The following is a 57,671-nucleotide window of genomic DNA, read 5'->3' as shown; positions in this document are numbered from 1 at the left end:
GTGACTCTGATCCCTAAACAAGATGAAGCTGTTGCTGATAACGACTTTAAAGCAGGTAAATGTGACGGCGTATTCATGACAGCAATGCGTGCACGTCAATATAACAAATTTGTTGGTTCTATCGATTCTTTAGGTGGTGCGCCAAGTAATGCGATTGCACAAAAAGCGATTACTTTTGCTCTTGATGCGCGTAACGCAGGCAAAATGGTGTCGAATCTTGGTGGTAAAAAATATGAAGTTGCAGGTATTGCACCTTTAGGTTCTGCATTTATTTTTGTTCGTGACAAGAGCATTAACTCAATTGAAAAAGCAGCGGGTAAAAAATTCGCAGTTTTAGGCTATGACCAAGCACAAAAAGTTATGGTACAACGTGTTGGTGCACAAGCGGTTATTTCTGATATCTCTAACTTTGCTGCAAAATTCAATAACGGTCAAGTTGATATGATCGGTGCGCCAGCATATGCATACAAACCTTTAGAATTAAACAAAGGCTTAGGTGCAAATGGTGCAGTATTTAACTTCCCAGTGCTACAAATTACAGCTGACTTCTTAATTCGCCCAGAAAAATTCCCTGCAGGTTTTGGTCAAAAGTCTCGTGATTATTTCGTGAAGAACTTACCAAAGAGTTTTTCAATGATTAGTCGCTTAGAAGCATCTATCCCAGCGAAATATAAAGTAAACTTGACTGCTGATGATAAATTAAAATATCAAAAGCTCATGCGTGACGGACGTTTAGAATTAACAAAAATGGGCATCTATGATGCGAGCATGATGTCTGTATTGAAAAAAGCACGCTGCTCTGTCGATAAAGCAAACTTCGAGTGCTCTTTAGCAGGCGAATAATATTGATTTAAAAAGAAAAACCCAGAATTAATTCTGGGTTTTTTTTAGCTTATAATTTGTCATTTAAGTCATTGTTGAGCGAATGCTTAACACTTAATCTTATATCAAGATGCCTGCGCAAGAATAAGACTCTTCACACAGCACCTATCAAAACAATAACTTAATCACGGAAAGGAAAATAAAATGAGTTGGTCTAAGACACTCTTAATTGCAGCAGGCTTATGTACTGCAATCTCCAGCGCCCAAGCCAAACAAGTGGTCTGCGTATTTGACTTAGTTGGAAAAAATGGTGACGTATTTAATCTCATGAAAGATTATCAGCTTGCCGCTAAAACATGGGGGGCTGACATCGAACTCAAAGTTAATCAAAACGAAGCCGTCATTGCAGAAGATTTCAAAGCAGGAAAATGTGATGGGATCAGTGTCACAGGCATGCGTGGTCGTCAATTTAATAATTTTACAGGTTCACTCGATGCAATTGGGGCTATTCCTGACTTAAATCTTGCGGTTAAAATTATGCAAGGTTTAAGTTCGCCGAACTTTGCAAAATATATGACTAACGGTCAATATGAGGTTGTCGGGGTCATTCCTGTAGGTGATGCATTCTTGATGGTCAATGATCGTAATATCAATACTGTGGCGAAAGCCGCTGGTAAAAAAATTGCAGTTCTAGACTATGACCAAGCACAAAAGATCATGGTACAACAAGTGGGTGCCCAAGCAGTGAGTGCGGATGTTACCAACTTTGGTGCAAAGTTCAATAACGGACAGGTAGATATTATTGGTGCGCCTGCTGCGGTGTTTAAACCCTTAGAATTACATAAAGGTTTAGGCACGAAAGGTGCGATTGTGAACTACCCTATTTTACAAGTGACAGGTAATTTAATTATTCGCAAAGACAAATTCCCGGAAGGTTTTGGGCAAAAATCTCGTGATTGGGTCAAAGCGCAATTACCACGTGCTTTTGGCATTATCGGTAAAATGAAAGCAGACATTCCAGCAAAATATTGGATGCAAGTTCCAGCTGCCGATAAACCAGGCTATCAAAAACTAATGCGTGAATCTCGAATCAGCTTAACAAAGCAAGGGGTTTATAATAAGCAAATGATGAAACTTTTATGGCAGTTCCGTTGTAAAAATGACCCTAAAAACTTTGAATGTGCGCTTCAAGACGAGAACTATAAATAATTTAGATTAAAAACCAACAATTTTACTCAGAATTGACTTTAAAGTTCACAGACTGACCATATATTAGGTATACTATATATGGTCTTTTTTTTGTAAGACACAATCGAACTCGTTTGAGGAATATCGCCCATGAATGCCCAAGCTCTTGAACTAACTGATAATGCAGCGAATAAAGTTCGTCAACTTCGTGATAGTGAAGGTAATCAAGAACTTATGTTACGTGTCTATGTCACTGGCGGCGGCTGTTCAGGATTTTCTTATGGCTTTAACTTTGCTGAAAGCATGAATGATGATGATGCTGAATTTAGTAATGGCGATGTTAAAATGTTGGTAGATTCACTCAGCTACCAGTATTTAGTCGGTTCAAAAGTCGATTATATTGAAGGTTTAGAAGGTTCTCGTTTTATTGTAGATAATCCAAATGCAACAACAACCTGTGGTTGCGGTTCTTCATTTTCAATCTAAGATTGAAACAGATTTTTAAAATGCCCTGAAATTTGAGGGCATTTTTATTGCAATTTATATCATCATTTAAGCCACAGTTTCTAAAATGTATCCGCTCAGTTCCTTGGCATTTTGCACAGGAATCCAGTGCGTCGCATCCATAATAATTTCTTTATACGGGGCATCGATATATTGATGATTGAGTTCCACACTTTTATAACCAATCGCAGCATCGTGTTTCCCCCAAATAAATAATGTGGGTACAGTCACAGCTTTGAGTAAGTTTTTATTGGAACTAAAGGGTATGCCTCGATACCAATTTAATGCAGGGCTTAATCTTTTTTCAGTCACAATATCTTGTTGAAAGTCTTGTAACTGTTGTTCTGTCATGCCAGTATTTCTCAATAACCCCAAACCAATTTTTGGAAATTTTTCAAAGAGTAATTCAGGAATTTTAGGTAGTTGAAATAACCCCATATAATAGGATTTCAGTAGTTGATTACTCATTAACATGGAACGTATATAAGCTGCTTTATGCGGTACTGAAATAGTAATCAGATGATTGATTTTTTCAGGATATCGCTGTGCCACATCCCAAGCCACCACTGCGCCCCAATCATGTCCCACCAAATAGACAGGTTGTGCAATCAAATCAAGTAAAGCATTGACATCTTCAACCAATGCCGAACTACGATAATCACGGCGTTTGCTGGGTTGTGCCGTTAAACTATAGCCTCTTTGGTTAACTGCAAAAGTACGATAACCTGCCTCATTTAAAATCTGGGCAGTCTCTTGCCAACTTTTATTTGTTTCAGGAAAACCGTGCAATAAAACAAAAATCTGTCCATCTAAAGGACCTGAGTCAATCACATCAAAATACAGACCTTCACGTTGATATTCAGTTAAACGTTGTGTGTGTAAAGCCATACTTATACTCAATTCAATTTTTTATTGATATTGAGAGTTTATGGCACTTTTTTTAACAGCAGAATAGGACATACATCAGGCTAAATAGGTCGAGAATTGTTTAACAATTTCGACCTCATTTTATATTTTAAATTGAATGATAAGAGCGATTAAACCGTTGTGATCGTCCCTAAAACACGATAACCCTTTGCCCCTGTCACAGCAGGTAAATTACCACTAAGCTGTTGATCAAAACGCATTGCCAACCAAGCAAATGCTGTTGCCTCGACCCAAGTTGGGGACAATCCTAATGCCGATGTCGTTTGTACTGACCAATTGTGTTTACGTAAACGCCAACGTAATTGCTCAAGCAAATGTGAATTATAAGCTCCACCCCCACAGACATAGACTTCACCTGTATCTAAAGGTGAACGATAGATGGCTTTTTTAATTGCACGGGTTGTAAGTTTTAATAAAGTTGCTTGCACATTTTCAGGCGTATCTTCAAGTTCATCATATTCTAGATCATTCTTCCAGTCTGCAATCTGCTCATCTAGCCATTCCAAATTAAAGTCTTCACGTCCTGTACTTTTGGGTGGTTCTTTAGAGAAAAACTCATGTGCTTGTAAACGGTCTAATAAACTACGAATCGGTTGTCCATATGCGGCCCAATTGCCATTTTCGTCATAAGGTTGCCCTGTATAGCGATGGCACCATGCATCCATAAGAATATTCGCTGGTCCTGTGTCAAAACCATAAACTTCATCAGGCTGACCTGCAGGTAATAAACTCACATTGGCAATGCCGCCTAAATTTAAAATTACGCGATGAATCGTGGGATGTTGAAAAAGTGACTGATGAAAAGCAGGAACGAGTGGTGCACCCTGCCCACCTGCCGCCATATCACGGCGACGAAAATCTGAAATGACAGGAATTTGAGTGATTTCAGTAATAATATTGGGATCACCAATTTGCAAGGTAAAACCATGTTCAGGACGGTGACGAATGGTTTGCCCATGTGAACCAATGGCTTTAATCTTTGATTTATCTAAGTTGTTTTCTTGAATCAGTTGATTGATTGCCTGACCAATCATGGTAGCAAGCGCAACATCTGCTTTACCCATTCGATCTATTTCATTATCACCTGGTAAAGTCAGTGCCATCAATTCATCACGTAAATCGGGATCAAATGGCACTGTCAGAGTGGCATGGATATGTAGCGGATCGAATGAAGCGGCAACAAAATCGACGCCGTCCATGCTGGTTCCAGTCATTACGCCAATATAGATTGTTGTCATGAGAGATTCTTTGCCTGCATTTTGCTGAAAAAATGTTAGTATATCGCACAAATGAGATAACTGATGTATTGGATTTTGTGATGTCAAATTTCCTTCCTGCGGAAGAACAACTCGCCCTCATTCAACGAGGAACCCATGAAATTATTTCTGAAGAGGATCTATTGAAGAAACTCAAGGAAAATCGTCCTCTAAAAATTAAAGCAGGTTTTGATCCAACAGCACCTGATTTACATTTAGGACATACAGTTTTAATTAATAAACTAAAAACTTTCCAAGATTTAGGTCATGAAGTTACTTTTTTGATTGGTGACTATACCGCAATGATCGGTGACCCAACAGGAAAAAGTGCAACACGTCCACCATTGTCACGTGAACAAGTTTTAGAAAATGCAAAAACCTATCAAGAACAAGTCTTCAAAATTCTTGATCCAAATAAAACTAAAATCCGTTTTAACTCTGAATGGTTTGCTACAAAAACTGCTGCTGATTTAATTCAATTGGCATCACAACAAACTGTGGCACGTATGTTAGAACGTGATGATTTTACCAAACGTTATAGTAATCATCAGCCGATTGCGATTCATGAGTTTTTATACCCACTTGTTCAAGGCTATGATTCCATTGCGCTTGAAGCGGATGTAGAGCTTGGTGGTACAGACCAAACCTTTAATCTACTGATGGGTCGTACATTGCAAGGTCGTTATGACCAAGAAGCACAAGTGTGTATTACTGTACCTATTCTTGAAGGTTTAGATGGCGTAAATAAAATGTCTAAATCTTTAGGTAATTATATCGGTGTATTTGATGCACCTGGTGCGATGTACCAAAAGGTATTGTCGATGCCTGACAGCCTGATTGAGCGTTATTTCGACCTTCTTAGCTTTAAATCTTTAGATGAAATTGCAATCTTACTTAAAGAAATTAAAGAAGGACGAAATCCACAAGAAGTGAAGAAAATTCTTGCACTTGAATTAGTAGAACGTTTTCACGGAAGCGACGCCGCTGAACATGCACATAAAGGTGCAGGTAACCTGATTACTGAAGGTGAATTACCTGAAGGTACACCTGAAATTACGATTTCACGTGCTGAGTTTGGTGGTGAAGTATCTATTATTTCAATTCTTCGTGCAGCAGGTTTAACCAAGAATTCAGCACAATCTAAGGATGCTGTTTCACGTGGAGCCGTTAAAGTAGATTGGCAAGCTGTAGATGCAAGTTATATGGTTAAAGAAAATGTCACTTTGATTATTCAAGCCAGTAAGAAAGCCATCGCAAAAGTGACTTTTGTCGATTAAAACAAATTCACTATTAGTAACAGTATTTTAAATAAAATCCCCAATAACAAAATATTGGGGATTTTTATTTCAAAGCATAAGATCACTACCGAGCATGTAGTGCATCATTTAACATTCAAACTTTATTCATCCATTAAAGAACATTCAAAGTTTGTCCGCTCAATCGTACAACGTGCTCTTTTTAAAACAGACATCATGGTTGGGTCATAAACACCCTGTTTGGTTAATTCTACTCGAGCATCTCGTACGATCATTTGATATTTTGTCGTCTGTTCCTTGGTTAATGTTAATTTATATTTGTTCGGAATATCGCGTTCCGTTCGTTTTACATAATTTAATGTTCTTGGTAAATTTTTAACAAAAATTTCTCGTGAATTTACACCAAAACCTAAAGGAAATTTTTCAGGTCGTATCACCATCAGCATCGTCACATTAACCACAGGAAACATTACAACTGCCCCTTGCGCACCAAGACCTTTATGCATTTCAAAAGGTTTAAATAGGTAAGCCGGTGCGGCTGTCATATCCACTTGATTATTATTAAATTTAGCAACCAAATTAGATATTTCTGATGAAACTGGAACAGCTTTTATTTTTTTTAACATGTATCTTTGTGCTTCATCATAGCCCAAAAATGAAAATTTCTGTCCTTCTAAATCTTTGATTGGATCTTGAGGATTTTTAATTTTATTATATTTTACAAATAAATAAGCTGTCCCAATTTGGTCAATCCCCGCCACTTCAAAGGTATTTCCATTCACTTTAGAAATCATGCGCTTCGCATTTCTTTTATCCAAAGCGTACTTAATGGCTTTTTCAGCAATGGTAATATTAGGTACAGCGCCTAATGCATCAATAGAACCGGCAAATTTATTGTAATAACGTGCTCTTAACGATGTCAGATACACACCATCACATTTACCTGCTTTAAAAGCTGCATCTGCTTCTTCTTCCTTAGGATAAGGAACCAATTTAATATCCGCTCTAGCACTTTGGGATGCTAAAGCCCACTCCTCCATGCCTTTAAAAATATCCCCTGAACGTCCTTGCACATCAAAAACACACACTGTTTGTTTGGCTTGCACCAATGTTGAACTAAACAGAATGCATGATAGTAATGCCCCTAAATTTAATATTTTTATTTTAAACACAGTTTATTTTCTCCTTACTGCAGTTTTTATCCTATATATTTTAATATGATTTGTATCACAAAAATTTATTTTTATCTGCTTTTATATACAAAAGCAGTAGTTTATATTTACCCAAATAGATAAATTATCATGAATCACGCTATTATTTTGGTTCAAGTTAAATTATCTATTAAAATGGCATATCTATTTTCCAATATAGCTTTTATTCATGATTCAGTTAGAACAACTTTCTTTACGCCGCGGTGGACGTATTTTATTTCAAAAGGCATCCATGCAACTTCATCCAGGTTGGAAAATTGGTTTAACTGGGGTCAATGGTGCAGGTAAATCAACCTTATTTTCAGCATTATTAGGTGGAATCGAATCTGACAGTGGCAGCCTCACACGTCCAAATGTATGGACTGTGGCACACATGGCACAAGAAATTAAAGCTTTAGAGATGAAAGCAATTGATTTTGTACTGTCGGGTGATGAAGAATATTGGGAAATTCAACACAAACTCAATGATCCTCAAAATTTAACTGATACTGAATTAGCACACTTATATAGTCGTTTTGACGAAATTCATGGTTACTCAGCACCATCAAAAGCATCACAATTGATGGCAGGTTTAGGTTTTTTTGAGCATCAATCTGAACGCTTAGTCTCAAGTTTCTCAGGTGGATGGCGGATGCGCCTCAATTTGGCACGTACGCTGATGAGTCGTTCCGATTTGCTGTTACTTGATGAGCCGACCAACCATTTGGATTTAGATGCAATTTTATGGTTAGAAGATTGGTTAAAAGCTTACGAAGGCACATTAATTTTAATTTCGCATGACCGAGACTTTTTAGACGCAATTACCGATCATATTTTACATATTGAAAATCAAGAATTAATTTTATATACAGGTAATTATTCTACTTTTGAAACAACCCGTGCAGAACGTTTAGCTCAACAACAACAAGCTTTTGAAAAACAAGAAGAAGCCAAAGCGCATTTACAAAAATTTATTGATCGCTTTAAAGCCAAAGCCACCAAAGCACGCCAAGCACAAAGCCGAATAAAACAACTTGAGCGTATGCAAGAACTTGCACCTGCACATATCGACACGCCATTCACCTTCAGTTTCCGTGAACCAAGTAAAATGAGTTCACCTCTACTGACTTTAGAACATGCAGATGTCGGTTATGGCGATAAACTGATTATTACCAATGTTAATTTACAAATTACCCCAAGTAGTCGTATTGGCTTATTAGGGATGAATGGTGCAGGTAAATCGACCTTAATTAAATCGCTCGTAGGTGACTTAGCCTTACTTCAAGGCATTCGCAAACCTTCTGAATTACTCAATATTGGTTATTTTGCACAGCATCAAATGGATGCACTCGATGGCAATGCTAGCCCAATGTTGCAACTTGCCCGTATTGCTGACCCTAAAATCAGCGAAGCAACGCTACGCTCATTTTTAGGCAGCTTTGGTTTTAGCGGCGAACGTATGGATACTCCGAGTGAAAGCTTTTCAGGGGGTGAACGTGCACGTCTAGCATTAGCCCTGATTGTTTGGTTAAAACCGAATGTACTCATTCTCGATGAGCCAACCAACCATTTAGACTTAGATATGCGTCACGCACTCACCATGGCATTACAAGATTTTGAAGGTGCTGTCGTTTTAGTATCACACGAACGCCAACTGATCGCCTCCGTCTGTGATGAACTGATTTTGGTGCACAATGGTCAAAGCAAAGAATTTGATGGTGACTTACAAGACTATGCAACTTGGCTACGTCAAGCACGTGTTGAAATGATGAAAAAAGGTCAAGAACCTGTTACCCCATTACAATCTCAAGTCGAAGTAAAACCTCAAGTTTCTAAAGTCGATAAAGAAGCACAACGTAAGCTTGCCGCACAACGCCGTGAACAAACCCGCCCTATTCGCAAAAATATCGAAAAATTAGACACACAAATCAGTAAAATTCAGCCTCGTTTAGCTGAAATTGAGGAGTCTCTTGCGGATACAGCATTATATGATGCAAGCCGTAAAGATGATTTACTCAAACTCATGAGTGAACAAACTGAATTAAAAACTAAACTTGAACAAGCAGAAGAACAGATGCTTGAACTCATGATGGAACTCGAAGCGCTTGAGAGTTCTTTTGAAGAATAATGTTTGATCAAGAGAAAGTAATTTTGATATTACTTTCTCTGCCTCTTTTATCTCTCTTCTGGTTCTGCTGTTTCTGTCCGTGCTTATATTTTTTAATGATTATATTTCAAGCATCTAGACATTCTAAAAACCATAAAACTTAAATTATAACTTTTAGTTATAGCTTAATATTTACCGCGTGGAACATATTTAAAATACTGATATGTGATTTATTCTCTGTTTCAACTCCAACATCTTAGACAAGCTTCAAAAACTCATCTCTTTTAAATTTAAATTCATTTTCCCCTACAATATAAAACAAAGCTTATTTTTTAAATTCAAAAATCCTAAATGAACGATCAACAAATGAAATTTAGAACTGAAAAATGAATATATTGATATTTTTTTCGATGATTTTACTTATTTTTGCGTATTTTAACCTGACAAATTAAAGTTATCCACAGCTTTATTTAAGATTTTTTAGGTTATTTTTCTTTATTTTTTATCAATAAAAGATCATTTGGATCTCTTAAGCATGATAAAAAGCACCTAAACATGCTATTTCAAGTGCCTTTATTCAAACATGAAACACGAAGTATAAAATTATGATTCAATATGATGTTCTGTTGTACAAAACCTGAGTTCAGTAATTTTCCAATCTTCTTGAAATGTCCATTTTTCCTGAATCACTGTACTTTCATCTTCTAAATAAATTTTTATTAAACATACTGTTTGATCACGATTAAACTCATAATCCTCACTTTGTACATTAGGTTTCTGTGGCTTCCACACGCCATTTTTGACAGCATGAGCAATCTTTTCATAGCGCGTAAAATTACTCTCCACACGCCCATCTTGCTCATACACTACTTTAAAATTTTCATCTTCGTATTGTGCTAAAACCTCATAATTACCTGTAAAAAAGGCATTCACCCAAATATCACGCGTATGTTCTAACTGATTATCCATAACTCTAGCCCCTTGTTTTATATAATATTGTCTACAAAGATAGTGGCATAGAAATAAGACATTTTGATAAAAAAATCATGAACGTACAAAGATTCTAAAAATAAATACAAAACAGCAAGAAAAATCCCCCTGAATACTCATATTCAGGGGGATCTAAACATATCGGGCTAGAAATTAATTAAGCATCAATATCTGCATTTAACGCATTTTCTTCAATAAATGCACGGCGTGGTTCAACGTCATCACCCATTAAACATGCAAACATACGATCAGCTTCAATCGCATCATCCACCGTCACTTGTAGCATATTACGGTTTTCAGGATCCATCGTGGTTTCCCAAAGTTGTTCCGCATTCATCTCACCCAAACCTTTATAACGTTGGATCATCATGCCTCGGCGTGAGTCAGAAAGGATGTGCTGCCAAACTTGATGGAAATTTGAAACATTAATTTTACGCTCACCTTTTTGTAAATATGCGCCATTTTCCAACAAAGTGAACCAACTTTTCGAGTTTTTCAACAAACGAATATATTCACTTGAGCCCAATAAACCTGCATCTAACAAATAGTGATGCGGTAAATTATGCACATAAATGGTGATACGCGGGAAATAAACAGTTGAGCGAATGCCTTCAGCATCTTCACGATCAAAACTTTCAATACTCAATTCAGGACGTAAACTTGGTTGTGCAGTTTCAATTTCCACACGAAGCTTCTCAGCCCAATCTTGTACATAGTTTTGATCTGTCGTTTGATCCAACTTAAATGCTTCTAAGCCGAGCAAACCATCTAACAATGTTGCAGGATAGCGCACTGTCAAACGATGCAAACTTTTTTGTGATGTTTGATAATCAGCAATTACATTTGCCAATGCTTCACCACGGATTGCAGGTGCATCTGCACTGATATGCAATTCTAATTCATCAATTGCATTTGAAATCAGGAAAGTCTCTAAAGCATCATTGTCTTTGATGTACTGTTCTTGCTTACCTTTTTTCAATTTATACAATGGTGGCTGTGCAATATAAATATGACCACGTTCCACCAATTCAGGCATTTGACGGAAGAAGAATGTCAATAAAAGCGTACGAATATGTGAACCATCCACGTCCGCATCGGTCATGATAATGATTTTGTGATAACGCAGCTTATCAGGATTGTATTCTTCACGTCCGATGCCACAGCCTAATGCTGTGATCAACGTACCTACTTCTTGTGAAGAAATCATTTTGTCAAAACGTGCACGTTCTACGTTCAGAATTTTACCTTTTAACGGTAAAATTGCTTGCATCTTACGGTTACGACCCTGTTTTGCAGAGCCACCCGCAGAGTCACCTTCGACTAAGTAAAGTTCAGACAATGCTGGATCTTTCTCTTGGCAATCTGCCAATTTACCCGGCAAACCTGCGATATCCAAAGCACTCTTGCGGCGTGTCATTTCACGTGCTTTACGTGCTGCATCACGCGCACGTGCTGCATCAATGATCTTACCTGCAATCGATTTAGCCGCAGCAGGATTTTCCAATAAATATTCAGAGAAGGATTTATTCATCGCCTGCTCAACCGCAGGTTTCACTTCGCTCGATACCAATTTTTCTTTGGTTTGTGATGAGAATTTTGGATCAGGCACTTTGACTGAAACAATCGCAGTTAAACCTTCACGTGCATCATCACCTGTCACCGCAACTTTTTCTTTCTTGAGAATATTTTCATTTTCAAGGTATTGATTTAAGCCACGTGTTAACGCTGCACGGAAACCTGCTAAATGCGTACCGCCGTCTTTTTGTGGAATATTATTGGTAAAACAACGCACATTTTCCTGATAGCTGTCATTCCACTGCAAAGCCACTTCCACAGTGATGCCAGATTCAGCAATTTGTGAAGTGAAATGAAAAATATCATTGAGATGTGTTTTACCTTGATTAATATATTTTACAAATTCAGATAAACCACCTTCATAATCAAAAATGTGTTCAGCATGAATACGCTCGTCACGTAAAACAATGCGAACGCCCGCATTTAAGAAAGACAGTTCACGCAAACGACGCGCTAAAATATCAACATTAAAAATGGTTTGACTAAAAGTTTCAGCACTCGGCCAAAAACGTACAGTTGTTCCCGTAATCTCTGTATCACCAATCACTTTTAAAGGATAAACAGGATCACCATGTTTATACTCTTGTTGGTGAATATGTCCTGCACGATTAATGGTGAGTTCCAATTTACTCGATAAAGCATTTACAACTGAAACACCGACACCATGTAAACCGCCAGAAACTTTATAACTGTTATCATCAAACTTACCACCTGCATGCAGAATCGTTAAAATAACTTCTGCCGCAGACACACCTTCTTCAGGGTGAATATCTGTTGGAATACCGCGTCCATTATCAGACACACTCACCGACTCATCTTCATGAATGGTGACGATAATCTCATCACAATGACCCGCTAAAGCTTCATCAATGGCGTTATCAACAACCTCAAACACCATATGATGCAAGCCTGAACCATCATCTGTATCACCAATATACATTCCAGGACGCTTACGGACTGCGTCTAGACCACGTAATACTTTGATACTAGAGGAATCATAAGCCTTTTCAGTGGTTGGATCTGTTTGAGAAGCGATTTGATCTTCTGAACTCATGGTTTCTCCCTAGTGAAAAATAGGTCTAAATGAATTAGCGTAAAATAAAAAATCATGGCGCAACACGTTGAACTTGACCGTTGTCAACATTGAATAATTGGTAGGAAATAGACAAATCATGTAAATGTTTTTTTACTGAATCTTGATCCAAAGTCGTCAAAAAAACCTGACTCCCAAGTTGGCTTAATCGTTCAATTAAACGCTGTTGTGCAGTTAAATCTAATTCTGCTGTCACATCATCTAATAATACCACAGTTTCCTTATTACAGGCATGTAACATGGCAATTTGTGACAGTTTTAATGCCATGATGAGCAACTTTTTTTGCCCTCTAGACAGCACAACATCAGCATCGCCTGTTGTGGTTTTTAAACGCAAATCAGCACGATGTGGGCCATACTCCGTATAGCGGCGCTCAACATCTTTTTGATGATATTGAATCAAGTCTTGTGCTAGTCCTTGCTCGACATGAAACCCTGCACTATAGTCCATTTCAATGCTTAAATTTGGCAACAATACAGCAAGATCTTCTGCCAAATAGGTTTTCCATTGCTCAACAATTTCCACGCGTTGTGAATGTAAAATCTCACCATATTCACTCAGCATTTTGTTCCACGGCTCAAGATCTTGTAAGCTGAGATTACGCTGCATTTTTAAGAGACTGTTGCGCTGTTTTAACGCCCGTGAATAATATTGCCATGCATGATAAAAATCAGGTTCCACGTGAAACATAAGCCAATCGAGTAACTGTCGCCTAGGTTTTGCCCCATGATCAATAATATCTGTGCTTAAAGGATCGATAAGTTGTAAAGGTAGAATCCTAGCCAACTGCCCTTGTGTTGCGACAGAGTCACCATTGACCTTAATCAGTTGCTCACCACTGAGTAATTTCTGCATTCCAATCTTTTCAGTCGCAGATTGAGCAAAGATCAACGCATCTGCAGTGTCATTTTGAATATAATGTTTTGGCATATGCGTTCGAAACGAACGCCCTGTCGCAAGCAAATGTATTGCCTCTAAAACAGAGGTCTTTCCTGAACCATTTTTGCCATAAAAGACATTAAACGGCTGCAACTCATGGAGTGCAACCGCTTTTAAATTTCGAACACGCTGTATATTAAGCCGTGTAATCTGCATGATCTTAAACGTTAGACCGAAGATTAAACACGCATCGGCATCACAACATAGGTTTGGTTGTCTTGGGTTGGATCTTGCACCAATACCGACTGATTTGCCTCAGTCATGGTCATGGATACATCATCACCATCTAACACACCCAATACCTCTAAGATATATTGTGCATTAAAAGACATTTCCATTGGAGTGTTGTTATATTGGATCGCTAAGTCTTCAACCGCCTCATCTTGCTCTGGGTTATTGGCACGCAATTGCAAAGAATCAGCATTGAAGTTTAAGAATACACCACGTAATTTTTCATTACTTAAAATTGCCACACGCTGCAAAGATTGCTTAAACACATCATGTGCAATCAATACATTTTTATCACCACCACGTGGAATCACACGGCGATAATCAGGAAATTTCCCATCAATAAGTTTGGTCGTGAAGCGTACTGTAATGTCACCTTGTTCTTTATCACGACTCGGTGCTTGAATGGTCACATTGAGTAATTCACGTCCGATCAATAAAACCAGTTGATCATCTTCAATACTCAATAAACGTTGTAATTCTGCAACCGCTTTACGTGGCACAATCGCTTGTACCAACTGTGTTGCGTTAGATTCAGCTAAGGTTTCACACATTGCCAAACGATGACCATCTGTAGTGACTGCACGCAATTGATTTTGATCAATTTCAAGCAATGTCCCTGTCAAATAGAAACGAACATCTTGCACTGCCATCGCAAATGCCGTTTTTTCAAATAAACGTTTTAATTCACGTTCAGTCACTTGAACTTGTGTCCCTTGACTATTTTCATTAGCTAATAATGGATAGTCTTCAGCAGGTAAAGTCCCCAACACAAAACGGCTATTACCTGATTTTAAAATACAACGCTGATCTTCAGTAATTTGTAAATCAATCAATGCTGCTGTCGGTAAAGACTTACAAATATCCATCAACTTACGCGCAGGAACAGTCGTTTGACCTGCTTGGATACATGCCCCTTCAGCAAGGGTGGTACTTGCGACCAATTCCACTTCCAAGTCAGAACCTGTAATGACTAATGCCTGCTCGGTCACTTGGATTTTAACGTTTGAAAGAATGTTTAAGGTATGACGGCGTTCAACAGCACCCACTACATTAGACAAAACATTGAGTAAGCTCTCTTTCGCGATTTTCAAACGCACTGTGGAATTCCTCTAAACACAAATTAAAAATGATAGGATAAATATATTTTTAGTCCTGTACTATGCGGCAGATTATATCGCATTGCAAGAACATAATTTGATCAAAAATTAGCTTTGAAGTAAGCGCATGAGATTTTTATAATCTTCATTAAAAATCGGGTCTTCATTACACAAGCTTTGCACTTTTTCGCATGCATGCATCACGGTACTGTGGTCACGACCACCAAATGCCATACCGATTTCAGGGAAGCTATCCCCTGTCAGCTCACGGGCTAACCCCATTGCCAACTGACGTGGACGCGCATAGATCCGTGTACGCTTTGGTCCAACTAACTCTTTCAAAGGAATACGGAAATATTCACTCACCACACGCTGAATATTTTCAGTGCTAATGGTACGTGCACGAATCGCAAGTACATCCTTCAAAGATTCACGTACCACATCCAAATCAATGGCTGAACCTTTAAAGCGTGAAATCGCCACAACTTTATTTAACGCTCCTTCGAGCTCACGAACATTGGCAACAACTTGCTGTGCAATAAACAACGCACAATTTCTTGGCAAATCGATACCGTTACTTTCAGCTTTTTTAAGTAAAATCTCAATACGAGTTTCAATATCAGGTGGTTCTACACCAACAGATAACCCCCAAGAAAAACGTGAAACTAAACGGGGATCGAGTTCAGTCAATTCTTTTGGATAACGGTCTGATGTCAAAATAATTTGCTTTGATTCATCTAATAAAGCATTAAACGTGTAAAAAAATTCAACCAAACTGGCTTCTTTTCCTGCCAATAAGTGAATATCATCCACTAACAGCAAATCCAAAGAACGACAATTTTTCTTAAATTCTTCAACTTTTCCTTTTTGCAAAGAACTGACAAAATCCTGTACAAAACTTTCTGCTGTCATGTACATCACACGAGCATTCGGTTTCGCTTGCAATAATGCATTACCAACAGCTTGCATTAAGTGTGTTTTACCCAAGCCTGTCGGACCATATAAAAATAATGGATTATGTTGCGACTCTCCCAATTGCGTTAACACCTTACGGCAGGTTTCTGCTGCCATTTGATTTGAACGCCCTTCTACAAATAATGCAAAAGTAAACTGAGGATTAAGTAATTTCTTTTTCGCATTTTTTGTAACAACCAATTCTGGCTCTTTGTCTTTCTTTGGTTTTGCACTTGGCACAGGTGTACTGTCCAACGCTGCCGTTGTGGTTGCCGGCTGTTCTGATACAGATAGAATCGCACCTGGACGAGAATCAACCAGAATTTCAACCTTACGAATACGACCTTCAGAAAGTTGCTCAGCCAATATGGTAATGAGTTCCAGATGATGCTCTTGGATATAACGAGTCCAATAAGGATTTGGCGCATACAATTTTAATGTATCGTCCGTTTCATCTGCAACCAAAGGACGAATCCACATGGCAAAGACATTATCAGAGAGCTCTTGTCGCAAGCGAGTTAAGCAGTCTGTCCAAAGCATGTGAAACTCCTTTATTTAAATTTAAAAATACGGCCCGACCATACGGGGGTCGCCATTCTAACCAAGTTATCCACATCTGTCATGACTAATTCAACCCAAATTGGCTAAAAAAGAGTCTTTTCGCAAATAAATTTAAATTTAAACCCATTGTGGATAAGTTTTAGAACAACCTGTGGATAAAAAAAGATGCATATTTATCCACATTTTATCAACATTTGAAGGTCAGACTTATTCACAAGGTAAGTTTATATTTATAAAAAATAAAAGTAGCTTTTCCTCAGAAAAATAGCAACCTAATAATAATAAATTTAAATTTTAAAATTTGAATTTATTTATAAGCAGACGGTTTTGTGTGGATAAACTTAAGTTATGAATTTAAATTTAAATTTAAAATCTTACGAAATTAAATTTAAAAGTGGATCTTATTGTGGATAAGTTTGTTGATATAAATGTTTATAAGTTTTTATATTTTATAAAACAAAAGCATAAGCTGTGTATATTATTTGTTTTTGGTCAAAACAATTAAAAATATTCAATTGTTGGCTGAAATTAAAAATATGAAAATATATAAAAAAAGTAAAAGAAAAGTCTATATTCATTGACAGCATAAAGAATGCACAATACAATCGCGAACCTTTAGAAAAGATCAACATTGGAGTTTCAACATGAAACGTACATTCCAACCATCTGAATTAAAGCGCAAACGCGTTCATGGTTTTCGTGCTCGTATGGCAACTAAAGCTGGTCGTCAAGTATTAGCTCGTCGTCGTGCAAAAGGTCGTCATAGCTTAACTGTTTAATTTTTTAAATAGTCAAGTTATACGATTTGGGTGTTATGTCACTTTATAGTTTCAGTCCAGCGGTGAGACTCCACTGTGCTGCAGATTACAAAAGTGTATTTGATGGTGCGCTTTTTAAAGTGCATCAACCCCATTTCTTATTTTTAGCAAAAGTAACCGAACAGCCGAATAGCCGTTTGGGTATTGTTGTTGCTAAGAAAAAAGTGCGCCGTGCACATGAAAGAAATCGAATAAAACGTTTAGCACGTGAAAGTTTTCGCCTAAATCAGCAACATATAGACTTATTAGATATTGTGGTGATGCCTAAAATGGGTATTGAAGCAATTCCGAATGCTGAATTACATCAGCAGTTACAGTTTGCATGGCAGAAATTGCAGCGTCTTGTTAAAAAGCACCATAAAATAGCAATTTCCTCTCCTCAAAATTAGAGCAAGCCAATGGTTCGTATATTGCATTGGTTGATTCGTTTCTATCAAGTTGCGATTAGTCCCCTCATTGGACCTCGTTGTCGTTATATTCCAACTTGTTCTCAATATTCGTTAGAAGCAATCCACATCCATGGCGCCTTAAAAGGTAGTTGGTTCGCCACCAAGCGTATTTGTCGCTGCCATCCTTGGGGAGGATTTGGTTATGATCCTGTGCCTAAAAAAGCAATTCGTTTTATTTCATTTCAGCAAATAGATTCTCAAACGTTTCATGTTGCTGTACCCTTGCGTGAACGTTTTTCGAACCAACATCACTCTAACCACTTGGGGTAATAGATATGCAACAATGGGCCAGGTTTGCAATCCTCGGGGCCATGTTTGTCGTCGCATATTTGCTTATTTTGGCTTGGCAAAAAGATTATGGTCATGCGAACACTACTAAAACACAGCCAGCAGCTGTGGTAGCGCATGATGTTTCTGCCGATTTGCCAAATGGTCAAACGACTGCGGCAACTAGCGATGTTCCGCAAGCAAATATTGCTGCTGCACAACAACCGACAACTGTACCAGCAACCGCAAATCAACAACTGATTTCAGTACAAACTGACCTTTACCATCTTTGGATCAGTCCGAAAGGTGGTGATATTGTGCGTATTGAATTACTCAATCATGACCAAAGTAAAAACAGCGATCAGCCGTTTGTCATGCTTGAAAGTGATCCTAAACGAACTTATGTCGCACAATCAGGCTTAATTGGCTTAAATGGTCCAGACAGCAGCCGCGCAGGTCGTCCAAATTATGAGTTTGAAAAAACTGCGTATACTTTAGCAGACTTAAAAGATGCTAAAGACAAAGACGGCAAAGCAATCAAGGTACTTGCTGTGCCAATGATTTTCAAAACTGCTGATGGCGTGGAAATCATTAAAACCTTTAACTTTAAGCAAGGTAATTATCCAATTGAAGTGAGCTATCAGGTGGTCAACCGTAGTGCACAAAATTGGCAGGGTCAAATGTTTGGTCAACTCAAACGTGACAACTCTGAAGACCCAGGTAAGTCTGACCAAGGTATTTTCACTTTGGGTACATTCTTAGGTGGTGCTTGGGGAACACCTGATGAACATTATAACAAACTCAAATTTGCTAATTTCTCGGAAGAGAAACTTGATACACAAGCAAAAGGCGGTTGGGTTGCTGTTGTTCAACACTATTTTGTAAGCGCTTGGATTCCTGGTCATTTTGGTGGTCAAGAATACACAGCGAAATTGGAGTCGCGTAAATCTGCAGATGGTATGAATATCATTGGATTTACATCTCCAACCATTAATGTTCCTGCTGGTAAAGCGATGAGCATTGATGCAACATTCTACGCGGGTCCTAAAATTCAATCTGAATTGAAAGATTTAGCTGTGGGCTTAAACCAAACTGTAGACTATGGTTGGTTATGGCCGATTGCAAAACTCTTGTTTATGGGCTTGCAAATGTTCCATAACGTAGTGGGCAACTGGGGTTGGTCAATTATTCTATTGACGATCTTAGTGAAACTGATTCTTTGGCCATTATCGTCTAAGAGCTATCGCTCAATGGCGAAAATGCGTGTGATTGCACCTGAAATGCAACGCATGAAAGAAGAGTTTGGTGAAGACCGTATGCGTTTCTCACAAGAAATGATGGCACTTTACAAACGCGAACAAGTGAATCCGCTTTCTGGTTGTTTACCATTGTTGCTACAAATGCCGATTTTCTTAGCATTGTATTGGGTACTGATGGAGTCTGTAGAACTTCGTCATGCACCTTGGATGCTTTGGATTCAAGATTTGTCAGCGATGGATCCTTGGTTCATCTTGCCGTTGTTGATGGGTGTAACCATGTTTGTTCAACAAAGTTTGAACCCACAACCTGCTGATCCAATGCAAGCTAAAGTATTTAAAATCATGCCAATCATGTTTACAGTATTTATGCTGTTCTTCCCTGCTGGCTTGGTTTTATACTGGATTGTGAACAACTCGATCACAATTTTACAGCAATGGTTTATTAATAAATCTGTTGAAAAAGATCGTTTAAAACGAGAAGCAGCTTAAGCTTAAAAAATTAAGCAATAGCTGATTAAATCCGCTTAAGATGGTAATCTTAGGCGGATTTTTTATTGATTAGATAATAGAGACTTTACATGACGAATGTAGTATCCCAAAGCACCATTGCAGCAATCGCAACGCCCCCAGGACGTGGTGGTGTGGGGGTGATTCGTCTGTCTGGTCCAAAGGCTTATGCCATTGCTGAAGCTTTGACAGCTAAAGCTTTACCCAAGGCACGTTTTGCTGGGTTTCGCCAGTTTATGGACGAAAAAAATGAAGTGATGGATGAAGGTTTAGTGATTTGTTTTCCAAATCCCAATTCATTTACGGGGGAAGATGTTGTTGAGTTACAAGGGCATGGTGGCCCTGTGATTCAAAATGCTTTGCTTGCTCGTTTGTTGGAACTGGGGGCGACTGCGGCTAAAGCTGGTGAGTTTTCCATGCGTGCGTTTGAAAATGGCAAAATGGATTTGGTACAGGCTGAAGCGATTGCTGATTTAATTGATGCCACTTCACAGGCGGCTGCACGTTCTGCGGTACGTTCTTTGCAAGGTGCATTTTCAGATAAAGTGAATTCTGTTCTGCAAAAATTGATTCATTTGCGATTACATGTGGAAGCAGCGATCGATTTCCCTGAAGAAGAAATCGACTTTTTGGCTGATGGTAAAATTTTAAATTTACTCGAAGATGTTCAATCTTCTGTCACCGCTGTACAACAGTCAGCACGACAAGGGCAATTGCTTCGCGAAGGTTTGCAAGTTGTGATTGCAGGTAAACCGAATGCAGGTAAGTCTTCATTACTCAATGCTTTGGCTGGCAATGATCGTGCCATTGTGACCGATATCGCTGGTACTACACGTGACGTGTTACATGAAAAAATCACTTTAAATGGTTTACCAATCACTTTAACGGATACCGCAGGCTTACGTGAAACTGGCGATATTGTCGAAAAAGAAGGGATTCGTCGTGCAATTCAAGAAATTGAACAAGCCGATCTTTTACTGTTGGTATATGACTTAAGCCAAGGTGAAAATCCTTTGGAATTGGCAAAGAATTATTTTGCGGATCATATAGAACCAAAACGCTTGATGCTGATTGGAAATAAATGTGATTTAACTACACAACAACCTGCATTAAGTGATTTGGATGGTTTTAGGCATATCACTGTATCGGCAAAACAAGATATGGGTGTTCAGTCGCTCATAGATGCGATTACAGCGCATGCAGGTTTTCAGCCTGAAGAAGATACCTTTATTGCTAGAACGCGTCATTTAGACGCAATGAAGCGCACTCAGCACTATCTGGCAGAAGCACATGAGCAGTTGGTGGTATATCACGCGGGGGAATTGGTCGCAGAGTCGCTTCGGTTGGCGCAAAATGCACTCGGTGAAATTACAGGTGACTTTAGTGCAGATGATTTGTTAGGGGTAATTTTCGGATCGTTCTGTATTGGAAAGTAATTTCGTTTTTTGATATTGTTCAATAAGTTTCAGTAAGTTCTAATATGTAAATAAAAAGCATTAAGTAATATATACTTAGTGCTTTTTTAATATCTAGTTATTATTCAATAGTGTTCAATATATTCAACTAGTGCTATGATTTTTTTAGTCACTTATTAGATACGTGACTTAAAAATACTGGTTTTAAGTGTGAGTGCCTAAGATGCCCAAGATAAATGGTTTATTTTTTTCTACAGATAGAGAAATTCAAAACCTCAAACCACAGGAAAAACGCTATTCAGTGAAAGATAAATTGAATAATGGTTTATTCATTGAGGTTAAAGAATCGGGTGTGAAGTCTTGGCACTATCGTTACTCATTAAACGGTAAACAAGAAAGATTGGTGATAGGTCGTTATCCTGATCTATCATTAAAAGAAGCTCGACAGGTTCGGGATGAATCAGCCTCATTGGTGGCGAAAGGTATTTCACCAAAACAAAATAAAAGTAAAGTCACCAGTGTCCTATTCCGTGACTATGGAGAAATGTATTTCAAGGATGTTATTCAAAAAGAGCGTAAGAGCTCATACAACATGGCTTTATGTTTGAAAAATGATATTTATCCCATGATTGGCAATATGGCTATAGAACAGATAGGCGTTGATGATGTCCGCCGTGTAATATGGCGTAAGAAAGATCAAGGTTATGATGCAGCAGCCAATCAAGTCAGAGGTTTATTAAAACGTATGTTTGATTATGCTATGACATTGGGTTTAGTTCCGTTTAATCCAGTGCTTGCTATCCCAACACGCCATATCTATAAGGCAGTGCCGAGAGATCGTTATTTAAAAACAAACGAAATAAAAGAGTTCTACACTGCCCTACTCAACTCACGTATATATCGTCCTAGAAAATTAGGCATTCTATTGTCACTATTAACCTTGATTAGAAAATCAGAGTTATTGAGGGCGAAATGGGAGCATATCAATTTTGAAACACGTATATGGTTAATTCCTGAAACAAAGGCAGATAGTGCAACTGGGCATAGTCGTGAAATGGTTGTTTATATGTCTGACCAAGTCATAGAAATATTAAAAGAATTAAAACAGATTGCAGGCGATGAACCTTATGTTTTTGTTGGTAGAAAGACAGGTACACATATAAGCCATAATGCCTTTAATGAATCTCAAAAGAACGCACTTAAATTAACAAATTTAGCTGACTTCACTATTCACGATCTACGGCGCACAGCAAGTACACATTTAAATGAACAAGGCTTTAACAGTGATGCGATTGAGGCGTGTTTGAACCACACTGCGAAAGGAGTGCGAGCAGTTTATAACAAGGCTAAGTATGAAAAGGAACGTACTACTATGCTGCAAAAGTGGAGCGATTATATCTTTAGTGTGATTTATGAACCTAATTTGATCTTTTTTAATACAAATAAATCTGCTTAACTAATGTTACGCAGTAACCCTAATTTTGGATGTAAGTAACACAAGATGTTGTGGTTTAGCTTTCATGTAAATCACAATATAGAGTGTGGGTGCGTAACATCAGTGCTTAATTATCGTTTTTAATACAAATGCTTTCTTTTTAAATATTGTTTTTTAAAGTTTTGAATTTAAATGAAATAATTAATTGAGTCGGTTTTCTAATTAAAAATTTATGAGGTTTTAACTAATTTTTTCACTGGTTTTATTAGGTTTTACCTAATTTTCCACTGGTTTTATTAGGTTTTATTAGGTTTTACCTAATTTTAACTAATTGAATTATATGTGATTTTGTTTGAATAATTTTTTAAATATTGTAGTATCTCAATATGTTCATTGAGTTGTAATAAATGCAAAAGAAATCAATGAGCAATAAAAAAGAGCTGATGTACTGGAAATACACCAACTCTTTGGATGACATGGAGTAACTGGAAATTACTACATTGTCGATATTTTTAAACCGCCGTCACAGGCACAAACCTAAAGGAACTTTAGAAATGTAAACAGCTTAAAAATTAAGGTTTATATGGCTAATTATAATTAGCCTATATTTGGAACTATAGTAAACCTTTGGTTTAAAGTAAACATCTTGTTTCCTCAAGGATGTAGACCATTGTTATTTATTGAATGTATTGAACACCAATACAATGCTATGGCTATCTGATAAAACTTAGTTTAAAAACTCAAACATTTCTACTTTTCTATTTTTGTGTCTAGGCATTTTCATTACTGGAGAATGTTTAGATGAATACATCTAAAAATCAAAATAACCGCTTAATCCGTCGTAAAGAAGTACAGAAAAAAACTGGGCTTGGTGCTTCGTCTATCTATGCCATGATGAAAAGCGGTGAATTTCCCCAATGCTTGAATCTATCAGAACGTCGTGTCGCTTGGGTTGAATCAGATGTTGACTCATGGGTGGAAGATCGTATTGCCAAACATAAAGCCGCCAATGCAGTGACAGAGGCTTAATCCATGACTAAAACCCAATCTAAAGTTATTAAAAAAGCGGTATCACTATGAATGACACCGCCCTAAAACCCGATTCGATTCTAGCAAATTGTACGGTACTTAATCCATCGGATGACACATATTTAAACCATCCCATTATTGAACGCTTTGGCAGCCCATCACAGCCGATCTATGTCGATCAATGCGAGGTAGACATTAACGGCGTGACGTATGAACAGCCTTTGATTCTACCTATCGTCAATGGACAGCTTGAACCTGTGCAATGCGCTGTATTGCAGAATGAACAAAGTATTCAAGTCATACCTGATGGATTGGCAAAAGGCTTTGCTTGCTATGGTGACTTGCACCAGGATAAACCTGTCATCATTACCCATAACTTAGAGGTATTTTTTAAACTTGCCTCCAGTGTTGCCATTGGTTTTGAACCACCATCACAGCCGTTTTCCGTTGTGTTGGTTGTATTGTCTAATCTCACCAGTAAGAAATTAACTGAACTCAAGACGTTTGATTTTGAGCAAATACAATATGTTATTCAGCAGCTATCTAAGGCAGGCTATCAACAGTTATACATGCCTGTCAGACCTGAACAGATGCAACTTGAGCCATTTAAACAGCTTGAGCAGAACACGGCTGTACGTTTACTAAATCAATATTTGAAATATGGCGAAAATGAGTTTTTCACTGAACTGATTAAAGAAAATGACGATGCAGAGGTGCAGGCATTTATTCATGAAGCAATCAATCAATTGCCTGAACTTGACCCATTACCTAAAGGACATTTAGCTAAGCCATTCAAAATAGATGATTCATCTTTTTTGTATATTTTGGATAGTGGTCTTTACCTAATTAAGGAAAAAAAGGATGAAGATGGAGAACTTCAACAAATACGGACTTTTATTTGTCATTCAGCAATTATTTTAGGTGAAGCAAGAAGCCTAAATAACGACAACTGGAAGCGTGTTATTCAGTTTAAAGACAAAGACCATACTGAACACACCTTACTCATTCCTTATGAGCATTTCATGGGTGATGCTCAAGAAGCCTTAAAGATTATTGCCAATCATGGATTAATGCCACCACGACAAGCCTATAAAAAGAATGTATTTATTAATTACATTCAAGACTACCCAATTGAACAACGCTTTAGATGTGTAAATCAAACAGGTTGGCACGGTCAATCCTTTGTTACCCCATCAAAAACCTATGGGCATTCAGGTGATGAAAAACTACTGTATCACCATGAGGGTAAAAATCCATATAGCACATTAGGCAGCTATGAAGAATGGAAGTCATTAAGCCGATTAATAGAGCCACACGCCTTAGCGGTTTTAACCTTTTCTTGTGCATTTTCAGGGCAATTGGTTGAACCTTTGGGCGTGGAAAGTGGTGGTTTTCATATTTATGGTTCATCTACTGATGGAAAGAGTACCATCACAAAAGCAGCATGTAGCGTATGGGGCAAGCCTAAAGATATTTCTAAATCATGGCGTACAACAGATAATGCTTTAGAGAATGAAGCCGAGTTGAGAAATGATAGCTTCCTTAATCTTGATGAACTGCGTCAATCTGCACCGAGAGCAGTATCAGACAGTATCTATATGATAACAGGCGGACAAGGTAAAGCACGAAGTAGCAAAGCAGGCAAAAATCGAGATTTAAAGCAATTCAATTTGATGTACACATCTACTGGAGAAGTCACACTCGAAGAACATTTACGACGTGGCAACATTGAACTCGATGCTGGGCTATTGTTACGTTTTGCCCATATTCCTAGTGATGCAGGTAAAGGATTTGGTGTATTTGAAAAAATCAACTACGGTGTAAAAGCAGAGGATATTGGCAATCGTATCAATGAACTTTCAGTATTGCATTATGGTCATGCAGGCATCAAATGGCTTGAATACCTCACCATCAGCAAAGACACTGCAATTGATCAAGCTAAGGTGCTATTTAATGACTTTATAGCGCAACAGCCTACAAATTTGAATGGGCAAGCAAGCCGTGTATTAAGGCGTTTTGCTTTGGTGGCGGTTGCAGGCGAACTCGCTACACAAGCAGGCATTACAGGATGGGGAAAAGGTAGATCGTTTGAAGCAATGGGGCAATGCTTTAATACTTGGTTAGGCAGTCTAGGTAATGGTGAAAACATGGAAGAAGCAAAGATACTTGAACACATCAAGGCATTCTTTGAAGCCAACGGCACAAGTCGCTTTGAGGACTTAACAATCATTCGGCAAGCCGATGGCGAAATCATCCGCCCACGAATTAATAATCGTGTGGGCTACTATGAGCCTGAAAGCAAAGTTTACCTCGTGTCATCGGTCATGTTTAAAAATGAAATGTGCATAGGGTTGAACGAAGCCAATGCTAAAAAAGTTCTAAAGGCGAATGGGTGGATTGATTGTGATGATGGTCGTTATACCAAGCGTGTTGGTAGGTCTGTTTTGCCTGATGGTGAACGCCCTACCATGATGCACTTTAAGGCTGATGCCATACAGAACTTTGATGAAGAAAGCTAAAACAAAGATATTTAATTGTGACCACTGTGACCGCTTTGTTTTTATATTTAATAAGGTATTGTTATATATATATATTAAGTGGTCACACTCTTTTAAATATACTTATTTTATAACTGTGACCGTGTTGTGACCGCTGTGACCGTTTCAAGAGTGGTCACACTTTTGGGCACAGTGGTCACAGTTGAGCATAGATATTATTTTTATTGATTGTGACCACTTTTATAAAATAATTATATATAAAATAGTCTCTTACATTTGCGGTCACAGCGGTCACAGTGGTCACAGTGGTCACACTAAAAAAACATATTTAGATACGACAATCATTCTGAGAGAATTTAATAGATTTAGAACCATGCCAAATGTGAAAAAAGTTATTTTAATGGGCATTTTAGGTCGTGACCCTGAAACAAGGAATTTAACGAATGGTGGCAGTATTACCAATTTCAGTATCGAAACTTCCGAAAAATGGAAAGACAAAGCACCCGGGTTGGTATTCTTTTATATCAATAATGGATTCATTTAATGCCAGCATACTTTTTGGAAGACCTCTGAAAATTAAATTAGACTCACAAGATTTTGTGTAAAATGTATTTTAACAATTTAAATAAATTAGGATCATGATGAATAAATTTTATCTTATAATTCTTAGCAATTTTCTAGCATTCTCAGCAACGGCTAAAGAAATAGAAATAAGTAGACTTCCTTTATCAGTAGAAACCAATCACCCACAACACAAAAAAGATTCTATTTCGACCATTCAAATTCAGGAAAATGATACTTCATTGAGGGAGGGGGCGATTGGCGAGGAGAATAAAACTATTAACTTAGAAAGTTTAAAAAAGAAATATTCGGAAAAATTTGATAGTTATGGTCAATACATTAGTAGTTCAATTCCTTCTAGCCCTAAAATAGGAATGTCAACAAATCAGGTTTTAAATTCTTCTTGGGGAAATCCTACCTCCAAAAGAAGCACAGAATATAAAGGTGGTATTTCTGAATCATGGTATTACAAAAATTTAGGTAGTATTACTTTTTCAAATGGAAAAGTTGAATATATACATCGAAACAATTAATTATATAAAACGGCAGGAGAGTGGCACGAACAATCGTCCATTTCCCTTAAACTATGGTGGTGTTTCAAAAAGTATGCTGAAAGAAAAACAAATAAGCATCTGATACTATAGGAAAATGAAAATAACTATATAAATCAAATGTCTGTCCTGCTTGAGGGACAGTATAAAGAAACATTACTAATGGTTAATTTACACTTATCATTGAGAAATGGGTGAAATTGTTGCTTATGTCTGGGATAAACGAGATTTAGCCACAGCAAAATGGCTTAAATTAAAATTAAAGCAGTTAGGTGTAAACTATACAAGTATATCAAGTGATAATTGGGATAGCTTTGTTACTACCTTTAAAAAATGTAAGCAGTTAATTGGTAAATTTTTTACAGTAGGTATTGAAGGTAATAGTTGTCGATTACGACATCGGATCAGGCGAGGCTTTAGGAGAAGCTGTAACTTCTCCAAAAGCTTGATAATCATTTCAAAGCCTTTGATTTAGGATTCTTTTATATCAACAATGGATTCGTTTAATACCAGTATACTTTTTGAAACACCTCCCACGCGCGTATGTCCCTTGAAATGAAAGTTTGCTCAACTTCATCATCAAGGTTTTCAATGCTTTCAGATTTTTTCTCTTGTGCGTTTGGATTTTAGTTGTGCGTTTGGATTTATCCCCCTAGTGTTGACATAAATAGGCACTGTTTAGGCACTGAAAAGCATTAATGATTTTAAGCTATTGAAATTAAACAATTATATATAATTTATTATATTCTGTATTGGTAAATAACAATCCGATTCGCTTCATAAAGCTGACTAAATGTCAGCTTTTTAGCAATTTTTAGTATTGCGTAACTTTGATTTATAGGGCACAACATCCTCTTTAAGTTAAAGAGCGACCTCCAACAAAGGCACTTTTGTATGAAAAAATCTCCTTTATTGCTTTTGTTACTTTACTCGGTTTAACAGCCAATTTTTGGGCAGGTAAAGGGGATCATCACATCATTCAAGAAGTGGCAAAGAATCAGTTGACTGTGGGACAGGCACTTAAAGCCAAGGATGAAACAGTATTGACGCTGACAGGAAAAATTGTACGTAAAACCAAAGCCGAGCATTATGAGTTAAAAGATCATACAGGTACGATCAATATTGAAGTGGATGCGCATCGTTATAAACTGACAGACATTGACGTTGTAAAGGTTGAAATTTACCTTAAGTTTTTGGTATAAAAATATGTAGGGATGCCGAAATGTGTGATCCCTACATTCTCATTTTATCTATGAATTATTTGGAATTATTTTAATTTTTAAATGCTGAATCAATAAATACAGAGATAGCAACCCCATACCCACACAGAAACCCAATACGCCAGTCATTAAGCCAAAATGATCTGACAAATAACCAGCGCCAATAATCGGAACAATCGTACCAAAGTAGGCAATAAACAAATATGTGGAAACCACTGCTGCGCGATTATCAATATTGGTCATGTGATGAATCAAGGCAAAAGCACCGAGTAGACCTAAGCCATGTCCCATGCCCACACAAACAACACTCAAAAAGAATAAAAAACTCAGGTGCATGGTCATGCAAATCATAAGAATTAGATAACTGAGCAATAACAAGATTAAACCTGCATTCAAGGCTTTATGCATGTTCAGTGATTTCGCCATAAATTGGGCACAGGCTGAAACCAATAAAATACTGGCAATCGTTGCACCGCTCACCAAAGGACCGTGCCAAGGAATCACGTCTTTGATAAATGAGGGTGCAAGTGAAGCGAATAAACTAAATGAACCAAAAGCACAAAAAGCGGTAAAACTAGCAAGATAAAACAGCGTTTTAAAGTGTATTTCGGGCAGTTCTAAATGTGGTGCAACTGAAAAAACTTGTTTTTCAAACTGAATGATTTTAATGCTAAATAAACTGAAAAAACTGATCGCTGCTGCAATAATGACGGGAATATAGGGGGTAACTAAGGGGGCATCCGAAAATTGTGCAATTGCACCACCAATCAGAGGACCAAAGCCGAAGCCCAATACCGTGATGATTGAACTGAGCTGTGCAGCACTGTTTTTATGTGTGTCTGGAATCGTATAAATCAGTCCAAGCATAGCAGAAGTACTGATGAGACCTGAAGCAATCCCAATAATAAAGCGTCCAAATCCTAAAAAATAAGCATTGCTCGCAAAGACAGAAAGTCCCAAGCCAACGATGGCAAAGAGTAAACCTGCTTGTAGCGTACGGATAAATCCAAAACTATTACTGCTGCGTCCTAAAAATAATAAAGTTGTCATACAACCAAACATATATGCCACAAAAATATAAGTAATGTGACTTGGAAGTAAATGCCAAAATTGTTGATAAATTGGATATAAGGGACTTGCTAATGCGGTTCCAATCGTTCCGATACACAGGGCTAGGCTCACGAGTAAAAATGGACGCCATGATTGTTGATTCATGTATTGAGCACTTAATTTCTAAATCATTTGCAGATAAAAAAAGCCAAGCTCAAAGAAATTGAGTTTGGCGGGAGGAGTCTGATTGGATGTCAGATTAAAACTTAATCAGCAACAGGTCAATGTGTTTTTAATTCGTTGGTCAAATTATCCGTAACGTTTTAACAATTGCATAAAAATTTCAAGCTCTGCTTCATCTATAGCCTGATGATCTGAAATAACATGTTCTTTCAAGTGGGCTTCAATCAGTTCATTCATCAAGCCATTTACTGCACCTTTAATGGCTGCCACCTGCTGTAAAATCTCAATACAGGATTTATCCTGTTGGATTAAAGACTCTTCCACTGCATTGATCTGCCCTTTGAGACGCTTGACCCGATTTAAAACTTTTTGATCTTGATGTAAATGTCCCATCCATTGGCTCCAAAAAAATATACTCTCTTATAGTATATTTTAAAATCCGAGAATATACTCTGGGGGAGTATATTGGATTCAATTCACATGCAATTTAAAACCATTCAACGGCAGCATTCTCATCAATTTGACGAAGGCAATCCTTTAGCACAGAAGAAAATCTTATTTGCCACGATTTTGACAGGGCTGATGATGATTTTTGAGATTGCAGGCGGTTGGGTTTTTAATTCAATGGCTTTACTTGCTGATGGTTGGCACATGAGTTCCCATATGTTAGCGCTGGGCTTGGCATATATGGCATATCGAGCAGCACGGCATTATGCACAAGATGCCCGTTTTAGTTTTGGGACTTGGAAAATCGAGATTCTTGCTGGTTATAGCAGTGCAATTTTGTTGATGGTTGTGGCTTTATTTATGGCTTTTCAGTCGGTTGAGCGCCTATTTCACCCTGTACAGATTCATTATAATGAAGCAATTGTTATTGCGATTTTAGGTTTAGGGATTAACCTGATGTGTGCGTGGTTATTGCATGATGACCATCACCATCACCATCACCCTCATGAACATGAACATGGCGAGCATCATGAGCATGATTTAAACCAAAAAGCAGCATTTTTACATGTAGTTGCAGATGCTGTAACGTCTGTTTTAGCGATCATTGCTTTATTCGCAGGAAAATATTTTGGTTGGGACTTTTTAGATGCTTTATTGGGAATCGTCGGTGCAATTTTAGTGGGTAGATGGTCGTTTGGATTGATCAAGGAAACAGGAAAAACTTTATTAGATGCTGAAATGGATCATCCTGTCGTAGATGAGGTCCGCGAAGTGATTTCAGATTTAAAATTGGATATTCAGATTACAGATTTGCATGTTTGGAAAGTGGGTAAAGGCAAGTTTTCAGTGATTTTAGCGTTGCAAACACCACTGCAGGACTTAACCGCAGATCGTATTCGTCAGGCATTAGCCATACATGAAGAATTGGTACATATTTCTGTGGAAATCAATCGTCCTGCAATGTTTAACTTTGTTCCACGTGAAACGCATTGAAACAACAGTTCTTCAACATCAGGGGTGTTAGATTGTGCTTTAATATTTTGATTATTTAAATTTCTAAGATATTTATTCAATATGTTAAAGCAATTGATCGCATTGAGTTTAAGTCTCGCTGTTTGTGGCAGTAGTTTTGCCAATGTTGACAGTGTTAAAGCCAAACTGTCGCAGCAATATCCAAATGTCAAAATCGACAATGTGCAAGCCACTGAAATGCAAGGCTTGTACAGTGGTACATTAGATGGTCAGGTGGTTTACGTTAATGAAGATGTGCAGCATCTGTTTATTGGTTCAATGATTCGGCTGAAAGACCAAAAAAACCTCACCAAAGATTTAGCACTTCAAAATAGCCCCAAAGCTGATTTTAAAAAGCTCCCCTTTAATGATGCAATTAAAACAGTCAGGGGGAATGGTCAGCGTCAGCTCGCCATCTTTTCTGACCCAAATTGCCCATATTGCAAAAGTCTTGAAGGGAATTTAGCCAAGCTGAATAATGTCACGATTTATACTTTTATTTATCCTATTAAAAATCAGTCGATTCTGCCCTCTAAACAAGTCTGGTGTTCTGACAATAAAGCCTATGCATGGCACAATTTAATTCAAAACAATATTCAACCCACAGCTGCAGCCAATTGTGCCACACCCATTGAACGTAATTTGATTTTGGGTAAACAATTGGGTCTACATGGGACACCTGCGATTATTTTCTCGAATGGTCATACTGTGATGGGTGCCTACCCTGCCGAAGAAATTGAAAAAATTTGGCAAAAGTTTGGTTTGTAAAAAATAAAAAAGCATCTCAATGGAGATGCTTTTAAGTTTTCACGTTTGCATTAGCTTTTCTTGGTGACCATGTTGTAAATAAACAAAACGATAATTGCACCAATCACAGAGGCAATAAAGCCTGCTGATGAGCCGTCAGAATAGAGTCCAATGATTCGACCGCCATAGGTTGCAACCAATGAACCGATAATCCCCAAAGCAACTGTGACAATGAAGCCTGCTTTATCATTCCCTGGATGAATTGCACGTGCAATGAGACCTGCAAAAAAACCGATGATGATTGCGCCAATCAGTGCCATCATAATCCTTCTCCTTTTCTTTGTCTGATCTTGAATTTAGAACGTTAACCTGATTGTTATTTTTGAATATTTATATGATGATTGAAAGAATTGATATGCTACAAGTTGTTGCATTTTTGTTCTAAAGTAGTGGAAATGAAACATAAAAAAAGCGACCGAAGCCGCTTAAGTATTATGGGGGGAAATTATATCAAAGCTGAATTACAGACCAATTTCACCAATAAATGGAAGATGACGATATTTTTGGTCATAGTCCAGACCATAACCCACAATAAATTTATCTTCGACTTCAAAACCTAAAAATTTCACATCGAGTTCAATTTCACGGCGTGAAGGTTTGCTCACTAAAGTACAAAGTTCAATCGAGTTAGGTTGGCGCGTGCTTAAAATTTCGAGCACTTTGCTTAGGGTATTGCCCGAGTCGATGATGTCTTCGATGATGAGTACATCTTTACCACGAATTTCACCATCAAGATCTTTTAAAATTTTGACATCACGTGTTGAAGTTGTCCCACCACCGTAACTTGATACGGTCATGAAGTCGAGTTCATGTTCTTTGGTGATTGTACGGCAAAGATCTGCCATGAAAATCACTGAACCACGCAATAATCCGATTAATACCAACTCTTTGTCACTATTGGCATAATGCGCATTAATGTGCTGACCAAGTTCCTGAACTTTTGCTTGAATTTCTTCAGCAGAAATCATTACTTTCATTTCAACAGTCATGGGAAATACCTAAAACTAAAAATATCAAATTCGCAAAGTAAAAAAGGTGTTGACGAGCAACACCTATAAGATGCATCAATTTTAAAACATATCGACTGAAGATGCATCTTTTTTGCCAGTTGAAATGTAAACACGCTAAAGTTTAGTGAGCATCTTTTTTCAGCAGGAGCGCACAGACCACAAAAACTGTTCCAATTAAAATCAATTTTTTCTTGGATTGTTTCGGCTTTTGCTGTGGTTGTTTAGCTTTGTTCATAGGCTTTATTTCCATAGATATACGTGGCTTGAATATTACGATCATCCCCCATGGTCAATAAGGCAAATAACGCATCTTCAATATTTTTGGCACGTTGCTGACGTAACTGTTGTAGCGCGGTGGCTTTTAAGTTCAAAACCACAAAATCTGCTTCTTTGCCAACATTAAAGTTGCCCAATTTATCTTGTAAGTCTAAGGCTTTGGCACCGCCAAGCGTGGCATGATAAAGCGACTCAAAGGCAGACAGTTTGTCACCCTGTAGTTGCTGCACTTTATAGGCTTCATTTAATGTTTGTAACTGACAGAATGATGTCCCTGCACCAATATCAGTTCCGAGTCCAACTTTGACTTGCTTGTCCCATGTTTTTTTCAATGGAAATAAACCACTGCCGAGGAACAGGTTTGAGGTTGGACAGAACGCGATGGCTGAGTCTGTATCATGCATACAATCCCATTCATGTTCTTCCAAATGCACACAATGGGCAAAAACCGAACGCTCGCCTGTTAAGCCATAATGATGGTAAACATCCAAATACCCTTTTTGTTCAGGGAATAATTCTTTAACCCATGCGATTTCATTTTTATTTTCACTCAAATGCGTATGTACATAGACATCAGGATATTCAGCTTTGAGCTGCCCTGCCCGCTGCAATTGTTCAGGCGTTGAAGTCGGAGCAAAACGTGGGGTAATCGCATACAGGTTACGCCCTTTGCCATGCCATTTTTCAATGAGGGCTTTGGAGTCATCATACGCACTTTCTGCTGTGTCTGTGAGTGCTTCAGGTGCATGACGATCCATCATCACTTTACCTGCGATCAAACGCATTTGATGGCTTTCAGCCGCCTCAAACAAGGCATCAACTGATTGTGGATGTACTGTACAGAATACTAAAGCTGTGGTTGTACCATTTTTTAGAAGTTCATTGACAAAGAAATGGGCAATTTGGTCAGCATAATCTTTATCTTGAAATTGAATTTCAGTTGGGAAGGTATAGGTGTTGAGCCATTCTAAAAGTTGTTCACCGTAGGCACCGACCATTTCTGTTTGAGGAAAATGAATATGTGTGTCGATAAAACCTGGAACAATCAATTGATTTGCATAATGTTCAACTTTGAGATCAGCAGGCAAATAGGTTTGCCCTTCCGTCCAAGCACCAAACCAAACAATTTTTCCGTCATTGATGAGTAATAAACCATCTTCTACATATCGCACTTGGTCGTGAATATCACGCGCTTGGGCAACCGTATTCTGAATATCGAGGAAGCGACCGCGAATTGCCGTCGTTGCAATGATAGAAGACATTTTGAACCTACGTTGTGAATTTTTTCGATTGATTGTAGCCCATTTAGTAGCATGCTTCAGTAATTTATGTCTGAATGCACAGTGACAGCTGCCATGAAAGTGTTGGTTTTAGTGCTTTATCTTTGTGAAAAGAATGCGTAAAGTGTGCACAAATCAACGAATAAGAGATAACAATATTTATGTATTTTTGGAATACCAAAGCCTTAGCGCATGAACTTTCAGAAGACACTTTAGAGAAACGCCATTATAAAAATTATTATTTGATCGCCGCATTGGTCGTCAGTGCTGTGTATTACTATGGTATGTATTCACCTTATTACGATATACGTGTGATTGGGGTGGAAGCAATTTTAACTTTAATCATTATGTTTATTGGTATTCAGCGCAGCTATGTTGCCAATGGCGGTGATCATGGTGTGCATTTTATGAATCGGATCACGGCATTATCATTTCCAATTTTGTTGCAAACCACAGTCGCAGGTATTGTATTTGGCTTGGTATTACTGGGGATTTATCAGTTTTTCCAACTAGAAAATACTGCTTTTGATCTGTGGTATGAATGGTGTGTCTCTGCTTTTACCATTTTTTTACAGATTTTATTTTTTACCCGTTTGAATAAATACATGAAACGAGTAGCCGAGCATACGATTTAATCTCATCGAGTGTCTATGTTGTTGAAAAGCCGATATTGATAAGATCGGCTTTTTTATTTTCGGGTCAATAAATTTGTTGAATTTTATCTGATCTGATTTTGAGTGATTAATTTTGAAATCATCTTTTCTCTGCGTAGATCAATGTACATTTTAAGTACATCGTGTTTATTCCACAAAATAATGTGCTGCAAAATGTGCATCATTGCCAATAATGTCAAACTCGTCCTCACGGATCGACATGCCTGCACAGGTGTGTCCCACGATCCATAAACCTAAGGTGGGCAGTTTGCCATCAAATAACGGCGTATCTACCCATTTTTGGGCGATGTAGCCATATTTATCATAATCATCGAAATAGAAACTACCCGATGCAGCACCTTGGTCGAGATTGTCCTGTACTACACGAATATTGGCACCTTCACGTGCCAAAATAGGTTTTTTGACCCATTTGCCATGCAGCTGCATATCAGATTTAAATGCATGTGATTCGAGTAATAACGGATGATGCGGAAACTTCTTCCAAAGCTCGACCAACAGTGCTTTATTGGACAACAGCATTTTCCAACACGGCTCAACCCAATGCGTTTCAGGTTTTAAGTACTGAGAAAAATTTTCTTCCCAAATCCATTCCCAAGGATACAGCTTAAACAAATTTTGAATTTCTTGATCATTCAAATCGACAAAGTTGTTGCCATCCCAACCGATATTTTCCATCGATAGCTCAGACACTTTATGCCCTGCTTGAAAGGCTGTATCCATTAAATATTCCAGATTGCCCCAGTCTTCACGTCCTGCTTCTTGGCATGCTGCGAAATGGATATGTGCGCCACGTGGAAAAATTGTTTTCCAGCGTTTAATCAGGTCTTCATGAATACTATTAAATTGATCACGGTTTGCAATATTTTCAACTTGTTCAATCCAATGCCACTGTGCAACTGATGCTTCAAGTAAACCTGTAGGGGTATCGGCATTGTATTCAAGCATCTTGATTTGTTGACCATCATAGGCAAAGTCAAAACGTCCATAAAGCATGGGTGCATGGTGATGCCATGAATGTTCAATGAGCGGAATAGCTGTGTGTGGTATTTGAAAATAATCAGGATAATTACCCTGCTGAATCATCTCCCCTGCCACGTGTAAGCACATTTGATGCAGTTCATTCGAGGCATCTTCAAGCTGTTCGATTTGCTTTAAGCTAAACTCATATGCTACCCCTTCAGACCAATAAATCGAGCCATCCGCAGAAGGTAAATTATAATAATCAAAGCCAATATTTTCGTGTTCTTGCTGCCAGTTTGGACGGGCTTGGAACAGTTTTCTTTTCATAATGTCATCAATAACTTTTAAATGAATTGTTACAGCAAACTCAGGATGTGGGTTTTAACCACCAAATGATCCGCCACTACGTCCAAAACCACCACGCACAGGCGAGGATTTACTATTTGATTTAGCGACTTGGGAAATATAAGGTTGCCCAACACTGAGATTGGTTGTGGGTTGGATTTTACGCCCTGCAAAATTCACTTTACGATTGCCCTGATAATATTGCGGGCCTATATAACGTATCCCGCCATAATAGCCACTATGGGATGAACTCGTGGTTTGTTCTTCTTCACAGAGTTCTGTATCCCAATCGTATGCACAATCATATTGGCTGTTATAAACATCTTGAACAAGTGGTTTATCATGACTACTACACGCAGTCATCAAAAGTGGCACAATGACTAAACTGATTTTTTTTGAACGCATGGTCTGCCTTGCATTTTCAGTATTTTTATCTATTTGCTTTCTAACAGAATAAAAATTAAAACAAATTTTATGCGCTGTATAATATGGGCATGTGCTGAAATTGTACAGTGACTATTTTTCCAAAAAAGCATGTTGAAAACGCATGAAAAACCTACAACTATTTGATTTTACAAAACATAATTTTGATCAAGCCCTGACAGAAATAATTTTTCGTGAACAAGCGTTGTGGCAAAGATTGGTTTATTTAAGACACATTGCACCCAATGCATATTTGAGTGCGGGTGTGATTCGCAACCTTGTATGGTCAGTTTTACATGGTCAAACCTATGATGTGATACACAGCGAAATTGACGTCATTTTCTTTGATGAGCATGAAGATCATCAAAGAATAACCCATGAAATTACGAGACAATTAATCCAAAATTTCCCTGAAAATGAGTGGGATGTTGTGAATCAAGCCACTGTGCATACATGGTATAGCACGGAAAATGGTCAGTCGATTTTGCCTTATGCTTCGTTACATGAGGCTTTGTCCGTTTGGCCTGAAACAGCCACTGCAATGGCAATACGTTTATTAGAAAATGATGATTTAGAGATCATTGCACCCTTCGGATTGTGTGATTTATTTACATTAAAGTTACGTTGGAATGATCGGTTGGTCAGCCATGATGTGTTTATGCAACGTGTGATGTCTAAACGGTTTTTGCAGCGATGGGAAAAGTTAGAGATTGTGTCCCGACATTGATTTTAAAAAAGCCTTTCATTGAGAAAGGCTTTTTTAAACGGAACTTAAGAGTTTAGTGTTTGTTTCTTATTATATAGAATCGATAACCATGCAGTGATCGCTAACACAATCACAATAAAGCCTAACGAAATCCAAATTGGCATATGGAACACATCGAGCATTAACATTTTAAAGCCGATGAAAACGAGAATAATCCCAAGACCATATGGCAAATAATGCATTTTTGCTGCTGCACCTGAAAGCAGGAAAAACATTGCACGTAGACCTAAAATCGCCATGAGGTTTGCGGTTAATACAATAAAGGGGTCGGTTGTGACAGCAAAGATTGCAGGAATAGAGTCGACCGCAAAGATAACATCAGATGCTTCCACTAAAATCAAGACCAAGAATAATGGCGTTGCCCATAACACGCCATTTTGACGGACAAAGAATTTTCCACCTTCCAAATTCGGCGTAATTCGCATGTGTTTACGCAACCATTTCAGAATCGCCATATCTTCAATATTGCTGTCTTCTTCATCTTGACCTTTCAATAATTTAAAGCCTGTATAGACCAAAAATGCGCCGAAAATATATAAAATCCACGAAAATTCTTGAACGAACCATGCACCAATAAAGATAAAAATGGTTCTTAATACGATTGCACCGAGTACGCCGTAAAGTAATAATTTACGTTGTAAAGCGGGCGGAATAGCAAAAGCTGCGAAGATCATCATCCAGACGAAAACGTTGTCAATTGCGAGGGATTTTTCGAGTAAATAACCTGCAAAATATTCCATGGTTTTGGTATTGGCGATGGTCGCACCTGCGGTTTGTTGTAGATACAACCACAAACCACCACCAAATAAAGTTGCAACCGTGGCCCAAGCAATACTCCAATACGCTGCGGTTTTAACTTTTACTTCTTGCCCTTCTTTTTGTTTAAAGCCTAGAAAGTCGATGAGAAGCATGACTGCAACAATTGCAAAAAATGCAAAATACAGCCAAAGATTACCGATTGATTCCATAAAAACTCCATTTCTGGCAATCAATCAGGCATAAAAAAAGACCATGACCAGTTGCCAGACGATTAAACATCTGTATCAACATGATCAAAGTCTTGCCTACATTATCTGTGACAGATAATGCTCAGATACCGGCTTTTTTATTTGTGTAAATAAAAAATGCGTAATGACGATATTCTGACATCTGGTCTCTATATAAAATTTATAATCCTATAGAGATCATTTGGAGAGGCTACTCCCCTTGTTCAATGAATTTGGAATAAGTATCAAACGTGGATACTTAATGTGATTAATATTGCATAATTTTTAAACTGACGCAATTTCTTTTTACACATTTCCTCAGAATAATTGCAGTTAAAAATCTTTACGAGTCACTAAAATGCAGGCCAATATTGTGCCGAGCAGTGCTAAGACGCCTCCGACTAAGCCAATGTGATTTAAACCATAATGTGCTGTAACGAACCCACCCAGTAAAGCACCACCGCCGATGCCGACATTATAAAGTCCTGAATAGATTGCCATTGCGACATCTGTAGCATCCGAAGCTAAATTTAGGGCTTTGGCTTGTTGTGCAAGGCTAAAACAAATAATCGCCATTCCCCAGAATAAATTCACCACACTAAAATAAATAAAGTCAGTTGCAAGTGGAATCAGCAATAGCATTGAAATTGCGAGTACAGCACTACTCAATGGGATCGGGAGTTTTGGATATTTTTTAGCAAATTTTCCAAATAAATAAGAGCCTAAAAAGCCAGCAGCCCCATAGATCAGCAATAAGGTTGTCGTTTGTGATGAACTGAAATGTGCAATATTTAGGGCAAAAGGCTCAATATAACTATATGCGGTAAATTGAGCGGTAATCACAATAATGGTGAGTGCAAATACCATCATTAAGGCTGGACGTTGATAGAATACTTTTAAACTGCTTAATGAGCCTGAATTGACACTCGGAAGCTTGGGTAAAGTTTTGGCTAAAATTAAACAAACAATCGCAGCCCCAATGGCGATCAATGCAAAAGTATTACGCCATCCGTATGTTTCACCAATGATGCGCCCAAATGGAATACCTAAGACCATGGCCAAAGCTGTGCCTGTAGCAAGTAAGCCCAAGGCTTGAAACGCTTTGCCCTGAGGGGCAACACGCACAGCAAGAGAAGCTGTAATTGACCAAAATAAAGCATGGGCAAAAGCAATCCCGATGCGACTGAGCAATAAAACTTCAAAATTCCATGCAAAATAAGACAAGGTATGACTGAGAATAAAAACGCAGAATAATGCGATCAGTAGAAATCTACGTTCAAAATTTTTAGTCAATAACATGATGGGGAGGGAAATCGGTGCAACCACCCATGCATAAATGGTAATCATGATGCCCACATCGGTGGCAGGCATAGCAAAGCTTTGACCAATATCACTGAGCAAAGCAACAGGAATAAATTCTGTGGTATTAAAAATAAATGCAGCAAAAGCAAGGCTAATGACACTGATCCATTGCTGTGTTTGATTTGGTGTGGATGCTGATCTTGGGTTTTGGGGAGTAGTAGAGGCTGACATCGTCAATCGTTTAAATAATGCGAGCTAAATTTTAGGCTGATTTGGCGGGCTTGTTAAGTGAAATAAAGTTTAGAAATATGTAGAAAGAAGATCATTAGTTGGTCGTGATCATTTTTTCATAGTGCCCTTCTTTGATCTGTGAGTAGAATGCGATAAACCTGAGTCTAACAGCATTTTACGCTATATTTTAAGTTGAAGATTTTGTGATTATTGACTTTAAGTGCTGTGCTGATGATTTTAAATTTATAAAAAAACTTAACAGAAAATATTGAATATTTATGGCATGTTGAAAAATACTGATTTTATCAAGAGGTAGAAAAATGTTAGAAATCAAGCATAAAAATGATGCTAAAAAAGGCGAATTTTATATTGGCGAGGAAGGTCATCGCTTGGCTGAAATGACCTATACATGGGCAGGTGAGGATAAATTGATTATTGACCATACCACAGTTGAAGATGAATTGCGTGGTGAAGGTGTAGGACGTAAATTGTTAAATAATTTAGTTGAATTTGCACGTGAACAAAACATAGCAGTGATACCGCTTTGTCCTTTTGCAAAGTCAGTCTTTGATAAAGATGAATCTATTCGTGATGTGTTATTTTCATCGTAAGGATCTTGTTTAATCAAATTTTCTTTTTGCATGAACTTTGTTAAATTTATATTGATAAATTATTGATGAGATAAAAATATGCAATTCCAACATATTGATGATGCAAATCAAGGTGAATTTTTTTTAGAAAATGAGCAAGGTCAACGCATCGCTGAGATCAGTTATGTGTGGAGTGGTGAAGATAAGATCATCGCTAATCATACTTGGGTAGATGACTCTCTACGTGGGCAAGGTATGGCACGTCAGTTATTGGATACTTTGGTTGATTTTGCACGTAAAAAGCAGTTAAAAATTGTGCCGACTTGCTCCTATGTGGATGTTATGTTTAGACGTGATAAAAGCTTTGCTGATGTGATGCTATAAAAGAAATGTATTGCAGGAATATAAGCCTCAATGGGGATGAAGCTTATATTTACTTTGGACAGAATGATTGAGATTAAATTGAAAAATCGTGAGTGCTAAACCATAACAACTCATAAATACAGCCCACATCAGATAACCATGTAAAGCAATAAAGAGTATGGATAGGCAAAAAACTAGTATTAATTTAAATATCCAAGTGTTAAGTAGATAATGGCTACATATACCTAAAATAAATGACATGATGGCAATATTGATAAACTCGTTCAACCCAAGTTTATGTAAGAATAGTACAAGACCAATGTAAAAAATTTGTAGGATCGTGAGCAATAATAAATTTTTAATCATTTTATTCTCGAATAAAAAAACTTAACAATTAGGTTCACTCAGGGAAAAATCGGTTTACTTCTCCTATTTCTTATTATCGCTTAGTGGTCAGAGAAAATTGAGTGATCAGAACAGATGAATTTTGTGAGAAAAAAATTACAAATGATTAAAAAATGAGCAATAATAAAATTAACCATGATAAAGAAGAAAAGTTATGATTCGCTTATGCTATGCCAGTGTTCGAGTAGAAAGTGACAATGATTTGCTGCTTGATTTAAGTGATATTTTATCCAGAGCGCGAGGATTTAATGCCCAACAAGGTATTGTCGGGGTACTGTATTATGCTGAGGGTTCATTTTTTCAATGTCTCGAAGGTGAAAGAGAGCAAGTTCTAGCATTATTTGAGTCGATCCAACGCGATAGTCGACATACTGATATTCATCTATTTCACATTTGCTCTATTACTGAATTGAGTTTTAAACAATGGTCGATGAAATATGTAAATCCTAATACTAAAATTTCAAATTACTTTAAAAATATTGGCTTAAGCCATTTTAAGCCTAATTTATTAACAGTCGAACAGATGGATGGCTTTCTCAAAATTTTATTACAGACTGCAAATGTAGAAAAACCTACAAAACATCATATTGGTTATCAAAATCGAGGTTATCAAAATTATTTTTAAGCGCCATGTTTTCAGCACATAAAGAAACCCGCTTTTGCGGGTTTTTCTAAATTAAATTAATGGTTTTATAACAGCTTATTTAGCTTTTAATGCCGTAATCAATTTTTGATGTAAACCACCAAAACCACCGTTAGACATAATCACCACGGCATCGCCCTCACCTGCTTCAGCAACTATAGTGTTGATGATGTCATCCAAAGTACGAGCAACCACAGCTTTATTGGGTGCAGCATCAATCACAGGTTGTAAATCCCAGTCTAGACCTTCAGGTTGATACCAAATGACTTCATCAGCTAAACGTGCAGAATGCGCCAAACCATCTTTGTGCGAACCCATACGCATGGTATTTGAACGTGGTTCAATGATTGCCCAAAGTTTACGTTCACCTAAGCGCTTACGTGCACCTTCAAGTGTGGTATCAATCGCCGTTGGGTGGTGTGCAAAGTCATCATAAACTTCGATACCATTCACTGTATCAAGCAGTTCCATACGGCGTTTTACACCGCCAAAGTTAGATAAGGCTTCACATGCAGTTTCAATTGAAACACCAACATGTTCAGCAGCTGCAATCGTCGCTAAAGCATTGGCGACACTATGTTGCCCTGTCATGTTCCATTTCACTTCACCTTTGACAACGCCGTGTTGTAAGACTTTGAAATGTGAACCATCCGCAGACAATTGTTCTGCATAGACTTCAGCAGAGTCATTTGCATCTAAAGAAGTACGAACCACAGGTGTCCAACAGCCCATTTCCAAGACTTCATCAATATTACTTTCAGTGATCGGCGCAATGATACGACCTTCACTTGGAATAGTACGAACTAAGTGATGGAATTGTTTTTGAATTGCGGCTAAGTCATCAAAAATATCCGCATGGTCAAATTCAAGGTTATTTAAAATGGCTGTTTTGGGATGGTAATGCACGAACTTAGAACGTTTATCGAAGAATGCAGAATCGTATTCATCGGCTTCTACACAGAAGTATTTTCCACCGCCTAAACGTGCGCTTTCACTAAAACCTAAAGGAACACCACCAATTAAAAAGCCTGGATTTAAACCTGCCTGATCAAGTACCCAAGCCAACATGGTTGTGGTTGTGGTTTTACCATGTGTGCCTGCAACACCCAGTACGTGCTTGCCTTGTAATACGTGATCTGCAAGGAATTGTGGACCTGAAATATACGGTAGACCTTCGTTGAGCATATATTCCACCGCATCAATACCGCGCTTCATGGCATTGCCCACAATCACAAGGTCAGGATGGGGTTGTAAATGACTGCGGTCATAGCCTTGCATCAAGGTGATGCCTGCATTTTCAAGTTGGGTTGACATGGGTGGATAGACGTTTGCGTCTGAACCTGTCACCTTATGTCCCAAGTCACGTGCTAACAGTGCCAATGAACCCATAAAAGTGCCACAAATACCCAAAATATGCAGATGCATTCGTTCTTACTCCACTGCTTTTATAGACACATCACTTTGTTGTTGTGGTGTTGTCATTATAAATTTAACTTAAAAGGTTGATTCGATTTGAAAGCAACGATAGCAAGGGTTTAAGGGAAAAGATAGTTTTTCTTGTTGTGTTTTAATGATCTATTCTCCCTCATCCCAACCCAGAAAGTACCCGATTGAATTTGGTCGCCAAAAAACAATATTTGCACTGAGTGCTGTCAAGTGTTCTTTATATCCTACAATGCCTGTCAGTTCTAATTCATCAGTGGTATTTAATGGGTGGATAAAGTTTAGAATCAATTCGGCAGTATGAAAAAGGCGAAAAAAATCTCCTTGAATAAGAATAGTTTTGCGATCTTTTTCCCAATTTATTTTATGAGATTCAATTTCCTCTAAACCTGTCGTTTGAATAAATTCTAATTTTTGTTTAGTTTGATATAAGGCATCTAGATATGAATAAATTTCGCTAAATGAATATTCTATTTTTTCTATATTTATATCAAATTGATAAAATGCTATAGGTTTAATAACGATTTGATCAATAAAAGAATTTTTATGATTTAAATGAAGCGTAATGGTTTGTTGTTTAAACAACGCAAGATATAAGTAAAATGCAAATAACATGTAGTTGTATGGCGATGCTGCTACATCTAGTGCATCTATTTTTCTCCAGTCAACATACATTTGCTCTTTAGAGCGGATGGCAAATTCATCCAGTTCGAATGAATTGGAGGTATTTTGAAAGTGATCATGATGAAAGTAAATTGATTGTGCATATTCAGTATTTCCTTCAATTAAACTTTTCTTGAATAAGGCTTGAATTTCTGAATATTGAGGAGTTTCGTGTGAAAAATCTAATTGAGAATTTATAAGATCAAGATCTATACCCATACGTCTATTTCCAATAAAAATTTATAAATAATAGCTTTCTTTTTTGTTGATATTTTTGTGTAATTTAGCATCATTATACTGTGTTTAAAATAACATGCTGCTTCCCTTTTTACTCCTCATCCTTGCCAACTGTTTTATGACGCTTGCATGGTACGGGCATTTAAAATTTTTACCGCACGATGCACCGCTTTGGCAGGCGATTTTATTCAGTTGGGTGATTGCCCTGTTTGAATATAGTCTAATGATTCCTGCGACTAAACTTTTAGCACAACAAGGTTGGCCTATTGGGCAAATGAAAATAACACAGGAAGTTGTGACTCTACTAGTTTTTGTTCCTTTTATGATTTTCCTATTTAAACAACCCTTTAAACTTGATTATGTATGGGCAGGTTTATGCTTATTGGGCTGTGTATATTTTGTGTTTAGAAGTCAATAAACCAAAGTATTTAAATAATTTTCATATTCTCCAAAAAAATAATGAAAATATCGCCCTACTACGTCCGTTAAATTTTCTTGAGATGAAAAATCAGTCTATAATATGGGGCTCTTATTAAAGCTTGGCTCTCTCGTCGAGATTTATCTCTACTTTTTTAATCTCTGGAAAATTTGCAATGAATGCGGCCGCAGCACAAGACGCTCAACCTCTAGTTGGAATTATCATGGGTTCTCAGTCAGATTGGGCAACCTTAGAAAACACTGCCAATATGCTTAAACAGCTTGGTGTTCCTTTTGAAGCGGAAGTTGTTTCTGCACACCGTACACCAGATCGTTTGTTTGAATATGCTGAAACTGCACGTGAACGGGGTATTCAAGTGATTATTGCAGGTGCAGGTGGCGCAGCACATTTACCGGGCATGTGTGCGGCAAAAACTGATCTTCCTGTATTGGGCGTACCCGTAAAATCTTCGATCTTAAATGGTGTGGATTCATTACTTTCAATTGTACAAATGCCTGCGGGAATTGCGGTAGGTACATTGGCAATTGGTCCTGCAGGTGCAACCAATGCAGCCATTATGGCAGCACAAATTTTAGGTTTAACACGTCCTGAAATCGCAAAAAATGTTGCAGAATTCCGTGCTGCGCAAACTGAAAAAGTGGCGAGCAAAAATATTCCAGGTCAAATCTAAAGCCAAGCTGAACATAGGACATAGATTATGAATAAAACCATTGGGATTTTTGGTGGCGGTCAATTGGGTCGTATGATGGCGCAAGCTGCCTTACCGCTCAATATTCAATGTACTTTCTTTGAAGCCAATACAGACTGTCCTTCTGCAGCATTAGGTCCAGTATTTTCAACCAAGGCTGCAAATGGTCTACAAGACTTCATTGCCAGTGCAGATGTATTTAGTCTTGAGTTTGAAAATACGCCGTTGATTGATGTTGATGTATTGACCAAGCAAAAAGATTTACACCCACCGCGTCAAGCTTTAGCGATTGCACAACATCGCTTATCTGAAAAAGCTTTATTTGATGAGCTTGCGATTCCTGTTGCACCCTATAAAGCAGTAACTTCATTGGAAAGCTTGCAATCGGCAGTGGCAGAACTTGGCTTACCCATCGTGCTGAAAACCTCTCGTGGTGGTTATGATGGTAAAGGTCAGTTCGTCTTGCGCTCAGCAGATCAAATTGATCAAGCATGGGCAGAATTAGGTCCAGCAGGTGAACTCATTGCAGAAAGTTTTGTGACTTTCTCTCGTGAAGTTTCAATTATTGCCGTACGTGGTATAGATGGTGATGTGAAAACTTGGCCTTTGGCTGAAAATCATCATCACAATGGTATTTTGTCACATTCGATTGTACCTGCACCGAATAGCACAGATTTACAACCTGTGGCACAAGACTACATCACTCGCCTGCTTAATCATTTGAACTATGTTGGTGTACTCACACTTGAGTTGTTTGTGACTGAAAAAGGCTTATATGCCAATGAGATGGCACCACGTGTGCATAACTCAGGACATTGGTCGATTGAAGGCGCTGTATGCTCTCAGTTTGAAAATCACATTCGTGCAGTGGCAGGTTTACCGCTTGGTTCAACTGAAGTGGTTCGTCCAACGGTGATGATCAATATCATTGGACAATATCCAAAATCTGAAGAAGTTTTAGCGTTAAATGGTGCTCATTTACACCTTTACAATAAAACAGAGCGTGAAGGTCGTAAGATTGGTCATATTACATTAATGCCAAATGACAGCGCTGAATTGACGAATTTATGCCGTCAATTGGCGAAAATTTTACCAAATCCTTTGGCACTTAGCGAAGATATGAGCATTTAAATCTAAATTTGCATGTAAAAAAAGCGATCAAACCTTTGGTCGCTTTTTTATTTTTTTTATTTCAGTATGATGTCGACCTTTCATTTTCATCATCTCGGCATCGAGCATGTATGAACATTAATCTCCTCTAATTATGCTAATTCATGATTTAAATTCAAACTTTTATTTTTGAATTTAAATTGAGCCTATTGCAATATTTGAATTCAAATTTTGAGAAATGAATTCAAAACTTTTGAATTTAAAAAGGTAAAGTTTAAATTCAATCTAAATTGCTTTTTAAATTTAAAAATCCCCTTTTGAATTTAAATAAAAAATGAATAAAATTAAATGCTTTAGATCTTATTTTTGCAAGATTTAAAATCGAAAGGTTTGTGGATAACTTTTGATAATAGTTTGAATTTAAAACTTTGAGATAGTTTTAAATTCAAACATTAAAGAATGTTTAGCCTGTGGATAGTTTTTTAAATTCAAAAAATGAATTATGAATTTAAAAAGTAGAAAATGAATTTAAAATTTACGTTTTGTTTCTGTCATTTTATCCACAGAATGGTATGTTAATTACATAATTTTAATGAACAAAGATTTTGTGGATTATATGCGTAGCTTATCTTTTTTATGTGGTACTGCTCTTTTCGCCATGACACAGGCAAATGCTGAATTGGTGATTAATGGTCAAACATCATCCGTTAGTGCAACTTCTGTGATTGCCAATACAACTTCAGATTATTCCCCCCAACGTGATTTTCAAGGTTGTTTAGCCAATTTACGTTCACGTGCGATTGCTTCAGGCGTGAGTGGTTCAACCTATGACCGTTATACGCAGAATTTAACACCTGATTATTCAGTGATTGCGAAGTTGAATTATCAACCTGAATTTTCTACCCCGATTTGGGATTATCTTTCGGGTTTGGTGGATGAGGAACGTGTAGAAAAAGGTCGTCAAATGTTAGCGCAACACCGCGATATTCTAAATCGTGTGGCTGCGGCATATGGTGTGCCTGCTGAAACGGTTGTTGCTGTATGGGGTGTAGAAAGTAATTTTGGTGATATTTCGGGTAAATATCCGTTATTACAAGCTTTGGGCACTTTGAGTTGTGAGGGGCGTCGTCAAGATTATTTCCGAGGTGAATTTTTTGCCACTATGCGTATTTTACAGCGCGGTGATCTACGTGAAGAACAATTAAAAGGCTCGTGGGCAGGGGCATTTGGTCATACTCAATTTATGCCATCTACTTATGAAGAATTAGCTGTTGATTTTGATGGAGATGGTCGTCGTGACTTGGTTTCAAGTACTGCTGATGCCTTAGCATCTACTGCAAATTTCTTGAAAAAACGTGGTTGGCAAACAGGTATGCCATGGGGCTTTGAAGTCAGAATTCCCGATGGTGCTTCGGTTGGTGGTGAAAGTCGACGTAATAAAAAGTCGTTAAGTTCTTGGCAAAGTCGTGGTTTTACCCGTGTAGATGGTACACCGATTATTCAAGGTAATTTATCAGGTGCGTCATCAGCAGGTTTGATGATGCCTGCAGGTGCGAATGGTCCGGCATTTTTAGTATTTAAAAACTTTGATGCGATTTATGGTTATAACGCAGCAGAAAGTTATGCTTTGGCGATTGCTCATTTATCTGATCGTTTACAAGGTAAGGGAGCTTTCCAAACAGCTTGGCCAACAGATGATGCGGGAACATCTCGTGCGGAACGTCGTGAAATTCAAAATTATTTGTTGAAAAAAGGCTATGATATTGGTGATGCAGATGGTTTGATTGGCGATAAAACCCGTCAAGCCATTCAACAAGAACAAAATAAATTGGGTTTAAAGCCAACAGGTCGTGCAGGGCAGCAGATTTTAAAAGCATTTCGTAATGAGGCGGCAAAAAGTATGATGCAGTAAAATGTATTGATCATTTAAATTTTAAAAAAGGTCTGCAATGGCAGACCTTTTTATATGATGTAGTGAGGTATAAAGATTTATTCAATATCTATTTGATCAATTTTCACAGCTTCTAATAAATCTAAAATCACAGCCGTAACATCTTGCGTATGATCACGATCATTGAAAATTTCATAAGCGGTGATGGTTACATCTGTATCGCTTGGTAATTGTTTTTGTTCTTCTTCAATTAAATGTTGGATCGGGAGCAAAGTTTGTTTAATTTCAATATGTAAAATATCAGCGAATTCGATATTTTCATCTTCGAGTTCGATTTGTTGTTCATTGAAATAAGGCAATAAAATAGCATGGAGATAAGGCTGAAGTTCAGTAATATCAAAAATTTCAATATCACGTGTTTGTTCAATCGTGCTGATATGATCATTTACTTCAAGAATAATATGATAATAACTCACAGGAATCTCCTTTAAATATCTATGATCACCATAGCATGATTTTCAGAAAATAAAATTAATACTTATTTATAATATGGGTTTTAAATAAGCATAAAGTCATGTTTAGCGTGAGTTTAGCATGGCTAAATCTGCAGCGGTTAATCTAAAGTTTTGCAAATCTTGTTCTTTCATTATGGGATACATCAGTGCTTTTGGGTCGGTATTATGTAAAAGTCCGAGTGCATGACCAAGTTCATGTGCAATCGTTACACGCAGATCTGCATCAGATTGAAATTCATAAATATTAATACTTTCACCATTAAACACACCTTTATCAAATTGGCGCGGTTGAAAACGAGCATTAAATTGATCGACTGAATGATTGAATTGTTGGGTATTTGAGTTTAAGGCATCCACGAGTTGGTTGAGTTGATTTACTTTTTGATTATGTAGTGCCAGTTTTTGACTGAGATTGATACGTTCAGTATCTAGTTGATTTTTTAATTGTTCTAATTGTGCTTGCGTTGATGGATGCAAGGATTGATTTGATTGATTAATACTTTGCACAAACTGATTATATTGGGAAACTTTGCTTTCATAATTCACTTTATAGATGTTTATTTCACGATTAGACTGATCTAATTCGGCACGTAATTTTTCAATATTTGATCTTTCATTATTTTGATATTGTTGCGTATTTTCTAAAATATTTAATTCTTGTTGGCGGGCTGTGGACTCTGCTTGGCGTTCGTCATAAATTAAATTAATGGCTAATTTGGCGTGAGGGTCATAAACAAATAGGCCTTTCATAGTACCTTGATGCCAAATATCTGCACCTTGTTGTGCTAAAAGTGCTAAATGTTCACGACTCATATGAAAACGTGGGTCAATTTCACCAATGCGATAACGTAAGCGAGTATCTAGCGGGTGAGAAATGCGGTCAATCGTAGAATTGTGGTTTAGGTGCGGGTGTAAATAACGCTGTATAGAAAAATAAGCAGTAAAAATAATCGTGAAAACAATCAACCAAAAGCGCATTTTTTATATTTGAAAGTTGCAATATTGCTAATTTAACTTAAATTCAAAAATGCGCAAGTGAACTTTAAGTGTGCGCTATGCTGAAATCTTAAGAAATTAATTTTTTTCTTCAAATAAAGGCTGATACAATGCTGGAATTGCTAAGATTGTCAGCAAAATGCCTGTAGCTACAAAAGCCAAGTCATTGAAAATAGCGGCAAAACTGCTCATATAAATCCAATGCATATAAGGCAAAAAGTAGATGAGAAAGGCTGGGAAAAATGTATATAAATAAGCTTTTCGAGCCCAATTTTTTCGTAAAAATAAGCCAATGCTAATGATGGAAATTAGAATCGTTGCGCCTGTGATGATAAAGAGTTCAAGGCTTTGTGGTTCGATATATAAGGTTTTGTCGAGTAATGCAAGTTCAGGTTGTGGACTGAGTATATCGACCAATGCTGCAATGATTGGCAGAATGAATTGGGCTGCAATCAAGCTATAAAATATAGGTAAAGAAATAGCAGGGGATTTTTGCATTCTTGTCATTCTCATTTTATAAACGTGATCAATATAGAGTAAATTGAAGTATAAAAAAAACCGCTCAATTTCTTGAGCGGTTTTTTATTTAAAGCGACAAATTATTTTTTGTCATCTTTCACTTCAGTGAACTCAGCATCAACTACGCCATCGTCCGCTTTTTGCTGTTGTTGACCAGCATCACCGCCAAATTGGTTCGGGTCGAAACCTTGAGCTCCACCTTGACCTTGAGCCGCTTCATACGCACGTTGCGTAATTGGCATAATGATGTTTTGTAAAGCTTCAGTTTTTGCTTTGATCGCATCAACATCATTTTCTTTTGCAACAACTTCAAGCTCAGACACAGCAGCATCGATTGCAGATTTTTCATCAGCAGTCACTTGCTCGCCCAAATCTTTTACTGCTTTTTGAGCAGAAGATACAAGTGCATCAGCTTCGTTACGTGCTTTTGCTAACTCTTCAAATTTACGGTCTTCTTCAGCATTTGCTTCAGCATCTTTGATCATCGCTTCAATTTCAGCATCGCTCAAACCTGAGTTTGCTTTAATTTGAATTGATTGCTCTTTACCTGTGCTCTTATCTTTCGCAGATACTTTTAAGATACCATCAGCGTTGATGTCGAACGATACTTCAATTTGTGGCACACCACGTGGAGCAGGGGGAATGTCACCTAATTGGAAGTTACCCAACAACTTGTTTTGTTGAGCCATTTTACGTTCACCTTGGTAAACTGAAATATCTACAGCTGGTTGGTTGTCCGCAGCAGTTGAGAACACTTGAGATTTCTTCGCAGGAATCGTTGTGTTTTTCTCAATGATTGGTGTTAATACACCACCCATTGTTTCAATACCAAGTGTCAACGGTGTTACGTCAAGTAAAAGTACGTCAGTTTTGTCACCTGAAAGTACGGCACCTTGGATCGCAGCACCAATCGCCACTGCTTCATCTGGGTTCACGTCTTTACGTGGCTCTTTACCGAAGAACTCTTGTACTTTTTGTTGTACAAGTGGCATACGTGACTGACCACCCACCAAGATTACGTCAGAGATGTCAGAAGTCGAAAGACCTGCATCTTTAAGCGCAACTTTACATGGCTCAATGGTACGAGCAACCAAGTCAGCAACCAAACCTTCAAGTTTTGCACGTGTAACATTGATCACTAAGTGTTTAGGACCAGTTGCATCAGCTGTGATGTATGGAAGGTTAATTTCAGTTGAGTTCGATGAAGAAAGCTCAATTTTTGCTTTTTCAGCTGCTTCTTTTAAACGTTGAAGTGCAAGCGGATCTTGTTTTAAGTTGAAGTTTTGTTCTTTTTTGAACTCTTCAACTAAATAGTCGATCAATGCATTATCAAAGTCTTCACCACCAAGGAATGTATCACCATTTGTAGACAATACTTCGATTTGTTGGTCGCCATCTAAGTCAGCAATTTCAATGATAGATACGTCGAATGTACCACCACCTAGGTCATATACAGCAACTTTACGGTCACCTTCTTTTTTGTCCATACCGAACGCAAGTGCCGCAGCAGTTGGTTCGTTGATGATACGTTTAACATCTAAACCTGCAATTTTACCTGCATCTTTTGTTGCTTGACGTTGCGCATCATTGAAGTATGCAGGAACAGTAATCACTGCTTCTGTTACTGTTTCACCTAAATAGTCTTCAGCAGTTTTTTTCATTTTTTTCAAAATTTCTGCTGAAACTTGTTGTGGTGCAAGTTTTTTGTCGTTTACTTCAACCCAAGCATCGCCATTGTCCGCTTTCACGATTTTAAATGGTGCAATGCCGATGTCTTTTTGTACTGCTTGGTCTTGATATTTACGACCGATCAAACGTTTGATTGCATACAATGTATTTTTAGGGTTAGTCACTGCTTGACGTTTAGCAGATTGACCCACTAAAGTTTCGCCATCTTTATAAGCAACGATAGAAGGAGTTGTACGTGCGCCTTCAGCGTTTTCGATAACTTTAACTTTGTCACCCTCAAGTACTGCAACACATGAGTTTGTTGTACCTAAGTCAATACCAATAATTTTAGCCATTCATTTATTCCTCTAAATTCTTTTGAATCCTTTCGTTTTCCCTTTTATTTATTAGGGAATACAAAAGGCATTTTCTTGTAATCCGATATGAGAGCCATTCAAAATTTTTCAAGTTATTTTTTAGAAAATATTTTAAAAAACTCTCAAATATTTTGACCTTATTGACCGACCATAACCATTGCAGGGCGGAGCAAGCGACCATTTAGGGTGTAGCCCTTTTGTAAAACGTTGCCAATTTCATTGGCTTTAGCATTTGGATCAATACCTACTGCTTGATGTAAGTCTGCGTTAAAGCCATTTGCTGTATCTGCTTCTACAACACCAAATTTCTCCAATGTAGTAAGTAATGATTTCAGGGTAAGTTTCACGCCTTCAAGTACTGCATTGTCTTCACCTGCGGCTTGGATCGCGCGCTCAAGGTTATCAACAGAATCCAATAACTCTTTAGCAAATTTTTCGAGTACCGTGTCTTTATGTTTTTCAGACTCTCGTTGAATACGCTCTACACTTTTTTGTGCTTCATACACAGCATTGGCAGTACGTGCTTTTTCAAGTTTTAAATCACCTTCAAGCTGTGCAATTTTTTCTTGTAAATCTTCAACTGAAACTTCAGCTTGCTCGGTTTCAGCTTGAGTTTGCTGTTCTGCTTGCTCTTGTTGAAGATCTTGAGCGTCTTGGTTTTGCTCAGTCGCCATAGATTTACTCCGTTTAAATGGGTTCTTAAACATGTACAGTCCTTTTTGGCATCAGGGTTCACTGTGTTTAAGCTGAACTGCCATGAGTGTTTAATTTGTTAATAATCAAAATGTGTGGGCATCGCCAAAAAATTCAAGTTATTGCGGTGATTATTTACTGTTATTTCGTATATTTCTAAGATTTACTTACAATTTGATATTTTTTGTAGGGAATTTACAGAGAAATTCGCAAAAATTTACCCCTCATCAGCATTTTGTTGGTACAAATCATTTTGTTTGCTGCTTAATATTTATACATAAAACCAATAATGTGATTAAAATAAAATCTTTCTTATTTTGGATTGAAAGCGCTATTCTTTTCGCTGTAGTTAATCCTGTGTAATTTAGAAATACTTTTTCAATGCGTATCCAACCCTCTTGGATACGCTTTTTTTTGGCTAAAACATCGATTTTACAATGTAAGGTAAATAGAGCTTTATATTGCGATATTTAACTGATGTTGTGCGGATATCTGTTAAATTTAAAGCAAAATTTTATCTATTTTTACTCTAAAAACAGTAGATTATTTAGACTAATTTTAATGAAAATAGACCGATTTAAACATTAATAAAATATCTACAACATTTTACCTGATGTGCTTAAAAGTCTAACTAAGAACACACGCAATGCAAATAAATATCAGGAATCATAGGCAACACAAAGAATTTGAATCTTTGTGTTGTTTATAGAGTCTAGAAAGGAAGTATTTTTAAATGAAAAAGTTAGGTTTAATTTCACTTGTATTGGCAGGCGTATCTTTGGCTGCCGTTGGATGTACTTCAACAGAATCGAGCAGTGCACCAGAAACCGCAGCAACACAACAAGCACCAGTAGATAGCTCTGCACAAGCTGCAAGCGTGGAGACATCATCACAAACAGGTGTTGCGGTGCAATCTGACCCAACATTACAACAAGCTGCACCTGTGCAAGTGAATCCAGAAGCCGATGTGGTTGAGCAGCCTGCTGCACAATAACCGTTAAATTTAGGTGAAATAGATAGACAGTAGTTAGGATGCCTTACTGTCTATTTTTTAATGACTTATTTTTTTAAAGTATTGAGGTTTAAAGATATTCAAGCTTGAATCAAAAAAACCTGCGTGAATACAGGTTTTGATTGATTTATGATGTATAGAAGTGATTAGTCACGATCATGCTCTCTGCGCTGATCACGTTTTTTATCATCTCGACGTTGGTTTTGTTGTTCCCATTTTCGTTTATTGTTTTCAAAGTTTGGTTTCTGCTGCTGACGCTGCTCCCAAGTCTGTCTTTGGATTTGTTGTAAGCGTTGCTGTTCACGTTCTCTACGTTGACGATCTAAATGTTGTTGTTTTTCGCGTCGTTGCCAGTCACGTTGATGTTGTCGATCACGGTCAACTTGTTGTTGGCGACGTTGTTGTTCTAAGCGAGCTTGCTGTAAACGATAAGCGCGTTCTCTTTCCCAACGGTCACGATCATGATCGCGGTCATAGCGGCGGTCGCGATCATAACCGCCATAATTTCCACCGTAATAACCACCTTGACGATAAGAGCCATCATCAGGAAAAGCCACACAACCGACAGTCAATACAGCAGTTGTTATTGATACAATAATTGTTTTCATCATCTTGACTGCCTCCAAAATAAATTAACCGAATAGCATAAAAAAACTGATTTAAAGCAAAAATGCTAATGACAAGCACTATGTAGTCAGATTAGCGTATCTGAGTTTTATATTTGTATATGGATTGCGAGACTTATATACAAATATAGTCAGCTAAAGGCTGATCGTGTAGAAAATATGAAGAATCAAGTAAACAGAAGGACGAGCTATGGTCGCTTTGAACAATAACATCCAAGAATTAATAGAAAAGGCACAAGGTCCTGCGGCGCGTTCTTTGGATCGTTTACCTAAGTTTGTGCAAGAATCATTAACAAAATTATTGGGCTATCCCTATCAGTACCCACAATTAGACAGTTTCACTAAATGTATGATGGCTGCCCAATTAAAACAGGGCAAGGCTGGATTTATTGGTGCAAATGTTGAATCTTCACGTAAACAATTTGAAATGCAAATGCAATCGATTGTGAACAGACCTACATCTGTGCAATTTGTTGAAGACATTCGTCTACCTTTGCAAAGTGGCAGTATCTATGCACGCCATTACCATCCTGCACCAAGCAAAAAACTACCTATCGTGGTGTTTTATCATGGTGGTGGTTTCGTGGTGGGAAGTGTGGACACGCATGATGAAGTCTGTCGACTCATTGCCACACATGCCAAAGTACAAGTACTGAGTATTGAATATCCACTTGCACCAGAGGTTGGACCTTATGATTTAATTCAATCCTGTGAAGATGCGTTGGCTTGGGTCTATCAGAACCGTCGTCAATTCAAAATATTTAAAAATCGTATAGCGATTGCAGGCGATAGTGCAGGTGGAAATATTTGTGCAGTCCTGTCACAACGAACAGTAAATAAAGCTTATGCACCTGAAGCACAGTTTTTGATTTATCCAGCGGTCGATTTTAAGAGCCGTCATCCATCATTCTTTGCCTATAAGGATGGTTTGGTTTTAACTAGCTCAGATATTGACTATGTGACTGAATACTATGCGACAAAATACAATGTACCACTTGATGCAACCATAATTTCACCAACCTATGGCACATTTAAGAAATTACCACCCGCTTTCATTGTTACAGCAGGGCATGATGTATTGCATGACGAAGGTAAAATTTACGCTTATAAGCTACGTCAAAACAATGTCAAAGTTCATTACCATGATTACGAAGATCAAACGCATGGTTTTATCAACTTGACTCCAATTTCACGAAAAGCAAAAAGAAACGTGATTGAAATGAGTAGAGAGTTCAGAAAATTTTGGGACAAAAATAAATAATCATGAGATCTAGAGAAATACTTTTGTTTTATGTGAAATGAAAGTATTTCTAAAACCCGAGTTCAGCTTTACATTCAGCTTCTTTAAATCCAATGGTAAATAAAAGCATCATTGATAAAGACTGCATGCTAGTTCATCGTAGTCTATAAGAACTGAAATTTAAGCCAAGGAATAAAGCATGAAAAAACTGAGTCTATCGTTGTTACTTTTAGTGGCTTCGAGTTCAATATTTGCCAACACACATATGCAAATTAAAACCAATCAGGGTGATATAGAAATTGAACTATATGACCAGCAAGCACCCATCTCAGTAAAAAACTTCAAAAACTATGTAAATAGTCAATTTTATAATGGCACTATTTTTCATCGCGTGATTCCGGGGTTTATGATCCAAGGCGGTGGTTTCGATAGCAATATGCAAGAAAAACCAACGCAAGCAGCAATTAAAAATGAAGCAAGCAATGGTTTGAAAAATTCACGTGGTAGTTTGGCAATGGCAAGAACCAATGATCCAAATTCAGCCACCAGTCAATTTTTTATTAATGTCGCAAATAATGACTTTTTGAATAAAGCTTCAGGAAATCCTGGTTATGCTGTATTTGGTAAAGTGATTCAAGGCATGAATATTGTTGACAAGATTGTCAATGTGCCTACACAAAATTTAGGACCATACCAAAACGTACCTGTACAAGCTGTGAAAATTATCAGTATTCAAACGAAAATAAATACTGCGAAAAAATAATAAAAAATAAAGCAGAAATATTATATTCATATTTCTGCTTTATAATTAAAAACTTATACTTGAAATTGAGTAAATATGCATCATATTGGTGCGTAAAAAAAAGACACTCAATAAAACAAATGCTTAAAAGTACTTGCAAGCATTTTAAAATTCCCTATACTGTGCTCATCCCGACGCGATACAGCAAACAAACTTAGCTTACAGGGTTAAGTTGTTGAGTTTTTATTGCGTCTTATTTATCACTGACGAGGTGGTAAATAATTCATTAAGAGAATATGAAGAACAACTTGTGTGGATTTTTACTGGTTGATTGATCGAAATTATTTTCATTGATTGATG

At 37.6% G+C, this 57,671-nt stretch carries 55 protein-coding genes and 1 pseudogene (1 of these 56 running past the window's edge); 31 read left to right on the top strand and 25 right to left on the bottom strand.

What is annotated here, in order from left to right:
* From HX129_RS15160 to erpA, 3 genes are all read left to right on the top strand, one after another.
* Positions 1-843, top strand: the 3' portion of a protein-coding gene (locus HX129_RS15160) for a putative solute-binding protein (RefSeq protein WP_130075110.1). It extends 162 nt beyond the left edge of the window; the window shows 843 of its 1,005 coding nt (coding positions 163-1,005); its start codon lies off the left edge, out of view; it ends in the stop codon at positions 841-843.
* A gap of 183 nt (positions 844-1,026) precedes the next feature.
* Positions 1,027-2,031 (top strand): putative solute-binding protein, encoded by a 1,005-nt coding sequence (locus HX129_RS15155; protein WP_174494073.1) that lies wholly within the window; start codon positions 1,027-1,029, stop codon positions 2,029-2,031.
* Positions 2,032-2,160: 129 nt separating this feature from the next.
* A complete protein-coding gene (erpA, locus tag HX129_RS15150; protein ID WP_130075112.1) occupies positions 2,161-2,496 on the top strand; it encodes an iron-sulfur cluster insertion protein ErpA in 336 nt (111 codons plus the stop codon).
* A gap of 66 nt (positions 2,497-2,562) precedes the next feature.
* On the opposite strand, the gene HX129_RS15145 is transcribed toward erpA, so the two are convergent.
* Together HX129_RS15145 and HX129_RS15140 are read right to left on the bottom strand one after the other, a co-directional pair.
* Positions 2,563-3,402 (bottom strand): alpha/beta fold hydrolase, encoded by an 840-nt coding sequence (locus HX129_RS15145; RefSeq protein WP_286435078.1) that lies wholly within the window; start codon positions 3,400-3,402, stop codon positions 2,563-2,565.
* Positions 3,403-3,551: 149 nt separating this feature from the next.
* Positions 3,552-4,679 carry an anhydro-N-acetylmuramic acid kinase gene (locus HX129_RS15140; protein WP_130075113.1) on the bottom strand — a complete coding sequence of 376 codons (1,128 nt, stop codon included), beginning with the start codon at positions 4,677-4,679 and terminating at the stop codon, positions 3,552-3,554.
* Positions 4,680-4,759: 80 nt separating this feature from the next.
* Here HX129_RS15140 and tyrS point away from each other — a divergent pair, with 80 nt between their 5' ends.
* On the top strand, positions 4,760-5,974 hold the full coding sequence (gene tyrS / locus HX129_RS15135; protein ID WP_174494071.1) for a tyrosine--tRNA ligase: 1,215 nt from the start codon (positions 4,760-4,762) through the stop codon (positions 5,972-5,974).
* A 122-nt stretch (positions 5,975-6,096) separates the two neighbouring features.
* Here the strand turns inward: tyrS and HX129_RS15130 are convergent, their stop codons facing one another.
* Positions 6,097-7,125: a putative solute-binding protein gene (locus HX129_RS15130; protein WP_286435077.1), complete on the bottom strand. Its 1,029-nt coding sequence runs from the start codon at positions 7,123-7,125 to the stop codon at positions 6,097-6,099.
* A 208-nt stretch (positions 7,126-7,333) separates the two neighbouring features.
* On the opposite strand from HX129_RS15130, the gene HX129_RS15125 reads away from it, so the two are divergent.
* Positions 7,334-9,271 (top strand): ATP-binding cassette domain-containing protein, encoded by a 1,938-nt coding sequence (locus HX129_RS15125; RefSeq protein ID WP_174494070.1) that lies wholly within the window; start codon positions 7,334-7,336, stop codon positions 9,269-9,271.
* Positions 9,272-9,853: 582 nt separating this feature from the next.
* Here HX129_RS15125 and HX129_RS15120 read toward each other — a convergent pair.
* The 5 genes from HX129_RS15120 to dnaA all read right to left on the bottom strand — a co-directional run bounded on the left by HX129_RS15120 (position 9,854) and on the right by dnaA (position 16,670).
* Entirely contained in the window at positions 9,854-10,219 is a 366-nt protein-coding gene (locus HX129_RS15120; RefSeq protein WP_286435076.1) for a hypothetical protein, read from the bottom strand.
* Between the two features lie 178 nt (positions 10,220-10,397).
* Complete coding sequence (gene gyrB / locus HX129_RS15115) at positions 10,398-12,869, bottom strand: DNA topoisomerase (ATP-hydrolyzing) subunit B (RefSeq protein WP_286435075.1); 2,472 nt, start codon at positions 12,867-12,869, stop codon at positions 10,398-10,400.
* Between the two features lie 52 nt (positions 12,870-12,921).
* Positions 12,922-14,004, bottom strand: a complete 1,083-nt coding sequence (recF, locus tag HX129_RS15110; RefSeq protein WP_130075118.1) for a DNA replication/repair protein RecF — start codon at positions 14,002-14,004, stop codon at positions 12,922-12,924.
* 23 nt (positions 14,005-14,027) lie between these two features.
* Complete coding sequence (dnaN, locus tag HX129_RS15105; RefSeq protein WP_286435074.1) at positions 14,028-15,176, bottom strand: DNA polymerase III subunit beta; 1,149 nt, start codon at positions 15,174-15,176, stop codon at positions 14,028-14,030.
* Between the two features lie 108 nt (positions 15,177-15,284).
* Positions 15,285-16,670: a chromosomal replication initiator protein DnaA gene (gene dnaA, locus HX129_RS15100; RefSeq protein WP_286435073.1), complete on the bottom strand. Its 1,386-nt coding sequence runs from the start codon at positions 16,668-16,670 to the stop codon at positions 15,285-15,287.
* A gap of 665 nt (positions 16,671-17,335) precedes the next feature.
* Here dnaA and rpmH point away from each other — a divergent pair.
* From rpmH to HX129_RS15040, 12 genes and pseudogenes are all read left to right on the top strand, one after another.
* On the top strand, positions 17,336-17,470 hold the full coding sequence (gene rpmH, locus HX129_RS15095; protein ID WP_000831329.1) for a 50S ribosomal protein L34: 135 nt from the start codon (positions 17,336-17,338) through the stop codon (positions 17,468-17,470).
* Positions 17,471-17,505: 35 nt separating this feature from the next.
* Entirely contained in the window at positions 17,506-17,898 is a 393-nt protein-coding gene (gene rnpA / locus HX129_RS15090; RefSeq protein ID WP_130075121.1) for a ribonuclease P protein component, read from the top strand.
* Positions 17,899-17,907: 9 nt separating this feature from the next.
* On the top strand, positions 17,908-18,228 hold the full coding sequence (yidD, locus tag HX129_RS15085; protein ID WP_286435072.1) for a membrane protein insertion efficiency factor YidD: 321 nt from the start codon (positions 17,908-17,910) through the stop codon (positions 18,226-18,228).
* A 5-nt stretch (positions 18,229-18,233) separates the two neighbouring features.
* The gene (yidC, locus tag HX129_RS15080) at positions 18,234-19,973 is read left to right on the top strand and encodes a membrane protein insertase YidC (protein ID WP_174494065.1); all 1,740 of its coding nucleotides are present in this window, start codon (positions 18,234-18,236) and stop codon (positions 19,971-19,973) included.
* 89 nt (positions 19,974-20,062) lie between these two features.
* A complete protein-coding gene (gene mnmE, locus HX129_RS15075) occupies positions 20,063-21,427 on the top strand; it encodes a tRNA uridine-5-carboxymethylaminomethyl(34) synthesis GTPase MnmE (protein WP_130075124.1) in 1,365 nt (454 codons plus the stop codon).
* Positions 21,428-21,629: 202 nt separating this feature from the next.
* Entirely contained in the window at positions 21,630-22,862 is a 1,233-nt protein-coding gene (locus tag HX129_RS15070; protein ID WP_286436326.1) for a tyrosine-type recombinase/integrase, read from the top strand.
* A 780-nt stretch (positions 22,863-23,642) separates the two neighbouring features.
* Positions 23,643-23,870, top strand: a complete 228-nt coding sequence (locus tag HX129_RS15065; RefSeq protein WP_286436325.1) for a helix-turn-helix transcriptional regulator — start codon at positions 23,643-23,645, stop codon at positions 23,868-23,870.
* A 47-nt stretch (positions 23,871-23,917) separates the two neighbouring features.
* Positions 23,918-26,389 (top strand): DUF927 domain-containing protein, encoded by a 2,472-nt coding sequence (locus HX129_RS15060; RefSeq protein ID WP_286436324.1) that lies wholly within the window; start codon positions 23,918-23,920, stop codon positions 26,387-26,389.
* A 352-nt stretch (positions 26,390-26,741) separates the two neighbouring features.
* Positions 26,742-26,912, top strand: coding sequence for a single-stranded DNA-binding protein (locus HX129_RS15055; protein ID WP_286436323.1), 171 nt, complete (start codon positions 26,742-26,744; stop codon positions 26,910-26,912).
* Between the two features lie 97 nt (positions 26,913-27,009).
* Positions 27,010-27,462, top strand: a complete 453-nt coding sequence (locus tag HX129_RS15050) for a hypothetical protein (protein WP_286436322.1) — start codon at positions 27,010-27,012, stop codon at positions 27,460-27,462.
* Between the two features lie 181 nt (positions 27,463-27,643).
* Positions 27,644-27,987 (top strand): annotated as a pseudogene (locus HX129_RS15045) (IS1 family transposase); the annotation flags it as partial.
* 383 nt (positions 27,988-28,370) lie between these two features.
* A complete protein-coding gene (locus HX129_RS15040; RefSeq protein ID WP_286435063.1) occupies positions 28,371-28,682 on the top strand; it encodes a NirD/YgiW/YdeI family stress tolerance protein in 312 nt (103 codons plus the stop codon).
* A gap of 48 nt (positions 28,683-28,730) precedes the next feature.
* On the opposite strand, the gene HX129_RS15035 is transcribed toward HX129_RS15040, so the two are convergent.
* Both HX129_RS15035 and HX129_RS15030 read right to left on the bottom strand, forming a co-directional pair.
* A complete protein-coding gene (locus HX129_RS15035; RefSeq protein WP_286435062.1) occupies positions 28,731-29,915 on the bottom strand; it encodes an MFS transporter in 1,185 nt (394 codons plus the stop codon).
* A gap of 144 nt (positions 29,916-30,059) precedes the next feature.
* Positions 30,060-30,326, bottom strand: coding sequence for a metal/formaldehyde-sensitive transcriptional repressor (locus HX129_RS15030; RefSeq protein ID WP_130075130.1), 267 nt, complete (start codon positions 30,324-30,326; stop codon positions 30,060-30,062).
* 87 nt (positions 30,327-30,413) lie between these two features.
* Between HX129_RS15030 and dmeF the strand changes: the two genes are divergently transcribed.
* Together dmeF and HX129_RS15020 are read left to right on the top strand one after the other, a co-directional pair.
* Positions 30,414-31,373, top strand: coding sequence for a CDF family Co(II)/Ni(II) efflux transporter DmeF (gene dmeF, locus HX129_RS15025; protein ID WP_286435061.1), 960 nt, complete (start codon positions 30,414-30,416; stop codon positions 31,371-31,373).
* Between the two features lie 81 nt (positions 31,374-31,454).
* Positions 31,455-32,159 (top strand): DsbC family protein, encoded by a 705-nt coding sequence (locus tag HX129_RS15020; protein WP_286435060.1) that lies wholly within the window; start codon positions 31,455-31,457, stop codon positions 32,157-32,159.
* Positions 32,160-32,209: 50 nt separating this feature from the next.
* Here HX129_RS15020 and HX129_RS15015 read toward each other — a convergent pair whose 3' ends face one another.
* The 3 genes from HX129_RS15015 to guaD form a co-directional block, all read right to left on the bottom strand.
* A complete protein-coding gene (locus HX129_RS15015; RefSeq protein WP_130075133.1) occupies positions 32,210-32,461 on the bottom strand; it encodes a GlsB/YeaQ/YmgE family stress response membrane protein in 252 nt (83 codons plus the stop codon).
* A 198-nt stretch (positions 32,462-32,659) separates the two neighbouring features.
* Positions 32,660-33,187 (bottom strand): hypoxanthine phosphoribosyltransferase, encoded by a 528-nt coding sequence (hpt, locus tag HX129_RS15010; RefSeq protein WP_130075134.1) that lies wholly within the window; start codon positions 33,185-33,187, stop codon positions 32,660-32,662.
* A 242-nt stretch (positions 33,188-33,429) separates the two neighbouring features.
* Entirely contained in the window at positions 33,430-34,746 is a 1,317-nt protein-coding gene (gene guaD / locus HX129_RS15005; protein ID WP_286435059.1) for a guanine deaminase, read from the bottom strand.
* Positions 34,747-34,925: 179 nt separating this feature from the next.
* On the opposite strand from guaD, the gene HX129_RS15000 reads away from it, so the two are divergent.
* Positions 34,926-35,399, top strand: a complete 474-nt coding sequence (locus tag HX129_RS15000; protein ID WP_180047011.1) for a hypothetical protein — start codon at positions 34,926-34,928, stop codon at positions 35,397-35,399.
* Between the two features lie 165 nt (positions 35,400-35,564).
* Here HX129_RS15000 and HX129_RS14995 read toward each other — a convergent pair whose 3' ends face one another.
* Positions 35,565-36,725: a glutathionylspermidine synthase family protein gene (locus HX129_RS14995; RefSeq protein ID WP_286435058.1), complete on the bottom strand. Its 1,161-nt coding sequence runs from the start codon at positions 36,723-36,725 to the stop codon at positions 35,565-35,567.
* Positions 36,726-36,779: 54 nt separating this feature from the next.
* Positions 36,780-37,148 carry a hypothetical protein gene (locus tag HX129_RS14990; RefSeq protein ID WP_286435057.1) on the bottom strand — a complete coding sequence of 123 codons (369 nt, stop codon included), beginning with the start codon at positions 37,146-37,148 and terminating at the stop codon, positions 36,780-36,782.
* 142 nt (positions 37,149-37,290) lie between these two features.
* Between HX129_RS14990 and HX129_RS14985 the strand changes: the two genes are divergently transcribed.
* Positions 37,291-37,893: a nucleotidyltransferase family protein gene (locus HX129_RS14985; protein WP_286435056.1), complete on the top strand. Its 603-nt coding sequence runs from the start codon at positions 37,291-37,293 to the stop codon at positions 37,891-37,893.
* Positions 37,894-37,937: 44 nt separating this feature from the next.
* On the opposite strand, the gene HX129_RS14980 is transcribed toward HX129_RS14985, so the two are convergent.
* Together HX129_RS14980 and HX129_RS14975 are read right to left on the bottom strand one after the other, a co-directional pair.
* Positions 37,938-38,900, bottom strand: coding sequence for a TerC family protein (locus HX129_RS14980; protein ID WP_286435055.1), 963 nt, complete (start codon positions 38,898-38,900; stop codon positions 37,938-37,940).
* A gap of 351 nt (positions 38,901-39,251) precedes the next feature.
* The gene (locus HX129_RS14975) at positions 39,252-40,451 is read right to left on the bottom strand and encodes a sugar transporter (protein WP_286435054.1); all 1,200 of its coding nucleotides are present in this window, start codon (positions 40,449-40,451) and stop codon (positions 39,252-39,254) included.
* 320 nt (positions 40,452-40,771) lie between these two features.
* On the opposite strand from HX129_RS14975, the gene HX129_RS14970 reads away from it, so the two are divergent.
* The 3 genes from HX129_RS14970 (at position 40,772) to HX129_RS14960 (ending at position 42,434) form a co-directional block, all read left to right on the top strand.
* Positions 40,772-41,062 (top strand): GNAT family N-acetyltransferase, encoded by a 291-nt coding sequence (locus HX129_RS14970; RefSeq protein ID WP_286435053.1) that lies wholly within the window; start codon positions 40,772-40,774, stop codon positions 41,060-41,062.
* Positions 41,063-41,140: 78 nt separating this feature from the next.
* Positions 41,141-41,425, top strand: coding sequence for a GNAT family N-acetyltransferase (locus HX129_RS14965; RefSeq protein ID WP_174494052.1), 285 nt, complete (start codon positions 41,141-41,143; stop codon positions 41,423-41,425).
* Positions 41,426-41,963: 538 nt separating this feature from the next.
* Positions 41,964-42,434 carry a BLUF domain-containing protein gene (locus tag HX129_RS14960; RefSeq protein WP_286435052.1) on the top strand — a complete coding sequence of 157 codons (471 nt, stop codon included), beginning with the start codon at positions 41,964-41,966 and terminating at the stop codon, positions 42,432-42,434.
* 75 nt (positions 42,435-42,509) lie between these two features.
* On the opposite strand, the gene mpl is transcribed toward HX129_RS14960, so the two are convergent.
* Complete coding sequence (gene mpl, locus HX129_RS14955; RefSeq protein ID WP_130075145.1) at positions 42,510-43,877, bottom strand: UDP-N-acetylmuramate:L-alanyl-gamma-D-glutamyl-meso-diaminopimelate ligase; 1,368 nt, start codon at positions 43,875-43,877, stop codon at positions 42,510-42,512.
* A 150-nt stretch (positions 43,878-44,027) separates the two neighbouring features.
* Entirely contained in the window at positions 44,028-44,777 is a 750-nt protein-coding gene (locus HX129_RS14950; protein ID WP_286435051.1) for a hypothetical protein, read from the bottom strand.
* Between the two features lie 94 nt (positions 44,778-44,871).
* Between HX129_RS14950 and HX129_RS14945 the strand changes: the two genes are divergently transcribed.
* The 4 genes from HX129_RS14945 (at position 44,872) to HX129_RS14930 (ending at position 48,944) form a co-directional block, all read left to right on the top strand.
* Positions 44,872-45,213: a DMT family protein gene (locus HX129_RS14945; RefSeq protein WP_180047021.1), complete on the top strand. Its 342-nt coding sequence runs from the start codon at positions 44,872-44,874 to the stop codon at positions 45,211-45,213.
* A gap of 175 nt (positions 45,214-45,388) precedes the next feature.
* Positions 45,389-45,904, top strand: coding sequence for a 5-(carboxyamino)imidazole ribonucleotide mutase (gene purE / locus HX129_RS14940; protein WP_130075148.1), 516 nt, complete (start codon positions 45,389-45,391; stop codon positions 45,902-45,904).
* Between the two features lie 27 nt (positions 45,905-45,931).
* Positions 45,932-47,053, top strand: coding sequence for a 5-(carboxyamino)imidazole ribonucleotide synthase (locus tag HX129_RS14935; RefSeq protein ID WP_130075149.1), 1,122 nt, complete (start codon positions 45,932-45,934; stop codon positions 47,051-47,053).
* A gap of 595 nt (positions 47,054-47,648) precedes the next feature.
* A complete protein-coding gene (locus HX129_RS14930; RefSeq protein WP_286435050.1) occupies positions 47,649-48,944 on the top strand; it encodes a lytic murein transglycosylase in 1,296 nt (431 codons plus the stop codon).
* Between the two features lie 77 nt (positions 48,945-49,021).
* Here the strand turns inward: HX129_RS14930 and HX129_RS14925 are convergent, their stop codons facing one another.
* The 5 genes from HX129_RS14925 to grpE form a co-directional block, all read right to left on the bottom strand.
* Entirely contained in the window at positions 49,022-49,399 is a 378-nt protein-coding gene (locus tag HX129_RS14925) for a hypothetical protein (protein WP_130075151.1), read from the bottom strand.
* Between the two features lie 102 nt (positions 49,400-49,501).
* Positions 49,502-50,416 (bottom strand): matrixin family metalloprotease, encoded by a 915-nt coding sequence (locus tag HX129_RS14920; RefSeq protein ID WP_286435049.1) that lies wholly within the window; start codon positions 50,414-50,416, stop codon positions 49,502-49,504.
* Between the two features lie 96 nt (positions 50,417-50,512).
* A complete protein-coding gene (locus tag HX129_RS14915; RefSeq protein WP_286435048.1) occupies positions 50,513-50,932 on the bottom strand; it encodes a hypothetical protein in 420 nt (139 codons plus the stop codon).
* 101 nt (positions 50,933-51,033) lie between these two features.
* Positions 51,034-52,977, bottom strand: coding sequence for a molecular chaperone DnaK (gene dnaK / locus HX129_RS14910; RefSeq protein WP_130075154.1), 1,944 nt, complete (start codon positions 52,975-52,977; stop codon positions 51,034-51,036).
* A gap of 158 nt (positions 52,978-53,135) precedes the next feature.
* Entirely contained in the window at positions 53,136-53,672 is a 537-nt protein-coding gene (gene grpE, locus HX129_RS14905) for a nucleotide exchange factor GrpE (protein ID WP_130075161.1), read from the bottom strand.
* Positions 53,673-54,424: 752 nt separating this feature from the next.
* Between grpE and HX129_RS14900 the strand changes: the two genes are divergently transcribed.
* Positions 54,425-54,685: a hypothetical protein gene (locus HX129_RS14900; protein WP_180047031.1), complete on the top strand. Its 261-nt coding sequence runs from the start codon at positions 54,425-54,427 to the stop codon at positions 54,683-54,685.
* 164 nt (positions 54,686-54,849) lie between these two features.
* Here the strand turns inward: HX129_RS14900 and HX129_RS14895 are convergent, their stop codons facing one another.
* Positions 54,850-55,314 carry a hypothetical protein gene (locus tag HX129_RS14895; RefSeq protein WP_286435046.1) on the bottom strand — a complete coding sequence of 155 codons (465 nt, stop codon included), beginning with the start codon at positions 55,312-55,314 and terminating at the stop codon, positions 54,850-54,852.
* Positions 55,315-55,519: 205 nt separating this feature from the next.
* Between HX129_RS14895 and HX129_RS14890 the strand changes: the two genes are divergently transcribed.
* Together HX129_RS14890 and HX129_RS14885 are read left to right on the top strand one after the other, a co-directional pair.
* The gene (locus HX129_RS14890; RefSeq protein ID WP_130075157.1) at positions 55,520-56,590 is read left to right on the top strand and encodes an alpha/beta hydrolase; all 1,071 of its coding nucleotides are present in this window, start codon (positions 55,520-55,522) and stop codon (positions 56,588-56,590) included.
* 178 nt (positions 56,591-56,768) lie between these two features.
* Positions 56,769-57,332, top strand: a complete 564-nt coding sequence (locus HX129_RS14885; protein WP_174494041.1) for a peptidylprolyl isomerase — start codon at positions 56,769-56,771, stop codon at positions 57,330-57,332.
* Positions 57,333-57,671 lie beyond the last annotated feature (339 nt).

This window comes from Acinetobacter sp. 251-1 (assembly GCF_030329305.1).
GTDB classification, from domain to species: Bacteria; Pseudomonadota; Gammaproteobacteria; order Pseudomonadales; family Moraxellaceae; genus Acinetobacter; species Acinetobacter piscicola_A.
Note: the sequence above shows the minus strand (reverse complement) of the source record. Positions and strands in the feature narration are given on the sequence as shown.

What these genes read in the sequence shown, in the direction of transcription:
- yidC (WP_174494065.1), top strand. Translation starts at nt 18,234, where the DNA reads ATGCAACAATGGGCCAGGTTTGCAATCCTCGGGGCCATGTTTGTCGTC.
- yidD (WP_286435072.1), top strand. Translation starts at nt 17,908, where the DNA reads ATGGTTCGTATATTGCATTGGTTGATTCGTTTCTATCAAGTTGCGATT.
- erpA (WP_130075112.1), top strand. Translation starts at nt 2,161, where the DNA reads ATGAATGCCCAAGCTCTTGAACTAACTGATAATGCAGCGAATAAAGTT.
- HX129_RS15055 (WP_286436323.1), top strand. Translation starts at nt 26,742, where the DNA reads ATGCCAAATGTGAAAAAAGTTATTTTAATGGGCATTTTAGGTCGTGAC.
- HX129_RS15030 (WP_130075130.1), bottom strand. Translation starts at nt 30,326, where the DNA reads ATGGGACATTTACATCAAGATCAAAAAGTTTTAAATCGGGTCAAGCGT.
- HX129_RS15140 (WP_130075113.1), bottom strand. Translation starts at nt 4,679, where the DNA reads ATGACAACAATCTATATTGGCGTAATGACTGGAACCAGCATGGACGGC.
- HX129_RS15145 (WP_286435078.1), bottom strand. Translation starts at nt 3,402, where the DNA reads ATGGCTTTACACACACAACGTTTAACTGAATATCAACGTGAAGGTCTG.
- HX129_RS14990 (WP_286435057.1), bottom strand. Translation starts at nt 37,148, where the DNA reads ATGCGTTCAAAAAAAATCAGTTTAGTCATTGTGCCACTTTTGATGACT.
- HX129_RS14935 (WP_130075149.1), top strand. Translation starts at nt 45,932, where the DNA reads ATGAATAAAACCATTGGGATTTTTGGTGGCGGTCAATTGGGTCGTATG.
- dnaK (WP_130075154.1), bottom strand. Translation starts at nt 52,977, where the DNA reads ATGGCTAAAATTATTGGTATTGACTTAGGTACAACAAACTCATGTGTT.
- dnaA (WP_286435073.1), bottom strand. Translation starts at nt 16,670, where the DNA reads ATGCTTTGGACAGACTGCTTAACTCGCTTGCGACAAGAGCTCTCTGAT.
- HX129_RS14895 (WP_286435046.1), bottom strand. Translation starts at nt 55,314, where the DNA reads ATGATGAAAACAATTATTGTATCAATAACAACTGCTGTATTGACTGTC.
- HX129_RS14915 (WP_286435048.1), bottom strand. Translation starts at nt 50,932, where the DNA reads ATGCAAAAATCCCCTGCTATTTCTTTACCTATATTTTATAGCTTGATT.
- HX129_RS15125 (WP_174494070.1), top strand. Translation starts at nt 7,334, where the DNA reads ATGATTCAGTTAGAACAACTTTCTTTACGCCGCGGTGGACGTATTTTA.
- HX129_RS14975 (WP_286435054.1), bottom strand. Translation starts at nt 40,451, where the DNA reads ATGTCAGCCTCTACTACTCCCCAAAACCCAAGATCAGCATCCACACCA.
- rpmH (WP_000831329.1), top strand. Translation starts at nt 17,336, where the DNA reads ATGAAACGTACATTCCAACCATCTGAATTAAAGCGCAAACGCGTTCAT.
- hpt (WP_130075134.1), bottom strand. Translation starts at nt 33,187, where the DNA reads ATGACTGTTGAAATGAAAGTAATGATTTCTGCTGAAGAAATTCAAGCA.
- dmeF (WP_286435061.1), top strand. Translation starts at nt 30,414, where the DNA reads ATGCAATTTAAAACCATTCAACGGCAGCATTCTCATCAATTTGACGAA.
- HX129_RS15070 (WP_286436326.1), top strand. Translation starts at nt 21,630, where the DNA reads ATGCCCAAGATAAATGGTTTATTTTTTTCTACAGATAGAGAAATTCAA.
- HX129_RS14945 (WP_180047021.1), top strand. Translation starts at nt 44,872, where the DNA reads ATGCTGCTTCCCTTTTTACTCCTCATCCTTGCCAACTGTTTTATGACG.
- tyrS (WP_174494071.1), top strand. Translation starts at nt 4,760, where the DNA reads ATGTCAAATTTCCTTCCTGCGGAAGAACAACTCGCCCTCATTCAACGA.
- mnmE (WP_130075124.1), top strand. Translation starts at nt 20,063, where the DNA reads ATGACGAATGTAGTATCCCAAAGCACCATTGCAGCAATCGCAACGCCC.
- HX129_RS15035 (WP_286435062.1), bottom strand. Translation starts at nt 29,915, where the DNA reads ATGAATCAACAATCATGGCGTCCATTTTTACTCGTGAGCCTAGCCCTG.
- guaD (WP_286435059.1), bottom strand. Translation starts at nt 34,746, where the DNA reads ATGTCTTCTATCATTGCAACGACGGCAATTCGCGGTCGCTTCCTCGAT.
- HX129_RS15050 (WP_286436322.1), top strand. Translation starts at nt 27,010, where the DNA reads ATGAATAAATTTTATCTTATAATTCTTAGCAATTTTCTAGCATTCTCA.
- HX129_RS14920 (WP_286435049.1), bottom strand. Translation starts at nt 50,416, where the DNA reads ATGCGCTTTTGGTTGATTGTTTTCACGATTATTTTTACTGCTTATTTT.
- HX129_RS15000 (WP_180047011.1), top strand. Translation starts at nt 34,926, where the DNA reads ATGTATTTTTGGAATACCAAAGCCTTAGCGCATGAACTTTCAGAAGAC.
- purE (WP_130075148.1), top strand. Translation starts at nt 45,389, where the DNA reads ATGAATGCGGCCGCAGCACAAGACGCTCAACCTCTAGTTGGAATTATC.
- HX129_RS14890 (WP_130075157.1), top strand. Translation starts at nt 55,520, where the DNA reads ATGGTCGCTTTGAACAATAACATCCAAGAATTAATAGAAAAGGCACAA.
- HX129_RS15015 (WP_130075133.1), bottom strand. Translation starts at nt 32,461, where the DNA reads ATGATGGCACTGATTGGCGCAATCATCATCGGTTTTTTTGCAGGTCTC.
- HX129_RS14995 (WP_286435058.1), bottom strand. Translation starts at nt 36,725, where the DNA reads ATGAAAAGAAAACTGTTCCAAGCCCGTCCAAACTGGCAGCAAGAACAC.
- HX129_RS14930 (WP_286435050.1), top strand. Translation starts at nt 47,649, where the DNA reads ATGCGTAGCTTATCTTTTTTATGTGGTACTGCTCTTTTCGCCATGACA.
- rnpA (WP_130075121.1), top strand. Translation starts at nt 17,506, where the DNA reads ATGTCACTTTATAGTTTCAGTCCAGCGGTGAGACTCCACTGTGCTGCA.
- HX129_RS14950 (WP_286435051.1), bottom strand. Translation starts at nt 44,777, where the DNA reads ATGGGTATAGATCTTGATCTTATAAATTCTCAATTAGATTTTTCACAC.
- HX129_RS14900 (WP_180047031.1), top strand. Translation starts at nt 54,425, where the DNA reads ATGAAAAAGTTAGGTTTAATTTCACTTGTATTGGCAGGCGTATCTTTG.
- HX129_RS15120 (WP_286435076.1), bottom strand. Translation starts at nt 10,219, where the DNA reads ATGGATAATCAGTTAGAACATACGCGTGATATTTGGGTGAATGCCTTT.
- HX129_RS14965 (WP_174494052.1), top strand. Translation starts at nt 41,141, where the DNA reads ATGCAATTCCAACATATTGATGATGCAAATCAAGGTGAATTTTTTTTA.
- HX129_RS14985 (WP_286435056.1), top strand. Translation starts at nt 37,291, where the DNA reads ATGAAAAACCTACAACTATTTGATTTTACAAAACATAATTTTGATCAA.
- HX129_RS15065 (WP_286436325.1), top strand. Translation starts at nt 23,643, where the DNA reads ATGAATACATCTAAAAATCAAAATAACCGCTTAATCCGTCGTAAAGAA.
- grpE (WP_130075161.1), bottom strand. Translation starts at nt 53,672, where the DNA reads ATGGCGACTGAGCAAAACCAAGACGCTCAAGATCTTCAACAAGAGCAA.
- mpl (WP_130075145.1), bottom strand. Translation starts at nt 43,877, where the DNA reads ATGCATCTGCATATTTTGGGTATTTGTGGCACTTTTATGGGTTCATTG.
- HX129_RS14960 (WP_286435052.1), top strand. Translation starts at nt 41,964, where the DNA reads ATGATTCGCTTATGCTATGCCAGTGTTCGAGTAGAAAGTGACAATGAT.
- HX129_RS15155 (WP_174494073.1), top strand. Translation starts at nt 1,027, where the DNA reads ATGAGTTGGTCTAAGACACTCTTAATTGCAGCAGGCTTATGTACTGCA.
- HX129_RS14885 (WP_174494041.1), top strand. Translation starts at nt 56,769, where the DNA reads ATGAAAAAACTGAGTCTATCGTTGTTACTTTTAGTGGCTTCGAGTTCA.
- HX129_RS14970 (WP_286435053.1), top strand. Translation starts at nt 40,772, where the DNA reads ATGTTAGAAATCAAGCATAAAAATGATGCTAAAAAAGGCGAATTTTAT.
- recF (WP_130075118.1), bottom strand. Translation starts at nt 14,004, where the DNA reads ATGCAGATTACACGGCTTAATATACAGCGTGTTCGAAATTTAAAAGCG.
- gyrB (WP_286435075.1), bottom strand. Translation starts at nt 12,869, where the DNA reads ATGAGTTCAGAAGATCAAATCGCTTCTCAAACAGATCCAACCACTGAA.
- HX129_RS15060 (WP_286436324.1), top strand. Translation starts at nt 23,918, where the DNA reads ATGAATGACACCGCCCTAAAACCCGATTCGATTCTAGCAAATTGTACG.
- HX129_RS14980 (WP_286435055.1), bottom strand. Translation starts at nt 38,900, where the DNA reads ATGGAATCAATCGGTAATCTTTGGCTGTATTTTGCATTTTTTGCAATT.
- HX129_RS15020 (WP_286435060.1), top strand. Translation starts at nt 31,455, where the DNA reads ATGTTAAAGCAATTGATCGCATTGAGTTTAAGTCTCGCTGTTTGTGGC.